This is a genomic window from Photorhabdus aballayi (genome assembly GCF_026153155.1).
In the GTDB taxonomy this organism is placed as follows: Bacteria; Pseudomonadota; Gammaproteobacteria; order Enterobacterales; family Enterobacteriaceae; genus Photorhabdus; species Photorhabdus luminescens.
In genome coordinates, this window is the sequence record NZ_JAPFCD010000025.1 from 1 (window position 1) to 57,671 (window position 57,671).

Annotated in this window: 51 protein-coding genes, 1 tRNA gene and 3 pseudogenes (1 of these 55 running past the window's edge); 33 read left to right on the forward strand and 22 right to left on the reverse strand. The window is 40.8% G+C overall.

The features are described 5' to 3' along the window. The first annotated feature begins 264 nt into the window (after positions 1-264). From OO184_RS13415 to OO184_RS13490, 16 genes and pseudogenes are all read left to right on the forward strand, one after another. Positions 265-939 carry a LuxR C-terminal-related transcriptional regulator gene (locus OO184_RS13415; RefSeq protein WP_265379619.1) on the forward strand — a complete coding sequence of 225 codons (675 nt, stop codon included), beginning with the start codon at positions 265-267 and terminating at the stop codon, positions 937-939. Between the two features lie 656 nt (positions 940-1,595). Continuing rightward, complete coding sequence (locus OO184_RS13420) at positions 1,596-2,264, forward strand: helix-turn-helix transcriptional regulator (protein ID WP_265379620.1); 669 nt, start codon at positions 1,596-1,598, stop codon at positions 2,262-2,264. Between the two features lie 393 nt (positions 2,265-2,657). Continuing rightward, positions 2,658-3,375, forward strand: a pseudogene (locus tag OO184_RS13425) (Na+/H+ antiporter NhaC family protein); the annotation flags it as partial. A 791-nt stretch (positions 3,376-4,166) separates the two neighbouring features. Next, positions 4,167-4,859, forward strand: coding sequence for a PAS domain-containing protein (locus OO184_RS13430; RefSeq protein WP_265379621.1), 693 nt, complete (start codon positions 4,167-4,169; stop codon positions 4,857-4,859). Between the two features lie 50 nt (positions 4,860-4,909). Then, entirely contained in the window at positions 4,910-5,590 is a 681-nt protein-coding gene (locus OO184_RS13435) for a helix-turn-helix transcriptional regulator (RefSeq protein ID WP_265379622.1), read from the forward strand. A gap of 30 nt (positions 5,591-5,620) precedes the next feature. After that, positions 5,621-5,797 carry a hypothetical protein gene (locus OO184_RS13440; protein WP_376712563.1) on the forward strand — a complete coding sequence of 59 codons (177 nt, stop codon included), beginning with the start codon at positions 5,621-5,623 and terminating at the stop codon, positions 5,795-5,797. Continuing rightward, entirely contained in the window at positions 5,782-6,462 is a 681-nt protein-coding gene (locus tag OO184_RS13445) for a helix-turn-helix transcriptional regulator (protein ID WP_265379623.1), read from the forward strand. Before OO184_RS13440 ends, OO184_RS13445 begins: the two co-directional genes overlap by 16 nt. Positions 6,463-6,492: 30 nt before the next feature. Beyond that, positions 6,493-7,176 carry a helix-turn-helix transcriptional regulator gene (locus OO184_RS13450; RefSeq protein WP_265379624.1) on the forward strand — a complete coding sequence of 228 codons (684 nt, stop codon included), beginning with the start codon at positions 6,493-6,495 and terminating at the stop codon, positions 7,174-7,176. A gap of 28 nt (positions 7,177-7,204) precedes the next feature. Beyond that, positions 7,205-7,885, forward strand: coding sequence for a helix-turn-helix transcriptional regulator (locus OO184_RS13455; protein WP_265379625.1), 681 nt, complete (start codon positions 7,205-7,207; stop codon positions 7,883-7,885). Between the two features lie 30 nt (positions 7,886-7,915). Continuing rightward, complete coding sequence (locus OO184_RS13460) at positions 7,916-8,596, forward strand: helix-turn-helix transcriptional regulator (RefSeq protein ID WP_265379626.1); 681 nt, start codon at positions 7,916-7,918, stop codon at positions 8,594-8,596. 30 nt (positions 8,597-8,626) lie between these two features. After that, a complete protein-coding gene (locus OO184_RS13465) occupies positions 8,627-9,307 on the forward strand; it encodes a helix-turn-helix transcriptional regulator (RefSeq protein ID WP_265379627.1) in 681 nt (226 codons plus the stop codon). A gap of 29 nt (positions 9,308-9,336) precedes the next feature. Further along, complete coding sequence (locus OO184_RS13470; protein WP_265379628.1) at positions 9,337-10,017, forward strand: helix-turn-helix transcriptional regulator; 681 nt, start codon at positions 9,337-9,339, stop codon at positions 10,015-10,017. Between the two features lie 29 nt (positions 10,018-10,046). Then, positions 10,047-10,727: a helix-turn-helix transcriptional regulator gene (locus OO184_RS13475; protein ID WP_265379629.1), complete on the forward strand. Its 681-nt coding sequence runs from the start codon at positions 10,047-10,049 to the stop codon at positions 10,725-10,727. Positions 10,728-10,757: 30 nt separating this feature from the next. Next, a complete protein-coding gene (locus tag OO184_RS13480) occupies positions 10,758-11,438 on the forward strand; it encodes a helix-turn-helix transcriptional regulator (protein WP_265379630.1) in 681 nt (226 codons plus the stop codon). Positions 11,439-11,468: 30 nt separating this feature from the next. Further along, positions 11,469-12,140 carry a helix-turn-helix transcriptional regulator gene (locus tag OO184_RS13485; RefSeq protein ID WP_265379631.1) on the forward strand — a complete coding sequence of 224 codons (672 nt, stop codon included), beginning with the start codon at positions 11,469-11,471 and terminating at the stop codon, positions 12,138-12,140. A gap of 145 nt (positions 12,141-12,285) precedes the next feature. Next, positions 12,286-12,981, forward strand: a complete 696-nt coding sequence (locus OO184_RS13490; RefSeq protein ID WP_265379632.1) for a helix-turn-helix transcriptional regulator — start codon at positions 12,286-12,288, stop codon at positions 12,979-12,981. A 239-nt stretch (positions 12,982-13,220) separates the two neighbouring features. Here OO184_RS13490 and OO184_RS13495 read toward each other — a convergent pair whose 3' ends face one another. The 10 genes from OO184_RS13495 to OO184_RS13540 all read right to left on the reverse strand — a co-directional run bounded on the left by OO184_RS13495 (position 13,221) and on the right by OO184_RS13540 (position 24,152). Then, positions 13,221-14,318, reverse strand: coding sequence for an aminotransferase class V-fold PLP-dependent enzyme (locus OO184_RS13495; protein ID WP_265379633.1), 1,098 nt, complete (start codon positions 14,316-14,318; stop codon positions 13,221-13,223). Positions 14,319-14,542: 224 nt separating this feature from the next. Beyond that, positions 14,543-15,898 carry a YhfT family protein gene (locus OO184_RS13500; protein ID WP_265379634.1) on the reverse strand — a complete coding sequence of 452 codons (1,356 nt, stop codon included), beginning with the start codon at positions 15,896-15,898 and terminating at the stop codon, positions 14,543-14,545. Positions 15,899-15,908: 10 nt separating this feature from the next. Continuing rightward, entirely contained in the window at positions 15,909-16,268 is a 360-nt protein-coding gene (locus OO184_RS13505; protein WP_265379635.1) for a DUF2620 domain-containing protein, read from the reverse strand. Between the two features lie 12 nt (positions 16,269-16,280). After that, a complete protein-coding gene (locus tag OO184_RS13510; RefSeq protein ID WP_265379636.1) occupies positions 16,281-17,171 on the reverse strand; it encodes a phosphotriesterase-related protein in 891 nt (296 codons plus the stop codon). A gap of 58 nt (positions 17,172-17,229) precedes the next feature. Continuing rightward, on the reverse strand, positions 17,230-18,408 hold the full coding sequence (locus OO184_RS13515) for a YhfX family PLP-dependent enzyme (RefSeq protein WP_265379637.1): 1,179 nt from the start codon (positions 18,406-18,408) through the stop codon (positions 17,230-17,232). Positions 18,409-18,524: 116 nt separating this feature from the next. Next, the gene (locus tag OO184_RS13520; RefSeq protein WP_049581901.1) at positions 18,525-18,884 is read right to left on the reverse strand and encodes a hypothetical protein; all 360 of its coding nucleotides are present in this window, start codon (positions 18,882-18,884) and stop codon (positions 18,525-18,527) included. A gap of 24 nt (positions 18,885-18,908) precedes the next feature. Continuing rightward, positions 18,909-19,814, reverse strand: a complete 906-nt coding sequence (yhfZ, locus tag OO184_RS13525) for a GntR family transcriptional regulator YhfZ (protein ID WP_265379638.1) — start codon at positions 19,812-19,814, stop codon at positions 18,909-18,911. Positions 19,815-19,966: 152 nt separating this feature from the next. Further along, positions 19,967-21,637 carry a PTS fructose transporter subunit IIBC gene (gene fruA / locus OO184_RS13530; RefSeq protein WP_265379668.1) on the reverse strand — a complete coding sequence of 557 codons (1,671 nt, stop codon included), beginning with the start codon at positions 21,635-21,637 and terminating at the stop codon, positions 19,967-19,969. 72 nt (positions 21,638-21,709) lie between these two features. Continuing rightward, positions 21,710-22,837, reverse strand: a complete 1,128-nt coding sequence (fruB, locus tag OO184_RS13535) for a fused PTS fructose transporter subunit IIA/HPr protein (protein WP_265379639.1) — start codon at positions 22,835-22,837, stop codon at positions 21,710-21,712. A gap of 694 nt (positions 22,838-23,531) precedes the next feature. Further along, on the reverse strand, positions 23,532-24,152 hold the full coding sequence (locus tag OO184_RS13540; protein WP_132344959.1) for a tyrosine-type DNA invertase: 621 nt from the start codon (positions 24,150-24,152) through the stop codon (positions 23,532-23,534). Positions 24,153-25,115: 963 nt separating this feature from the next. Between OO184_RS13540 and OO184_RS13545 the strand changes: the two genes are divergently transcribed. The 6 genes from OO184_RS13545 to OO184_RS13570 all read left to right on the forward strand — a co-directional run bounded on the left by OO184_RS13545 (position 25,116) and on the right by OO184_RS13570 (position 31,450). Beyond that, a complete protein-coding gene (locus tag OO184_RS13545) occupies positions 25,116-26,657 on the forward strand; it encodes a PTS transporter subunit EIIC (RefSeq protein ID WP_265379640.1) in 1,542 nt (513 codons plus the stop codon). Between the two features lie 13 nt (positions 26,658-26,670). Next, positions 26,671-28,029, forward strand: a complete 1,359-nt coding sequence (locus OO184_RS13550) for a 6-phospho-alpha-glucosidase (RefSeq protein ID WP_265379641.1) — start codon at positions 26,671-26,673, stop codon at positions 28,027-28,029. Positions 28,030-28,431: 402 nt separating this feature from the next. Next, a complete protein-coding gene (locus tag OO184_RS13555) occupies positions 28,432-29,208 on the forward strand; it encodes a MurR/RpiR family transcriptional regulator (protein WP_265379642.1) in 777 nt (258 codons plus the stop codon). 326 nt (positions 29,209-29,534) lie between these two features. Beyond that, a complete protein-coding gene (locus OO184_RS13560) occupies positions 29,535-30,008 on the forward strand; it encodes a hypothetical protein (protein ID WP_265379643.1) in 474 nt (157 codons plus the stop codon). Positions 30,009-30,027: 19 nt separating this feature from the next. Then, positions 30,028-30,699 carry a helix-turn-helix transcriptional regulator gene (locus tag OO184_RS13565; protein ID WP_265379644.1) on the forward strand — a complete coding sequence of 224 codons (672 nt, stop codon included), beginning with the start codon at positions 30,028-30,030 and terminating at the stop codon, positions 30,697-30,699. Positions 30,700-30,754: 55 nt separating this feature from the next. Continuing rightward, a complete protein-coding gene (locus OO184_RS13570) occupies positions 30,755-31,450 on the forward strand; it encodes a helix-turn-helix transcriptional regulator (RefSeq protein ID WP_265379645.1) in 696 nt (231 codons plus the stop codon). Positions 31,451-31,769: 319 nt separating this feature from the next. Here OO184_RS13570 and ulaA read toward each other — a convergent pair whose 3' ends face one another. Genes ulaA through OO184_RS13585 form a run of 3 tightly spaced genes read right to left on the reverse strand, consistent with a single transcriptional unit; the run spans position 31,770 to position 33,797 of the window. Further along, on the reverse strand, positions 31,770-33,023 hold the full coding sequence (ulaA, locus tag OO184_RS13575; protein WP_265379646.1) for a PTS ascorbate transporter subunit IIC: 1,254 nt from the start codon (positions 33,021-33,023) through the stop codon (positions 31,770-31,772). Between the two features lie 13 nt (positions 33,024-33,036). After that, complete coding sequence (locus OO184_RS13580; RefSeq protein ID WP_265379647.1) at positions 33,037-33,324, reverse strand: PTS sugar transporter subunit IIB; 288 nt, start codon at positions 33,322-33,324, stop codon at positions 33,037-33,039. Between the two features lie 29 nt (positions 33,325-33,353). Continuing rightward, positions 33,354-33,797, reverse strand: a complete 444-nt coding sequence (locus tag OO184_RS13585; protein WP_265379648.1) for a PTS sugar transporter subunit IIA — start codon at positions 33,795-33,797, stop codon at positions 33,354-33,356. A gap of 277 nt (positions 33,798-34,074) precedes the next feature. Between OO184_RS13585 and OO184_RS13590 the strand changes: the two genes are divergently transcribed. From OO184_RS13590 to OO184_RS13600, 3 genes and pseudogenes are all read left to right on the forward strand, one after another. Beyond that, complete coding sequence (locus OO184_RS13590) at positions 34,075-35,115, forward strand: LacI family DNA-binding transcriptional regulator (RefSeq protein WP_265379649.1); 1,041 nt, start codon at positions 34,075-34,077, stop codon at positions 35,113-35,115. A gap of 84 nt (positions 35,116-35,199) precedes the next feature. Continuing rightward, positions 35,200-37,368 (forward strand): glycoside hydrolase, encoded by a 2,169-nt coding sequence (locus OO184_RS13595; protein WP_265379650.1) that lies wholly within the window; start codon positions 35,200-35,202, stop codon positions 37,366-37,368. A gap of 147 nt (positions 37,369-37,515) precedes the next feature. Beyond that, positions 37,516-37,716, forward strand: a pseudogene (locus OO184_RS13600) (transposase); the annotation flags it as partial. On the opposite strand, the pseudogene OO184_RS25065 reads toward OO184_RS13600, so the two are convergent. From OO184_RS25065 to OO184_RS13625, 5 genes and pseudogenes are all read right to left on the reverse strand, one after another. Continuing rightward, positions 37,652-37,825: pseudogene (locus OO184_RS25065) on the reverse strand (Rrf2 family transcriptional regulator); the annotation flags it as partial. The pseudogenes OO184_RS13600 and OO184_RS25065 sit on opposite strands and share 65 nt — an antisense overlap. A 205-nt stretch (positions 37,826-38,030) precedes the next feature. Then, positions 38,031-38,432, reverse strand: coding sequence for a nuclear transport factor 2 family protein (locus OO184_RS13610; RefSeq protein ID WP_265379651.1), 402 nt, complete (start codon positions 38,430-38,432; stop codon positions 38,031-38,033). Positions 38,433-38,613: 181 nt separating this feature from the next. After that, positions 38,614-39,669: an alkene reductase gene (locus OO184_RS13615; RefSeq protein ID WP_265379652.1), complete on the reverse strand. Its 1,056-nt coding sequence runs from the start codon at positions 39,667-39,669 to the stop codon at positions 38,614-38,616. 210 nt (positions 39,670-39,879) lie between these two features. Beyond that, positions 39,880-40,209, reverse strand: coding sequence for a type II toxin-antitoxin system RelE/ParE family toxin (locus tag OO184_RS13620; protein WP_265379653.1), 330 nt, complete (start codon positions 40,207-40,209; stop codon positions 39,880-39,882). Further along, complete coding sequence (locus OO184_RS13625; protein WP_011146234.1) at positions 40,178-40,414, reverse strand: TA system antitoxin ParD family protein; 237 nt, start codon at positions 40,412-40,414, stop codon at positions 40,178-40,180. The genes OO184_RS13620 and OO184_RS13625 overlap by 32 nt, the downstream gene beginning before the upstream one ends. A gap of 285 nt (positions 40,415-40,699) precedes the next feature. Between OO184_RS13625 and OO184_RS13630 the strand changes: the two genes are divergently transcribed. Beyond that, positions 40,700-42,421, forward strand: a complete 1,722-nt coding sequence (locus OO184_RS13630) for a phospholipase D-like domain-containing protein (RefSeq protein WP_265379654.1) — start codon at positions 40,700-40,702, stop codon at positions 42,419-42,421. 193 nt (positions 42,422-42,614) lie between these two features. Here OO184_RS13630 and dsdA read toward each other — a convergent pair whose 3' ends face one another. Together dsdA and dsdX are read right to left on the reverse strand one after the other, a co-directional pair. Then, entirely contained in the window at positions 42,615-43,946 is a 1,332-nt protein-coding gene (gene dsdA, locus OO184_RS13635) for a D-serine ammonia-lyase (RefSeq protein WP_265379655.1), read from the reverse strand. 418 nt (positions 43,947-44,364) lie between these two features. After that, entirely contained in the window at positions 44,365-45,702 is a 1,338-nt protein-coding gene (gene dsdX / locus OO184_RS13640) for a D-serine transporter DsdX (RefSeq protein ID WP_265379656.1), read from the reverse strand. A gap of 241 nt (positions 45,703-45,943) precedes the next feature. Between dsdX and dsdC the strand changes: the two genes are divergently transcribed. Beyond that, entirely contained in the window at positions 45,944-46,882 is a 939-nt protein-coding gene (gene dsdC, locus OO184_RS13645) for a DNA-binding transcriptional regulator DsdC (RefSeq protein WP_265379657.1), read from the forward strand. Between the two features lie 714 nt (positions 46,883-47,596). Continuing rightward, positions 47,597-48,184, forward strand: a complete 588-nt coding sequence (locus tag OO184_RS13650; protein ID WP_265379658.1) for an Ail/Lom family outer membrane beta-barrel protein — start codon at positions 47,597-47,599, stop codon at positions 48,182-48,184. Positions 48,185-48,599: 415 nt separating this feature from the next. On the opposite strand, the gene OO184_RS13655 is transcribed toward OO184_RS13650, so the two are convergent. Then, a tRNA-Lys gene (locus tag OO184_RS13655) sits at positions 48,600-48,675 on the reverse strand. A gap of 252 nt (positions 48,676-48,927) precedes the next feature. On the opposite strand from OO184_RS13655, the gene cycA reads away from it, so the two are divergent. The 4 genes from cycA (at position 48,928) to OO184_RS13675 (ending at position 53,611) form a co-directional block, all read left to right on the forward strand. Continuing rightward, entirely contained in the window at positions 48,928-50,334 is a 1,407-nt protein-coding gene (cycA, locus tag OO184_RS13660; RefSeq protein WP_265379659.1) for a D-serine/D-alanine/glycine transporter, read from the forward strand. A 605-nt stretch (positions 50,335-50,939) separates the two neighbouring features. Beyond that, positions 50,940-51,968 carry an NAD(P)-dependent alcohol dehydrogenase gene (locus tag OO184_RS13665; protein WP_265379660.1) on the forward strand — a complete coding sequence of 343 codons (1,029 nt, stop codon included), beginning with the start codon at positions 50,940-50,942 and terminating at the stop codon, positions 51,966-51,968. 3 nt (positions 51,969-51,971) lie between these two features. Then, positions 51,972-53,483 (forward strand): xylulokinase, encoded by a 1,512-nt coding sequence (gene xylB, locus OO184_RS13670; protein ID WP_265379661.1) that lies wholly within the window; start codon positions 51,972-51,974, stop codon positions 53,481-53,483. Beyond that, positions 53,480-53,611, forward strand: coding sequence for a hypothetical protein (locus OO184_RS13675; RefSeq protein ID WP_265379662.1), 132 nt, complete (start codon positions 53,480-53,482; stop codon positions 53,609-53,611). Before xylB ends, OO184_RS13675 begins: the two co-directional genes overlap by 4 nt. A gap of 106 nt (positions 53,612-53,717) precedes the next feature. Here the strand turns inward: OO184_RS13675 and putP are convergent, their stop codons facing one another. Then, on the reverse strand, positions 53,718-55,202 hold the full coding sequence (putP, locus tag OO184_RS13680; protein ID WP_265379663.1) for a sodium/proline symporter PutP: 1,485 nt from the start codon (positions 55,200-55,202) through the stop codon (positions 53,718-53,720). Between the two features lie 485 nt (positions 55,203-55,687). Between putP and putA the strand changes: the two genes are divergently transcribed. Continuing rightward, a protein-coding gene (putA, locus tag OO184_RS13685; protein WP_265379664.1) for a trifunctional transcriptional regulator/proline dehydrogenase/L-glutamate gamma-semialdehyde dehydrogenase crosses the window boundary here: on the forward strand, positions 55,688-57,671 show its 5' end (the start). It continues 1,997 nt past the right edge of the window; the window shows 1,984 of its 3,981 coding nt (coding positions 1-1,984); its start codon is at positions 55,688-55,690; its stop codon lies beyond the right edge, outside the window.

Here is a 57,671-nt window from a genome sequence, read left to right on the forward strand (position 1 = left end):
GTTTACTTATTAAATGATTTAATTAATAGTGTATTTTTTCCTGAGAAAAAATTGTCACTCTATGCTATGTAACCAAGTTATTTTAAGTGAAATTATTACTTAAAACATTTAAATAACCTCTTAAGTAATCAGCAAGGATTTACTATGCAAAATATAAAAAGTAAACTAAACAGTATCACTTTAATCTTAAGTTATATGAAGAATAAAAATAGAGCCATTTGAATACATAAATTATATCTAATAAGCTTAAAACAGGTCTTAATCATGAAAAAAATCAATGAAACATATATTTCACCACAAATAATAAACACAATGGAAGCAAGCAATGAACCGTGGGGAATCAAAGATAGAAATTCACACTTTATTTATGGTAACCCAGCCCTAAAATCTATTCAAAACATTCCAACGTCATTTGATTATGAAGGGCTTTCTGATGACGAACTTCCTTGGAGTGGCGCGGAATTTGCAAAAGAATTTATTGATCATGATAAAATTGTCATGACAAAAGAGAAAAGAGTTTGTTCACTCGAAACATATACATATGGAAAAGAAAAAACCTTATTTTCTTACTTTCAAGAGAAATTACCACTATATAATGATACAAATGAGTGCATAGGCATCTTTTTTCATGGATGGAAAGCCAAAGATTTTTCATTAATTAACCTATATCAATATTATAATGTTCTGCCCACATCTATTATATTCCAACCACCAACAGATACTTTTACCCAGCGTGAATGGGATATTATTTTCTTCTTTTTACAAAAATACACCAGGAAACAGATTGGAAAAATATTAAATATTGCTTATCGTACAGTTGAATCCCATATGATTAATATATATCACAAGATAGGTGTCGGCTCCAGTCAACAATTGGAAGAATATTGTCTCATCAATAATTTTAAACGCTATGTACCCGAAAAATTTTTACTATCTTAATAACTATTTTTAGTCATAAAGAACATGATTACATAGTCTATCGCTGTCGGTATGATGCAATTCCACCATCAATGGATAATGATATTATCTCAAATTATACTGGCAGCATTTCTATATATAAAAACATTAGCTAAATGAAAAATTTAAATTTTAGGGAAATAATAATACCCTGTTACATTTACTCATATTTAAATCTCAACTCTTAAATAAAAACGAATCTTATTAACAGAAATGAATTAGCCATTTCTCTCTACCAATATCGTAGTTTTTCTGAAAATCACGATATACCCGTCATCTTTCAAGTTGCCTCTTTGTTGGCTGCGCTCACTCACCCAGGTCACATAGTTCTCTATGCTCCCGGGGATTCACTCCCTTGACGTCGCGATGCATCTTGAAATCCATAGGGTATATTATGATATTTTTAACTAATAAATCATCCTCATATATTATAAAAAATGTCGTTAATTATATTAAGAAAGTTCACTTCAAATAAAATCCACAATGACATATACAATTAAACGACTCTCGTAATAAAAATAACCATAATAATTATTTTATGAAAAAGTCTGTTATTGCTAGCAATAAAGTATTAAACTGACAATATGATTCAAACATATCACAACTTAAACACAAATTGAGTAAAAAGGAATAATAATATGAGTAATCACATAACTATATCATCTCAAATTATTAATACACTGGCCGCAAGCAATGATCCTTGGGGAATCAAAGATAAAAACTCATGCTTTATCTACGGCAATATGGCATTAAAATCTCTTCAGAACTTTTCAAATGCATTTGAATTTGAGGGATTTTATGAAAATGAACTTCCTTGGGATAGCGCCAAATTTGCGGAAGAATTTATTAATCATGACAAAAAAGTAATGGAAAAACAGCAAAGAATATGTTCAATCGAAACCCATGTATTTGGTAGAGAGCAAATCCTGTCGTCTTACTTTTTCGAAAAATTACCTTTTTACCATAAAGATGAAGATTGCATCGGAATCATATATCATGGTTGGAAAGCACAAAATCACTCATTAACCTATTTATATCAATACCACGACAAACTTCCTCCCTCAATTATGCTCCAACCACCAACCGATCTTTTTACTCAACGTGAATGGGATATCATTTTTCTCTTTTTACAGAAAAATACCAGAAAGCAGATTGGACGGATACTAAATCTAGCCTATCGCACGGTTGAATCTTATATGACTCAGATATACCATAAGATAGGTATTAATTCTAGCCAACAACTGGAAGAGTATTGCCGAACTTATAATTTCAATCACTATATACCGGAGAGGTTTTTATTGTCTTAGATTACGTATTTATTCCCGGCTTTTACATACTGTTCTCCTCCATTATTAATGGAGAAATAACCAGCCCTGTTGGAATATTTTTACTTGAAAATATTATATACCCTATGGATTTCAAGATGCATCGCGACGGCAAGGGAGAGAATCCCCGGGAGCATAGCGAACTATGTGACCGGGGTGAACGAGTGCAACCAACAAAGAGGCAACTTGAAAGATAACGGGTATAGTTATATTCAATAATTTTTAAAGGTTATATATCAACCCATCAGGGCTGAAAAAATCTTCCTTATTACTATTCCGTTAACAAATACATAGGATAGATGTTCATAACGATGGTTTGTAAAAAAAGCATTCTGCTTTATTTATATAAATGCTGAATCTATTAAAGCCAATAATTTCGGCGATAAAATTTCACCGTTATCTGACTCGACTAACTTCGCCGCCATCGTTGCCGATATTGATCATTACAGTCATGTTCAACATTTGATTTATATCACTATCCCAAGCTTTATTTAGCCGCCATTGTTTATCTTATTGTTGGTCATACAAGCTTGACAGGCAGCGTGGCAACACCTGCAAGAGTCACCGAAATCATACAATCTCTTGAAAGCCTGCATCACTTCAATTTATTGCTGATTTTGCCACCGATATTGGTTTTGTGGGGAGCAATAACAAAACGTCCGGTGATACCAATCATGTTGGCTGCTTGCGTATTAGCTATTGCGATTGGCATAGATCTTCAAGGATTCGCGCTTAAACAGGGCTTTAATACGTTGATAGACAGTTTCAATCTCTCAGTGTTCTCTGAACAAGGACTCAACATCACCAGTATTGTTAGCGATGTCCCTCGTTTACTCAATCGCGGTGGTATGAATCTGTCACGGACAATAGAAGAAGGCTGTACCGTTATTGAACTTTGATGCCCTAGACTTCCGTCGGTATTTACATGGCGACTACATTAGGTGTCAGTACGCTTAAGCTACTACCCTAAGCTATCCAATGCCATACCGCTCTTTTTTTAGCACTCATTTATGGCTTTACCGGTTTCGGTCGCGAGTGCAGCCAACAAAGAGACAACTTGAAAGATGACGGGTATACACCAACGGCATATTAAGGATAGAAATGATCAGGATATAACCTTTGACGTTACTTCACCGGCACTGCCAAAACAGAAAATCACTGATAAAAACACGGGAAATGGGGTAAGAACACAATTGCGATAAACATCTAAGTGGAATTTGAAATACAACTTTATATCTTGAGCTATACCATTTTAAGTAAGTTTTTTATTTAATTATTCTTCAAAAATTTAATTTTATAGAATTTACCTAACCTTAATTTTATTTAAGAATAGCTATTGTCAGCAGCAGACAAATTCAAACGCAGTTTTTAGACTGAAAACTTCATATAGTTGATTATTCTGACAATTCCAAAATATATTTTACCGAATTACGATGGCCCGTATATGCCGTTTAAAAAGCATTCTTTAATTGATCGAATATTATTCCGATTAAATGCCATTTTTTCGCCGTTATTCTATCCCAAAGATAACACCTTCTTTTTCATTCTATTACCGATCATCGTTATAACAACTGCTCCCTCATACTTCGGCTAATGGCGGAAAGTTTTTGACCTACATCACTTAATTACTTATGACTTAAAAGTCTAATTCATTAATTTTATTGTTTAGTAAGCAAACTAAAATGTTTTATACAAAAATAGTATTTTACGTTATATTCATTCAAGTTAAAAATACCATTATATAACAATAAAAGGTTTAATTAATAAATATATGTATTTTGACGAGCAAGTTATTATATTCTATTATATGACTAAGGAATTTTAAGTATAATTAGTTAACAAACTTGTCAGATAGCAACTGAAATAATTATTCAGGAGTCACCAATGCAACATATAAAAAACAGACCTAATAATATCACCCCACAATTAATTCATATGTGGGAAAACAGTGATGAACCCTGGGGAGCTAAAGATCTTCAATCAAGATTTATTTACGCTAATTCCGCCTTTTATCAACTCCTCAATTTACCGGAAGATTTCGATATTACCGGGCTTTCAACAGGTGAATTACCCTCGCCTATTGCAGAATATGAAAAAGAATTCCACCGTCAGGATCAAAAAGTTATTCAAACAATGCAACGCGTTACTTCACTAGAAACGCATCCATTTGAAAAACATAAGATTAAACAAATCTATCTTTGTAATAAATATCCACTTTGTGATGAAGATGGCAATTGTATTGGGATCACTTTCCATATGTGCAAAACCCAAAATTTTTCTACTGCTTACTATTATGAAAAAACCCCTCCGGCAACGTTGGAATTTATCGCGCCTAATGACAAATTGACGCAAACTGAATGGGAAGTTCTCTTTCTAACTCTACACTCATTAGATGAAGAGAAAATCGGTGAAGAGTTAATGATAAGTACCGAAGATGTGGTTAATCATATTCAATCAATTTACCAAAAATTCAATTTACCACTACATGCAGAATTAAAAGATTTCTGTAGAGAAAATAAACTTGACCTTTATATTCCAGCAAGATTCGTCACTATTGGTAGTTTAGAGTTAAATTGATTATAAGATCAATAAATTAATTTTAAGACCAGAAAAATAGGAGTGATAACATGGACAATAAGCTAATTATTTCACCTCAGGTTATTAATACCATGCAGAAAAGTAATGAACCTTGGGGAATAAAGGATAATAATTCATGTTGGGTTTTTGGTAATAAAGCATGTAAATTTTTTCAAAATTTTCACAGCTCATTTGATTACGAAGGGAGGTATGATCATGAACTCCCTTGGGATGGCGCTGAGTTTGCAAAAGAATACGTTATTCATGATCAAAGTGTGATTAAGAGCGAAACAAGAGTATGTTCGCTTGAAACACACATGTACTATGATCATAAATTCTTGTCATCTTATTTTTGTGAAAAATATCCGATATATAATGATGATAACAAATGTGTCGGTACCATTTTCCACGGATGGGAAGCTCAGGATTTCTCATTCACCCGGTTATTTCGTGGAAAACTGCCAGCATCTATATTATTTCAACCACCAACTGATTCATTTACCCAACGGGAATGGGATGTTATTTTCCTGATATTACACAAGTATACCAGCAAGCAAATCGGTAGAATGCTAAATATTTCCTATCGTACGGTTGAAACCCATATTTCACGCATATATAAACGCATTGGCGTTCATTCTAGTCATCAATTGGAAGAGTATTGTCGCACAAATGATTATGATCTCTATGTACCAGAAAGGTTTGTACATCCAGAAAGCAGAATGTTTCTTTAGCTCTTAGATTACAAAGGAACTTTTACTAATATGAAGAAGAACTATGCAATATCACCTCAAATTATTAATACAATAGAAGTGAGCAATGAACCGTGGGGAGTAAACGATAGTTCTTCAAATTTTATTTACGGCAATTTAGCTACAAAAGAACTTACTGGTAATTTTAAGGCCAGAAAAATAGGAGTGATAACATGGACAATAAATTAATTATTTCACCTCAAATTATTAATACAATGGAACAAAGTAATGCTCCCTGGGCAATAAAGGATAAAAACTCATGCCACATTCATGTCAATCAGGCATGTAAACGTCTTCTCAATATTTCATGTTCTTTCGACTTTGAAGGACTTTATGATCATGAGCTTCCCTGGGATGGAGCCGAATTTGCCAAAGAATACATCGATCATGATCAAAAAGTGATGGAAAAAGAAGAAAGAGTATGTTTGCTTATAACACATACATTTGGAAAAGAACAAATTCTTTCTTCTTATTTTTTTGAAAAACATCCTCTTTATCACGAAGACGGAAGCTGTATGGGAACAATATATCATGGCTGGCAAGCTCAGGATTTCTCATTCACCCGGCTATTTCATGGAAAATTGCCCGCAAATATTATGTTCCAGCCACCAACTGATTTATTCACTCAACGGGAATGGGATGTGATTTTTCTCATGTTACACAAATATACCAGTAAACAAATCGGTAGAATGTTAAATCTTTCCTATCGTACGGTTGAAACCCATATTTCACGCATATATAAACGCATTGGCGTGCATTCCAGTCACCAATTGGAAGAGTATTGTCGCTCAAACGATTATGATCTCTATGTGCCAGAAAGATTTGTGCATCCAGAAACCAGAATGTTTCTTTAACTTTTAGATTACAAAGGAACTTTTACTAATATGAAAAAGAACTATGTCATCTCCTCCCAGGTTATTAATACAATGAAACAAAGCAATGAGCCCTGGGGAATAAGAGATAAAAACTCATGTTTTATTTACGGTAATTCAGCAACAAAAAATCTTATTCATAATTTCAAAGAGTCATTTGATTATGAAGGATTTTATGATCATGAATTGCCTTGGGATGGAGCCGAATTCGCCAAAGAGTACATCGCTCATGATCAAAGGGTGATAGAAAAAGAAGAAAGAGTATGTTCACTTATAACATGTACATTTGGAAAAGAACAAATTCTATCGTCCTATTTTTTTGAAAAATACCCTTTTTATCATGAAGATGGAAGCTGTATAGGAACGATATATCATGGCTGGCAAGCTCAGGATTTCTCATTCACCCGGCTATTTCGTGGAAAATTGCCCGCAAATATTATGTTTCAGCCACCGACTGATCTCTTTACTCAACGGGAATGGGATATCATTTTCCTCATGTTACACAAATATACTAATAAGCAAATCGGTAGAATGTTAAATATTTCCTACCGGACGGTTGAAACCCATATTTCACGCATATATAAACGGATTGGTGTACATTCCAATTATCAATTAGAAGAGTATTGTCGCTCAAACGATTATGACCTCTATGTACCAAAAAGATTTGTGCAATCTGGCAGCAGAATGTTCCCTTAACCATTAGATTAAAAGGAGTTCCACTGATATGAAAAAGAACTATGTCATCTCCCCCCAGGTTATTAATACAATGGAGCAAAGTAATGAACCCTGGGGAATTAAAGATAAAAACTCATGCTTTATTTATGCTAACCAAGCATGTAATCGTGTTCAAAATATTTCACGTTCCTTTGATTACGAGGGCCTTTATGATCATGATCTTCCTTGGGGTGGTGCCGAATTTTCTGAAGCTTACATGGCAAATGATAAAATAGTCATGGAAAAAGAAGAACGAACATGTTCGCTTGTAACACATAAGTTCTTCAAAGAACAAATTTTGTCATCTTACTTCTTTGAAAAATACCCTCTCTATCATGAAAACGGAAGCTGTATAGGAACGATATATCATGGCTGGCAAGCTCAGGATTTCTCATTTACCCGGCTATTTCGTGGAAAATTGCCCGCAAATATTATGTTCCAGCCACCGACCGATCTCTTTACTCAACGGGAATGGGATGTCATTTTCCTCATATTACATAAATATACCAGTAAGCAAATCGGTAGAATGTTAAATATTTCCTACCGGACAGTTGAAACCCATATTTCGCGTATATATAAACGGATCGGTGTCCACTCCAGTTACCAATTGGAAGAGTATTGTCGCACCAATGATTATGATCTCTATGTACCAAAAAGATTTGTGCGCCCAGAAAGCAGAACGTTTCCTTAATTCCTTAAATTAAACGGAGTTGTTACTAATATGAAGAAGAACTATATCATCTCTCCCCAGGTTATTAATACAATGGAACAAAGTAATGAACCCTGGGGAATAAAAGATAAAAACTCATGCTTTATTTATGCTAATCAAGCTAATTATCGCGTTCAAAATATTTCACGTTCCTTTAACTATGAGGGCCTTTATGATTATGAACTTCCCTGGGATGGCGCCGAATTTGCTGAAGCTTACATGGCAAATGATAAAATAGTGATGGAAAAAGAAGAACGAACATGTTCGCTTGTAACACATAAATTCTTCAAAGAGCAAATTTTATCATCTTACTTCTTTGAAAAATATCCTCTCTATCATGAAAACGGAAGTTGTATAGGAACGATATATCATGGCTGGCAAGTTCAGGATTTTTCATTTACCCGGCTATTTCATGGAAAATTGCCCGCAAATATTATATTTCAGCCACCAACTGATTTATTTACTCAACGGGAATGGGATGTTATTTTCCTCATATTACACAAATATACCAGTAAACAAATCGGTAGAATGTTAAATATTTCCTACCGGACGGTTGAAACCCATATCTCGCGTATATATAAACGGATTGGTGTTCACTCTAGTTCTCAGTTAGAAGAATATTGTCGCACCAATGATTATGACCTCTATGTACCAAAAAGATTTGTGCATCCAGAAACCAGAACGTTTCCTTAATTCTTTAGATTAAAAGGAGTTGTTACTAATATGAAAAAGAACTATATCATCTCACCCCAGGTTATTAACACAATGGAGCAAAGTAATGAACCCTGGGGAATAAAGGATGAAAACACACGTTATATTTATGTCAATCAGGCATGTAAGCGTCTTCAAAATATTTCAAGTTCTTTTGACTACGAGGGACTTTATGAGTATGAATTACCCTGGGATGGAGCTGAATTTGCCAAAGAATACATGGCCCATGATAGAAAAGTGGTGGAACAGGAAAAAAGAATATGTTCACTTGAGACACATGTACATGGAAAAGAACAAATTCTATCATCCTACTTTTTTGCAAAATATCCTCTTTATCATGAAGATGGAAGCTGTATGGGCATTATATATCATGGCTGGCAAGCTCAGGATTTCTCATTTACCCGGCTATTTCGTGGAAAACTGCCAGCATCTATTATGTTCCAACCACCGACCGATCTCTTTACTCAACGGGAATGGGATATTATTTTCCTTTTTTTACAAAAATATAACAATAAGCAAATCGGTAAAATGTTAAATATTTCCTACCGGACGGTTGAAAACCATATCTCACGCATATATAAAAGAGTGGGTGTTCATTCCAGTTATCAATTGGAAGAATATTGTCGCACCAATGATTATGATCTCTATGTACCAAAAAGATTTGTGCAACCTGGAAGCAAAATGTTCCCCTAGCCATTAGATTAGAAGGAACTCACACTAATATGAAGAAAAAGTATACAATCTCTCCTCAGATCATTAATACAATGGAGATAAGCAATGAGCCCTGGGGAATAAAGGATAGAAATGCATGTTTTATTTATGCTAATCAAGCATGTAAACACGTTCAAAATATTTCATGTTCTTTTGACTATGAGGGGCTTTATGATTATGAACTTCCTTGGGATGGGGCCGAATTTGCTGAAGAATACATGACTCACGATAAAATGGTGATAGAAAAAGAAGAAAGAACGTGTTCACTCATAACACATGTACATGGAAAGGAACAAATTCTATCATCTTATTTTTTCGAGAAATATCCTTTTTATCATAAAGACGGTAGTTGTATTGGCATTATATATCATGGTTGGCAAGCTCAGGATTTTTCATTCACCCGGTTATTTCATGGAAAACTGCCAGCATCTATTATATTCCAACCACCGACCGATCTCTTTACTCAACGGGAATGGGATGTTATTTTCTTCATGCTACAAAAGTATACTAGTAAACAAACCGGTAGAATGTTAAATATTTCTCACCGTACGGTTGAAACTCATATTTCACGAATATATGAAAGAATTGGTGTTCACTCTAGTTACCAATTAGAAGAGTATTGTCGCATGAATGATTATGATCACTATATGCCAAAAAATTTTATTCATCCGAAAAGTAGAATGTTTCTTTAACCTTTAGATTAAAAGGAGTTGTTATTAACATGAATAAGAAATATGCAATATCATCTCAAGTTATTAATACAATGGAGCAAAGTAATGAACCCTGGGGAATAAAGGATAAAAACTCATGTTTTATTTATGTCAATCAGGCATGTAAACGTCTTCACAATGTTTCAAGTTCTCTTAACTATGAGGGACTTTATGATTTTGATATTCCTTGGAATGGTGCCGAATTTGCTAAAGAACATGTGATCCAAGATAAAATGGTGATGGAAATGGAAGAACGAATATGTTCACTTGAAACACATACATTTGGAAAAGAACAAATTCTATCATCCTACTTTTGTGAAAAATACCCTATTTATCATGAAGATGGTAGCTGTATAGGAACTATATTTCACGGTTACCAAGCTCAGGATTTCTCATTCACCCGGCTATTTCGTGGAAAACTGCCAGCCTCTATTATGTTCCAGCCACCGATCGATCTCTTTACTCAACGGGAATGGGATGTTATTTTTCTCCTATTACACAAATATACCAGTCAGCAAATCGGTAGAATGTTAAATATTTCCTATCGTACGGTTGAAAATCATATTTCACGCATATATAAACGGATTGGCGTTCACTCCGGTTATCAATTGGAAGAATATTGTCGCACAAATGATTATGATCTCTATGTCCCAGAAAGGTTTGTGCAATCTGGCAGCAAAATTTTCCCATAACCCTTAGATTACAAAGGAGTTGTTGCTAACATGAATAAGAGCGATGCAATATCATCTCAAGTTATTAATACAATGGAGCAAAGTAATGAACCTTGGGGGATAAAGGATAAAAACTCATGTTTTATTTATGGTAACCTGGCATTAAAATCTATTAAGAATTTTTCAAATTCATTTGAATTTGAGGGACTTTATGATCATGAATTACCTTGGGCTGGGGCTGAATTTGCCAAAGAACGCGTAGACCATGATAGAAAAGTGATGGAAAAAGAAAAAAGAATATGTTCACTTGAAACACATTTATTTGGGAAAGAGCAGATTCTGTCATCCTACTTTTGTGAAAAATACCCTCTTTATCATGAAGATGGTAGCTGTATAGGAACTATATTTCACGGTTACCAAGCTCAGGATTTCTCATTCACCCGGCTATTTCGTGGAAAGCTGCCAGCATCTATTATGTTCCAGCCACCGACCGATCTCTTTACTCAACGGGAATGGGATGTTATTTTTCTCCTATTACACAAGTATACTAGCAAGCAAATGGGTAGAATGTTAAATATTTCCTACCGGACGGTTGAAACCCATGTCTCTCGTATATATAAACGGATTGGCGTTCATTCTAGTTACCAATTGGAAGAATATTGTCGCACGAACGATTATGATCTTTATGTCCCAGAGAGATTTGTGAAATCTGGCAGCAAAATTTTCTCATAACCCTTAGATTACAGAGGAGTTGTTAATAATATGAAGAAGAACTATGCAATATCACCTCAAATTATTAATACAATGGAGATAAGCAATGAACCGTGGAGCATAAAGGATAGTTCTTCAAGCTTTATCTATGGTAATCCAGCGACAAAGAGGTTTATTCATAACTTTAAAGCGTCATTTGATTATGAAGGACTTTATGATCATGAACTACCTTGGGATGGCGCTGAGTTCGCCGAGGAGTTTATGATCCACGATAAAAACGTCATGGCTAAAGGTGAAAGAGTCTGTTCACTTGAAACCCATGTATTTGGACAAAAGCAAACTCTGTCATCCTACTTTTGTGAAAAATTACCTCTTTATCATGACAATGGTAATTGTATGGGAATTATGTACCATATGTGGCAAGCCAAGGAGTATTCATTGACCTACCTATATCAATATTATGATAAATTACCGTCATCCATTCTACTCCAACCACCGTCTGATCTTTTTACTCAACGGGAGTGGGATATTATCTTTTTCTTCTTACAGAAACAACCCAGAAAACAGATCGGGGAAATATTGAATATCACCCATCGTGAGGTTGAAGAACATATGGCAAGGATATATCGTAAAATCGGGATTCACTCTGACCAACAATTGGCAGAATATTGTCACGCCAATAACTTTAATCATTACATCCCAGAAAGGTTTTTATTGTCTTAGATTACGTATTATTTCCCAGTTTCTACACACTACCTTTGTTAGTTATTTATTGATAAAATATACGGCCCTATGGAAATAGGCTTTTTTCAACGGAAAATTTCCATTCAATAGTTTAAAAAAGCAATAATTATCTTAAAGGATATTTATGAATAAATCAGGATTAAAAAAAGTCCCTTTGATTACACCTCAATTTACACTTATATGGGACAAAAGCCCTGAACCGTGGTTCGTAAAGGATAAGGAATCTCGCTTTATTTACGCAAATACTCATTTTATTAAAGCTAATAAGTTACCTGAAAACTTTAATGTTATTGGGTATACCGATGATGAATTACCTACACCCGTTAATGGTTTCGCTCACCATTTTAAAGAACATGATCGTAGAGTGTTAGAATGTATGCAACGAGTATGTTCTGTTGGCACTTATCCTCAGGGTAATGGTCGACGACCTAAATCCTATTTTTGCGAGAAATATCCATTGTTCGGGGAAGATAATCAATGTATCGGCATTATTTCCCATGCCAGAGAAATAGAGCACTTCACAGTGTTCCATTATATTAAAAGTAACACCCCAATATCTGCCTGTCCCAGACCACCTAATGATTTGCTAAACGAGAAAGAGTGGATGGTTATTTTTCTATTTTGCTGTGGTATGAATAATAATGATACCGCCATTGAAATGAATGTTACATGCCATACTGTGGAAAAACATTTTGAAAGTATTTACGAAAAATTATCTGTCAACTCAGTGACAGAGTTACGATCACTTTGCAAAGAACATGGCTATGACCTCTATATGCCACCAAGGTATTTTCTATCCATAGGCCATTTTATATTATAAATAAATTAATTTTTCCATTAACTGTTACTCACATCATTTATTAATTTTATTAACAATAAGGAATACCATTAATGACATCGCCGAATTTTATATTCATTCAGGATTGATAAGCCTTGATATCGATTTCCCCATATTCAGAAAATATTGCACATATTTTGGATGACAGACGATATATACCGCCGATTACGGCGGATGTTACTGCATCCAGAATAATCTTCTGTCTGTTTTTTAGCCTTTTATTACCGCGAGGCGACGGCCTGCGCACAGCTTTGACTCAAGAGCCTTATCACTGTCTCCGTACCACTTCGATTGGGATTTATCCTTATCATCCGTTTCTCTAACGTGGGATCAGATTGACGGAATGTACCGGACAACCGATAAAACAGTGGCGGGATGTCAAATTTCGATTCGGCGCCTACCGGATAAGGCAGCGCACCAAGCTTATGAGCAATACAAAGTACTTGTTCGGCAATCTCATCATAAAACTCCACCAGCAATACTTTCGACTGTGCATTGGCGATAAGCGCCTGTTTTACCTGCGGAATAACGCCCTGATTCAGCCGAGCCACTAATGTTTCACTTACCTGAGCCTGCACAGCATGCATCACCGGAGCAAAGACCAATCCACGCAATACTTCTAATGCCTGAAATCCCTGTACCTGACTGCCACCGGAATACATACTACGCCGGATGCGCTCTATTGCCGCTTGTTGGCCTACCACAACACCGACACCTTGTGGGCCAAACAATTTAAAACTGGAGAAGGCCGATAATGCAGCCCCCCATTCACAACCGATATATTCCACTTTCATGGCGGCATAGCTATCGTCAACCAGAACTGGTAGTGATTTAGCATTCAGCAGTGATATAACCTCTGCCAATTCATAAGCATCATCAATTTTCTGTCGCGTGTGTTGTACTAACCCCGCTACCGGCGAATGTTGCAAAATCGCCGCCCGTATTTGCTCGGGTTGATTAAAATCAGCCCGTACCAGATGTAAACCCATCTGCTCGGCAGTAACCGCTGTCGAGGGATATAACGGCGCATCATGAACTAACAGGCTATCGCCCGCGTTAAGTAATGCCGCTAGCCCACAACGTATTGCGCCAGTTCCTGCCCCTTGCACTAACACGGCAGCCTCGGCGGAAAAGAAATCCGCAATAACCTGTTCAATGCGTTGTGTCACTTGCGGCCGATTCAATCCCGGCACCAGCCCTAAATCTCCCGTGGTGAGAAAATCCGCACCGGGAAAATGGCGACAGATAATATCAACTAAACGAAACTGTTTGTGCTGCGCCTGTTCCATACTCAGACTAGGTAATGGATAGGTGTTCAATATCTGCTCTCCCTCACTATCTGTTCTCCTGTATTATGTGTTCTTCCGCCCTTTCCCCTCTATTTTTATCATCACAAAATAAAGGGGATACTTATACCCTATGGATTTCAAGATGCATCGCGACGGCAAAGGAACGAATTCCCGGGAGCATAGCGAACTATGCGACCGGGGTGAGTGAGTGCAGCCAACAAAGAGGCAACTTGAAAGATGACGGGTATATTCAATTAACTGATTCCTACCAGATAGATGACGTTAGCCAGTACACCAACCACAATCGTTGCAATCGGCCCAATCGCCATTTCAACCAAAGGACGTTTAGCAGTACGGTTGAGTAGATAAATACCCGCTACCACCATAAATCCCATGCCCGGCAGAATAGCGTTGGAAGCTATCATTCCTCCCACCAATAAGGCAACTTCCAACATGCGGGTAATAACGGTACGAATATGCTCACCACAAGCTTTAACTCCGGGATATTTATCCAACCAGATAGCAATTCTTGCCAGTAGTTTGATTTCCACAAACATAATCACACTGCCAGCAATGAAGGCAATCCACAGATTATTTGTCACTAATCCCGCGACAAACACAAATTTCATGCCGACCGGGCTATAAACCCCTGTAGCAATAGCTGTCATACCGACTAACGGCACAAAGCTGATCGCTCTGGCAAGCGCCACCAACATGGCGTTAGCCCCTTCCCCCTGCGCCATCAGTTGTAGTGATACAGGCCCTTCCGCCAGCAGACTAAGCGACATCGAAGCCGCTACAGCAGTCAATCCTCCGCTGAATACCAGCAACCAAATGTTATTTTGAATACGCTGTATCCGCGTGGAAAATAATCCAACTAACATCTCATTCGCCCCCTTGGCCGAAGCAGATTCCTCGCCAGCTTTGGGCGCACGCTGTTTCATAGCAAAATAGAACATTACTATCATCGAAATCAGTAGGGCTATCCCGTTAGGGTCCAACTGCACCGGTTTGCTCAGGGCGCCGCCAAAACTCAATGATCCTACCGCTTTTGTCGCGATATACCCCACCAATGTCGCAATCAGCACCCATATTCCTTTGCCATATCCGTATTGATAAGCCACAACAATCGCAGGAAATAATGCAAAGCAGGCCACGATAGGATCGCCAACTTTACTCAGGTTACCCATGAAATTAACCGGCAAATGGGCAAAGATATCGACAACAGATCGTAAACCGGTCATCAAGGCAATGGCATACAGCGCCCCCAAGATAGCGGAAAGTATGAAACCTTTTTTGCTGTTTGCGCACCAGGTACCAATGACATCGGTTCCCAATAATAAGCTATGCACCAAAATAATCGGGGCGGTCAGCGAAAACGGAATCCCAAAGCCGATAACCAGACCAAAACTCAGAGCAAAACTGGTGGCAGCCAGGGTCTTACGATTCATACGCCCTTCCAGATGTTCCGGCATTAAAGGACGTAGCCCATCATGAAATACCGCAATACCACGGTTAGCCATCATGGCGGATATCCCGCCGATCACCGCCAACAAACCAGCTTTAAATGGATCAATCTCCATTAAACGGGTGAAAAATTCATATTCCATTTTCCTGTCCTCATGAAGAAAAAATAGCCTTGATAATCACCGGAATAACTGCGTCCATATCCTGACCAGTAAAACCAAATACGGTTTTCCCCGCATTAACATGTGCAATAATTTCTTCATCAGGCAGGATTTTGCCTGGCATACTGACGGTGACGCATTTATCAATGCCAACAATAGCAATTGCCATTGCTAAGGCGCCTCCACCCGTATTACAAGCACCCAAATAGTAATCCGCATTACCACTCTTAAGCGCCATAGCGGCATCTATGTCGCCCATCACGGTAATGGATAAGGCTTTATCCCCGGCCAGACGGCGTAAAGTTTCAGCAATTTTTTCTTTCTCAATTTGTCCTCCAATAACAAATCTCATAATGCTTTTCCTTTATTTGAAAAATAACGTTGGGTTATCACGTAACATCAAATCAATATCGGTTTGCGTTAATCCAGCCTGATTTAGCATCGGCACAAAGGTGGTGATCAAATAGGCAAAACCATTGCCGCCATTAGCTTTCAAGTGAGAACGACGGGTAATATCCATCGATAACATGACACGGTTAAGTAAGCCACGCTGGGCCAAGGTCTGTAACATGGCGATCCGCTTTTCATCCGGGTAATAATCGTTTTTGCCAATCGTGTCGAACTGGATGTAGGCCCCCTGTTCAATGATGCGCAAAATGTTGTCCAGATTATCTTTAAGATCACAGTGACCAATAACTACGCGCTCAGCATCTACACCGTGCTTTTTCAATAACGCCAGTTGTTCAAGGCCCATCGTGCTTAATGTCGTATGTGTCGAAACAGGGCGCCCAGTTTCCAAATGAGCTATAGCCGCAGCATGAAATACTTTCTCTTCATCAGGCGTAATTACCCCCTTGCTGGAACCAATTTCCCCAATCACTCCGGCTTTCAGCGTTGTACCGTCGATACCCTGTTCAATCTCAGCGATCATTTCATCCGCCAATTGTCGAGCTGTGGTATGTGCTACATGCTCAGGAAAAAAAGCAGATTGGTAATAGCCAGTCGAAACTATTACATTAATGCCGGAGTCCCGCATCAGATCCAGTATAAACTGTGGGTTACGTCCCATATAGCGATTGGTCATCTCCACAATATTGTGTACACCCAAGCTGACCAATGTTTTCATCTCTTCACAAATCAGGTCGTACTGATCCAGCCGGCAGTCAATGTTGTTTTTAAATGATGATAAGTCGAGATGTAGGTGCTCGTGCGCATAGGTATAGCCAGATGCATCAATTCTGTTTTGCTGAGTCATAAGTAAGACGGTCCGAAGATAAAGAGGATAGAGGTGAAGAGAATAGAAATGCATCTATTCACGGGTCGTTTTCTCCATTAATCGAAATAGGGTTCCCCTGGCTGTCATAAAGCCCTTCCAATACCGGATGTCCTGACTGGATACCGCTAACCAACGCCACATCACTGCGTGTAGCAAATATCTGAGTACGAAAGCACAACATAACAGCACTGCCGACCGGAAATTCACCGCTCAGGGGGAAATGGTAATCAATACTGGTGTCATCCATCGGTAACAGGTGAGTGGAGGCGATCTGGCCGTTTGGCAGGAATATCAGTGCACTATGCGCCCGTCCACGTCGATAATAACCGCCGCCATAACAGTAGCTGTTACCGTTAAATCGGTGGGATATTTCCGTCAGATAGAGCATAGCAATACGTTCTGGTTGTTCCCCCCGATAATTGGCAAGGATTGTTCCTGTTAGCGCATGTCCAGGCTCGGTATGGGTAACACCGTATTTTGCCAGTAACGGTAGTGTGCTACAGCTTGAGGCCGACGGCGCATTTATCTGCGTCACCTCAATCCCTGCCTGTCGTAAAATGTCTTTTGCTTTCAGTAAAGTAAATAAGTTCGGCGCCGGCAGTGTCTCTTGCTGGACGTCCTGCCACAGCAGGCAAGGAAAATGTGTCAACCCTGTCAGCTTTACACCGGGCATCGCCATAATGCGCTGAACGACGGCGTTCAATTCCGACAAATGAAAACCTGCTTCCTGACCAGGATATAAATGATCATGATCATCATAGATTTTCAGCATAATGCATTGCACATTTCCCTCACGCTGCGCCAGACTGGAAATTTCCTCCGCTTTTTCTAAAGAAAATATTGTGATCACTTCCGGATGTTGCTGCATCACTGAGGAGACCATATTGCGAGGGATCTGTACCAGATGGCCTACATGAATCACAGGGATCTTCCTGCTCATCAAGACTCTGGCTTCTTTAAAATCCACCGCGGTGACGCCCTGATAACCCAGTTCTATCAGTTTACGCGCCAACCAAGAGTTACGCCCAACCTGTTTGGTCATCAGGTAGAGAGCAATACCATGATGCTCCGCTACCGCAAGCAACCGTCTGGCATTGTCTAAAACCTGATCAACGTCAATAACATAAGTATCAGGCAGTAAAGCCCCTCGCGCCCATAACATCTGGGCTGCCTCAATCAGTGCCGGATTTTGTTTGTTCAGCGCATGCATAAACATGCTGTACCTCCTGTACTTCTTCGGCGATCAATGCCACCATTAAAAGCTAGATGTTAAATCATCATTTTTTTGAATATTTGATGGAAAAAAAAAATTTCCCTCATCTCTGCGGTGGTTTACCACTGCTCCTTTGCCACCCAAAGGCTAAACAAATTTGCCAGCAGGTATCCCTCCTCACAGGGATGTAATTGCACGTCAAAATGTGTCAGTAGCGAAGCGTTAACCGCTTGCAAATGAGAAAAGACACTCGATTGACGCATTTCCATCAGCAGCTCAATATCCATTGAACTGATTTGTTCTCCCCGGCGTGAGCGCATCAACGCGTTAGCCATATGTGTTATTACAATTTCTCCTAGCGCATTCCTGACAGGAATTTCCCAATCATTTTCAAGCTGCGCCACAACCTGTAACATGCCATCGCAGATATCCTGATCAATGACATTTCCCTGACAGAGCAGATTCAGCCGATTTTCCATTTCGTTAACGCCATCCATGCCAAGTTAATAACTTGGGTCCTGCTGGCCTGCCAGTACACGTTGTTGATGAGCCAACAACTCTGTTTTATTCACCATAGTACGTAAAAGTTGTTGAATCAGAATGTCATCAGTCCTGGTTAAAACCACCGCTTCAGAGGCCTGGATAAAACATGCGCTTCCACGGAGCGGTACTGCAATAAGATCCCTGGAACTCAGTTCAATTTCTCTGCTAACGTTCCAGATCACTGCATCAATGTCACCTTTCGCTACCTTATACAAGCTCTCATGATAAGAGATATCCACCAACGTAATATCCTGCCCGGCAAAGTACACTTCAGTCATGATCTTCTGGTCAGCAGAACGATGATCCAGCCCAACACGACAGATATTATGTTCACCTCCTTTACGATAAATCAGTTGGTGCGCACCAACATAGGTATGTGGCCCCAATTCAAGTACAGCGCGGACATCACCTTGTTCCAGATAAGTTTGCGCCGCCAAATGTGATACCACCGCCAAGTCATAAATACCATCACGCAGGCATTCCACCCTAGCATCTGAACCTCTCATGTGGGCGAAGTAAAACGGAATGCCCTCAAATTGCGCTTTCAAGCCGCTCGCCAATCCTTCATACAATCGGGTATAAGGCAACGGCATTGCACAAACCACGTTACTAATATCAGCATGGGATAGCAGCGCTTTGTGATCCACACTGACCAAATAGCTGCCATTGCGCCCCCGCCGTTCCACGTAAACCGCGCCAGAACTCTCCAATTTTTTTAATGCAAACTGAACTATCCCAACAGATAACCCATAGTCAGACGACAGCTCTTCAATCGTCTTCAATCGATTACCACAGTGCTCACCTAGCAGATAACGCGCCAGACACGCCTGAGCAACCCCCTCTTTTTTCAACAGCCCACGACTCATAATAATTCTTCATTTTTTTGAATGTATTTATATCTAATTTAAGCAGGCAAATAACAATCGGAAAATAGCAAGAATGCGAACGAGGTCACGAATAAAGAGGTAATTTCTTGCAATTTCAATTAGTTTAGTTTGATAACTAATAATTTCTGTATTTATGCTTTAGTCGTGGTCGTTTCTGGACGCTTAAGTAATGCATAGATCAATCCTGCCAACAGGGTACCGACAACAATCGACATCAAATAACCCACTATTGGCGTGATAGCACCTGGGATCAACAGCACAAACAGGCCACCGTGCGGCGCCATCAACTGCGCACTCACTGCCATAGAGATCGCTCCTGTCACCGCACCGCCAACGATACAACATGGGAGCACTCGCATCGGATCGCGGACAGCAAAAGGAATCGCGCCTTCGGAAATAAAACACAGCCCTAGCACCAATGCAGCTTTACCACTTTCCCGCTGAACGTTATCGAACTTCTGCCGGGCAATCAGCGTCGCTACCCCCATTGCCAATGGTGGAACCATCCCCGCAGCCATAATGGCAGCCATTGGCGCATAGGTCTGTGAGCTAAGCAAACCGACGCCAAACGCATAGGCGGCTTTGTTTATCGCTCCCCCCATATCAGCACACATCATCCCACCCAAAATAGCCCCTAGCAGGAGCGCGTTGGTTGTCCCCATATTAGAAAGCCAGTACGTTAGTCCCGACATGATACCGGCGGCGGGTTTACCAATAACGTAGATCATAATCAGGCCAGTGATCAGGCTGGCAAATAGCGGAATGATCAAGATCGGTTTCAACGCTGCCATACTCTGCGGCAATTTCACTTTGGTATTAAGCAATTTCGCAATGTAACCAGCGAGAAAACCCGCAATAATACCGCCAATAAATCCCGCATTCGTGCTAGTTGCCAACATGCCGCCAATCAAACCGGGCGTCAGACCTGGACGATCAGCGATCGAGAAAGCAATGTAACCTGCCAGCACAGGGACCATCAGAGCAAAAGCTGAACCACCCCCGATTTGCATCAGCGCGGCTGCCAATGTACCTGGCTCTTTAAATGCAGTGATGCCAAAAGCAAATGACAGCGCGATACACAAGCCACCCGCCACTACCATCGGCAACATATAAGAGACGCCGGTCAATAGGTGACGATAGATGCCGCTACTCTCTTCTCCTTGTCCAGTTTTAGTACTATTCTGCCCTGCCGGCTGGAAAGGTTTAGCTTCGACCAGCGCTTTATCAAACTCCTGCGCTGTTTTCTTCAACGCCAGCCCGGTGGAGGTACGGTACATAGGTTTTCCTGCAAATTTCGCCAGATCTACGTCAATATCTGCCACGATCAGCACCAGATCCGCTTTTTCCACCTCTTCCGGCGTAATAATGTTGCCCGCACCGACCGAACCGCGAGTTTCCACCTTTACCCACCAGCCGCGTTTTTTAGCTTCGATTTCGATAGCTTCAGCGGCCATAAAGGTATGTGCCACACCAGTAGGACAAGCAGTAACCGCAACAATGCGTTTTGTATCACAACTAATATCAGTTGCTGATACCTGGTACGGTTGTGCATCAGTTTTCGCCCGCTGAAAGAAATTTTCCGGCGCATGTAACGCCAATTCCGTGTCGCCGTGATAAACAAGCTTACCGTTCAGTGCGTTATCGGTGAGGATGCGACTGCCGGTCATGACCACCAAATCGGCTTCCGCTGGATCTTCTGTTAGTATCAGTCCGTTTTTCACCGCAGCGGCACTGAGAACTGTTTTCACCAGGTAACTTCCGGCAAGCCCGAGTGAAGGATCAATGATAAGCAGTGTTTTCATCATGCTTCTCCTGATGTTAGCTAAAAGGGTTGTAGATAGACGCGCGCCATTATCACTGTCAATTGGGGGTTTTTACTTACACGGCCCTTCCCCCAAACCGGAAACAATCGCTTCACCAATGGCAGCTATCGCCTGCTGCGCATCATCGCCATTAGCAGTAACATGAAGCCGGTGCCCTTTTTTGGCGCCCAATGCCATGATTTTCATCAGACTACGGCCGTTTACCGGTTGACCGGCGCCATCAAGATTGATGATAGTAATTTCGCTGGAAAATTGCCGGATAACATTAACCAACACAGCGCCAGGACGAGTATGTAAGCCATGTTCGTTGCACAGAACAAATTCCCCGTTGGATATCGTGCTCTGCGCCTGTACGCCACTGGTCAGTAATGCCAGCACTGTCGGCGCATCAGCTTTCAGCAAATACTCCGTTTTTTGCGCTAATAACAAGTTACTTAGGTGATGCAACACATTTAGCGGCTGGTCGTCAGCAACCGCAACGGTCAACAACATCACCACCGGTTCGTTGTCCCGCGTGAACAATCGGCTCACTGCCACAGCGCTGGTTAAATTACCGTCGGGACTATCGCTTAGCCAAATGCCCTGCCCAAGATCCAACGGTTTACTGTTAATCACTTTGCTGACAAAGGTCGTATCCACAGCCCCCACTTGCTGTAACCGGCCGGCATTTAATGCCTGTAGTGTCATCAGATCGCGGGCGTTAACATCTAGCGTAATCAGGCTGGTATCGAATTTAAACTCAGGCTGCTGAACTTCGCCCATTAGCAAGCTATGCAGTGCCTGTGCTGATTCAATTGTTCTTAGCTGACTAGCAACACGATCATCGCTCAGTAAGTGTGTTAACTGACGCAGTAATGCCAAATGCTCATCGGAACGTGCTGCGATACCAATAACCACATAACACATCGCTCCTTGATCCCATTCAACACCCTGTGAAAAGTGAAATACCTGTACATCGGTTTTCATTACCAGATCGCGGGTATCTAGCGTGCCATGCGGAATGGCGATACCGTTGCCAAGGTAGGTGGAAATTTGCTTTTCACGTTGCAACATGCCGTCAACATAGGCATCACTGACGTTGCCATTCGCGGCTAGCATGGCCGCCACTTGGCGAATGGCATCCTCTTTACTGGTCGCAATTGCACCAGTATGGATATTTTGCAGAGCCAACTGGAACATAATTTTCTCCCTATTGCCAAAAATAGAATCGTTTCAGTTTACGTAGAGAAAAAAGCATTAAGTCCAATAAAAAAGAAAAAGGGATAAAAAAACTGAAACGTTTCAACGAGTGTGAAACATGACTAATTTTCATTCAATACTTATGTGAAATAAAATCGCAATTTTTTGAGATTACTCACATTTTTCCTACCATCGTTTTTTGCCTATCTCCCAGCCCAAGAGATCTGGTAAACCAATAACTCGCTTGCCATTCACCAATCCTCCTAAATTGATATAGGCTTACGTCAGCACTGGCAATCAAAGAAATAAGTTATTAAACCAAAATCAATAAGATTATTCACATACTATTTAAATAATACCAATATAACAATGCAATAATTTATATACTAGCAGATTATTATTCCATTTTGGGCAAAAACAAAGCCATATCAAGCAATTAAGTTCAAGAAATGGTTTCAAAAAAACCTTTTGAAAAAAGGAGACTAGCCTGATGAGCAAATTAGATTCGTTGGATTGTAAAAAGGGAAGCTAGCCCTACAGTACTACAGCAATGGGACAATGGGACAATGGGACAATGGGACAATGGGACAATGGGACAATGGTTAAGGAATTTTCAGCATGAGAATATTAAAAGTCACGCTATTTAAGATGGTTTTTATGTATGCGCCTTAACAGGCGCATACATCAGAATCGCTTATTCAATTGAACAAGCATTTTCCTTTGGGACATAATCAAAGTGTAATTCTCGATGCCGATTCCTTTTCACACCCCAAACACCGTGGAAACGCTCCGCATTACTGGCGGTATACCGCACAGTATGGCGAATATTACTGTGTCCAAGATAGTCTTGTATCAACCGAGTATCTATCCCCCTATCTGCAAGCGCAAAACCGCAGGCATGGCGCAACATGTGCGGATGCGAATCTACGGAAATATTAGCCAATCGTCCTAATTGGCTAATAATTTGATAAATGCGCTGGCGAGTTAGTGGTCTCCCAGTACGTGACAGAAATAACCAATCACTTTCTGCCCCCCGAAAGGTTTTACGGACTTTAAACCACTCCCTGATCGCCTGGATTTCATAGCCTAAAAGAGGATGAATAGTAGAAAATCCGCCTTTTAAACGTCGGATGTACAAACTTCCATCTTCCAAATCCAGATCAGATAACCGTAGATACCTGGCTTCACTAACACGTAAGCCATGAACAAAACTCATGTATACCAGACAATAGTCGCGCTCCCCATTAGGGCTCTTCTTCGCCATTTCCAGCATTCTTTCCACTTCGTATTGCGTTAGATGTCTTCGTTGACCCATTATGGTCTATCCCAAATATTTTTTATTTCAACGCATGTAATACACTGCATTATCTGTAACTGATTAAGACCCGGAACCAACCCTAAATCCCCCATAGTAATTAAACCTGCGCCAGAATGACGGCAGATGACTGTATGAAACTGCTGTTTCTGTACTTGATTTATGCTCAAGCTGCGTAACGGATAGATATTCAATGTCTGCTCTCCGGTAATCCCCCTATTCTTACCATCACTAGATCAAAAGAAAAATAGTGATTCAATTAACCGACTCCCACCAAATAAGGCTTTTGGCTTGAATTACCAACAAAAATCGCTGCGATAGGCCCAATAACCATTTTAACAAAAGGACATGTCAGTCAGATTGATTTCTGATTCAAATCACTTAAGGAAGGATGTTAATGCAGCAATGTTTGTCGGCTTCCGATAAACATTTATACCCGTCATCTTTCAAGTTGCCTCTTTGTTGGCTGCACTCGCTCACCCCGGTCACATAGTTATCTATGCTCCCGGGGATTCGCTCCTTTGCCGTCGCGAAGCATCTTGAAATCCATAGGGTATAATCTCTCTATCTTTGCCAGAGAAAACCCGGCAGGCAACACATTTAACAGACTGGTAACACTAGTAGACGATCCTCTATGCAGAATGATCTGGTATATCAGCTAGATACAACATTCAATTTTTCAAATCATCACCAGATTTTAGCCATGTCACCACCGTAATTACTCTTTTACTACCGAAACCCCAAGCATTATGACTCATAATTGTCCTCTTCTGCCAATCCTTTGTAACAAAAATTGATTTGCGAATGTACTCACACGTTTAAAAGTTACATGTTACTTTTTCAGTCATTTGTTATTTAAAACAATTAGATAAGTGTCATTTTACCTTCCTGAGCTGTTATTCTTAATCTGTCTCTTTAGTTTTATGTAATCAAATAATATCTATAGCAAGGAACAGAAGTTTAATGAAAAGGATCATTAATGCATTGCAAAACCTTGGCAAATCTTTGTACGGCCCGGTGTTAATTCTCCCTATCGTTGGGCTATTTATTGCTTTTGGCAATGTATTGGGAAACGGCAACCTTGCAGAATATTTTCCATTTTTAAACCATTGGTTAATTCAGCAATCCGGGAAACTGATCTCCCAATCTGCTGTTTCAATATTGAGCAATCTGGCGTTGATATTTGCTGTCGGAATCCCTATTGGGTTGGCAAAACGCAATAAAGGTTATGCCGCACTGATCGGCCTGGTTACTTTCGTCATTTTTATCAACGCTATGCACGTCACTTTAGCATTACAGGGAAAATTGGCGCCAGAAACGCAAATGCGCAATGTTGGCCAAGGTACAGTGCTAGGTGTGCAAGTGTTAGAAATGGGTGCTTTTGCCGGGATACTGATCGGTGCGTTGGCTGGTTATTGCTATAACCGTTATTCGTCAAAACAGTTTAATGGTGTGATGGCAATTTATTCCGGGCACTGTTTTGTCGCCATTCTGATGATCCCTCTGGCCGTTATATCGGGCTACTTAATGAGTGATATTTGGCCCTATGCACAACGGGGCATCAGCGCCCTTGCTCACGGTATTCATGAATCCGGGCCATTTGGAGTCGCCATATATGGCTTTCTGGAGCGTATTCTGATCCCCTTAGGCTTACATCATCTGGTTTATACGCCCTTTTTATATACCGAATTAGGGGGCATTGCAGAGGTATGCGGTACTGTTCATCAAGGAGCGCGTAATATCTATTTTGCTGAAATGGCCTGCCCGACCGTACATCAACTCAGTAACAGTGTGGTATGGGATGCGCGAGGAATCAGCAAGATGTTTGGCCTGACTGCCGCTGCACTGGCAATGTATGTCACTGCCCGTCCAGAAAAGAAAAGCGCAGCAAAAGCTGTTCTCATCCCTGCCGCTACGACCACTTTTTTATTAGGCGTGACCGAACCACTTGAATTTTCTTTCCTGTTTGTTGCTCCGCTACTATTTGGCGTTCATGCCGTGTTAACTGGCTTAGGTTTTATGCTGTTCTATCTACTCGACGTACATGCTATCGGCGCTAATGGCATAATCGACTTCATACTGTACAACTTACCGCTCGGCACCGAAAAATCTAACTGGCCGATGTATATCGCCGTAGGGCTTATTATGTCGGTGATTTATTTCTTCGCATTCCGTTTCCTCATTTTACATTACGACCTGAAAACCCCCGGACGAGAAAGTGACGATCAGGAAACACGCATCTATAGCAAGAAACAGTATCAAGTTGCTGATGATGGCAAACCGGGACAACAAATCATCTGCGGGTTAGGTGGTACAGCGAATATTGTCACTATCGACAATTGCTATACCCGACTGCGTATAACGGTACATGACACCACGCTCATTGACGAAAATAAGCTTAAATCGACTGGCGCAAAAGGTGTCATCTGTCAGGGAAATAACGTTCAGGTAATTTACGGTCTGCACGTCAAAAAGATGCGTGAAGCCGTAGAAGAAGCACTTTAACAGGAGCATAAATATGGCTAACGCCCCCTTCATTTTAACTATCGCCGGCGGCGGTAGTACCTATACGCCAGGTATCGTAAAAAGCCTGATGGTACGGCTAAACGACTTCCCATTAGCGGAAATTCGTTTGTACGACATCGATACTCACCGGCAAGATACTATTGCGCCGGTAGTGGAAAAAGTGATACGTGAGCATAGCCAGACGATTCGCTTTGTCGTAACAAGCGAGGCAAAAACAGCCTTTAGCGGGGCCCACTTTGTCTTCGCCCAAATACGCGTTGGTCAGTACAAAATGCGAGAACAGGACGAAAAGATCCCCTTACGCCACGGTGTAATTGGTCAGGAAACCTGTGGTCTTGGCGGATTGGCTTACGGCTTACGTACTATCATGCCAATGGTGAAATTGATCGATTTGGTGGAACGCTATGCAGACAACGCTTGGATCGTAAATTACTCTAACCCTGCCTCTATCGTTGCCGAAGGAATACGCCGTTTACGTCCACAAGCCAGGGTACTCAATATCTGTGATATGCCTGTGGCCGCTATGCGCAATATGGCAGCAATTTTAGGTGTGGATCGCCATGATATCACCGTCGATTATTTTGGTCTGAACCATTTCGGCTGGTTTACTAAGGTATGGGTGAACGGAAAAGATCATTTGCCTGAATTGCGTCGTCATATCGCTCAGCATGGCCTGCTGACTGCGGATGCAGCACAGACAGATCCGCAACATGCTGATCCGTCATGGGTTAAAACCTGGCGTAATATCAAGCCGATCATGGACCATTTTCCTGATTATGTTCCTAATCCCTATTTGCAATACTATCTGATGCCAAACCACATTGTTGAGCGCCAAAATCCCGACTATACCCGCGCCAATGAAGTAATGGACGGTCGCGAAAACAAGTTGTTTAAAGCAGCGGCTGAGTTTAAACGCACAGGCATTTTACCCGACGCTTTCCATGTCGGGGTACACGGCGCTTTTATTGTTGATGTAGCATGTTCACTGGCTTTTGATTTGCGCCAGCGCCATCTGGTGATTACCGAGAACAGAGGCGCTATCGCTAACTTACCTTATGATGCAATGGTGGAGATACCTGCTTACATTACCGCTCAAGGCCCTGAACCGGTGCGAATAGGGAACGTACCACAGTTTCATCAGGCGCTGCTAGCGCAACAACTGGCTTCAGAACAGTTGTTAGTGGAAGCGGCATTAGAAGGTAGCTATGAGAAAGTGCTGCAAGCATTCACACTGAATCGTACCGTCCCTACTATGCAACAAGCCAAAGCGATTCTGGATGAAATGATCGAAGCTAACCAAGGTTATTGGCCTACACTTAACCAAGCTTGGCGCCACGGTGAAGCAATTTAACCCATATTTAACCTATAATCTGTCTTTCTTGCATGGGAAAGAAGATTTTTATGCGAGCCGGCTCACTGTCCGGCAATCACTGTCTTGAGGAGATTAAAAAAATTCACCACAATTCGATTACCAAGCATATAGCGGAGATGTTTGATAAACCTCTCTATTGCCTTCAACTGGTCGGCAAAATCAATATTTAAGTTATTGATGCTATACCCTATGGATTTCAAGATGCATCGCGACGGCAAGGGAGCGAATCCCCGGAAGCATAGCGAACGATGTGACCGGGGTGAACGAGTGCAGCCAACAAAGAGGCAACTTGAAAGATAACGGGTATATAAGAATCAGTAAGATCAAAAACACTTATATACGGATATGGCAGTTTATCTGCCTATTATCACTGGATAAATAATGGATAATCGGTTAGCACCTCTATTACAGCGCAGCGAAAGAATAACTCGCGCGGAATACCGCGTATTATCCTATTTAACCGCTCATCCATTGTTAATTGGGCAGATTACAGTACGTGAGCTGGCAAAAGCCACGTTCATTTCTCCCGCCACGATTATGCGTCTATGCCAGAAACTAGGATTTAGTGGCTATAGTGAATTTATTTGGTACTGCAAGCAACTACTGTCCGGTGGAATGTCCATTTCCGGAAATACGCCACCTCATCATGATGAGATAATTCCTGATGCATTTGAACACTTCGTAACTAATTACCGTAAAACTTTCACGTTGGTCACACCAGAAAGAATGTCGTGTTTTAGTACTCTGCTTCGTGAGAAAGAAAGCTTTTTTCTCTATGGAGCTGGTTTTTCCGGGCTATTTGTCAATTATTTGACGCAGAAATTACAAGTACTAGGGAAAACGGCTTTTAGATCCAGTCCAGGAGATAGCAGTAAGATCTTTCTAAATAATGCGATGAAATATGAAGTTTTTATTGCTATCTCTCGCAGCGGTCAGACAAAACAGGTATTGGATAAAGTACGCATTGCTCATAATATTGGTATGACAGTTATTGCATTTACCCGCTCATCTGCTAATCCATTGGCTTCACTGGCTGATGTGCACTTTGCACTGTATGACGAGGCAATTTATTTCGATGCGGAAATCAACGAAATCACTTCATTCGAATCTAATCTGATCATGCTAATCGATTTATTATTATTACAGGCAACGTCTTAACCCATTGAACACAAACCATACAATATGATCTCGACAGCCAAGAAAAACAAAAATATAGGAAGAGATGTTAACTATTAAATCAAGCCTACATAAAATAATTCAAATAATTTTAGTACTAAACAATATTAATGTTTACATTTCTTCGCATAGAAGTACTTTTACACAAAACAATAAACCATTTAATTAACAGATATAGGTAAAAATTGATAAATTTCATTTTTATACGAATTAATTATTGCAATCTGTTATATAATCAGGTTATTTTAAATAAAATCAGTAGAAAAACTCTTCAGATAATAATTCAAACTACTCATTAAGGAGTTGTCATGTTAAATATAAAAAACAAAAAAAATAATACCACTCCGCAATTAGTTTACCTGTGGGGAAAAAGTCATAATCTTTGGGGAGCTAAACATTGCCAGCCAAAATTTATCTATGCCAATCCGTTTTCTTGCCAACAACTCAACTTATCTGAAAATTCTGATATTACCGAACTTTCAGCAAGTGAATTACCGGCACCGATTACAGAATATGAGGATTCACAGCACTGTATTAGTACTCTCTTGCATGCAAATAAAGCAAAAAATCTTTCTCTAATCCGTCTGTTTTATGGAAAATTATTAACATCCATTATGTCGAAAACATCATCTGAATTTTTTACTAAAATTCAACATGCTATTATTTCCCTATTCTTACAAAAATACACCAACCAGAAACTGGGAAAATATTATTGTCTTAACGATTTTGATCTCGACACACCAGAAAGACTCTTACAACAAAAAAGCATGATGTTTTCCTAAATCAAAATAGTACATAAATATGACTAGAAAAGATTCGACTATTTCGTTACAAATAATCAACACCTTAAAGGTAAGCAATGAACCGTGGGGAATAAAGGATAAACTCTCCTGTTTCCTCTATGGTAATGATGCATTAATTAAACTCCAAAACATAAATGCCAACTATGATTATGAAGGTAAATATGATAGTGATATTCCTTGGCAAGGTAATAAATTCGCCAAAAATTTTATTACACATGATTTGCAGGTAATAAAAAACAGAGAAAGTATTTTATCATTAGAGACACATGTATTTGGCCGAAATAAAGTTTTATCCTCTTATTTTCAGGAAAAATTTCCACTCTATGATGATAAAAATGAATGCATTGGTATTATTTTCCATGCCTGGGCAATCCAGGATAATTCACTAACTCGGCTATTTCATAGTAAACTACCCGCTTCTATTATGTTTCAATCGCCAACTCATCTTCTTACTGAACAGGAGTGGGAAATTGTCTTTCTTTTGCTACAAAAATATAGTAGAGCACAAATCTGTCAATTACTCAAAATTTCAGATAAAACCATAGAGGAATATACAAGAAAGATTTATAATAAATTGAAAGTTAACTCAGATTCACAATTGGAGGAATATTGCCGACTAAATAGTTTTGATCTCTATGCGCCAAAAAGGTTCTTATTGTCTTACTTATAAATATCGTCTATTTATTCAAATTTTTTATAAGGTAATAATGTTATAAAGGTCAAATATGAGTCAATCAGGATGTAAAAAAGTCCCTTTTATTACTCCTCAATTAACTAATATGTGGGATAAAAGCTCAGAACCGTGGTTTGTAAAAGATAAAGCGTTCCGCTTTATTTATGCAAATAAAATGTTCATTAAGGCTAATAAGCTACCTGAAGGTTTTGATGTTATTGGGTATACCGATAAAGAATTACCTTCACCAGTTAATCAATTTGCTCACCTTTTTGAGGAACATGATCATAAGGTATTGCAGGGTATGCAACGAATATCATCTCTTAGCACTTTCCCTCAAGCCAAAAACGAACAAGCTACATCCTATTTCTGTGATAAATATCCATTAATGGATGAAAATAAGCAGTGTATTGGCATAATTTCTCACGCCAGAGAAATACATAACTTTACCGTATCTCATTATATGGAGAACAATATTCCTATATCAATCCGATTTCAACAACCTAACAAGATATTAAAAGAGAAAGAATGGATAGTCATTTTTTTATTCTGCCGTGGCGTTAGCAATAGGTATATCGCTGACGAAATGAAAATTTCATATCGCACCGTGGAAAAATATTTCGAAAGTATCTATGAGAAACTATCAGTTAACTCAGCAATTGAACTAAGAATACTTTGCAAAGAGAATAATTATGACCTTTATATTCCCCCCAAATATCTTCAATCCATAGGCCATATTTTGCTATAAATAATCGATTTCATTACTACATATTTCTCTCTGACCTGTTTAATTAACCTGAATTTTGCTTAGATTCCCCCTAACTGATATATGGATAACAATTTAACAAATTAAAATAAAGGGCTAAAAACGTGACTAAATAATCATTTTTTTGAAAATTTACTTTCTTATTTCTGTTGAAGACTTTATATAAAAAACGATGAAACCAAGAGATTCTCATGAGCATTGATCGATGCCTTATCATGGTCAAATGGTTTACATCAACATTTTGGCAAGAGACAGGGTGTTTATAACCCTGTTTCAATGCCAAGATCCAGATACTCCACAATCAACGAACGATAATACCTAACAGAATGCCCAATGCGCCAAAGTCAGCATCGCTGAATGTCGTGTTGGCAATACCTATATCCCCCAAAACGGGTAACAGGAACACGGGTAAGAAGGTGATCAGAAAGCCCTGAGCAAAAGCCCCGAGAATAGCGCCTCTACGCCCTCCTGTCGCATTACCAAAAACCCCAGCCGCCGCACCAACAAAGAAGTGTGGCACAACGCCGGGAATAATGACCGTCATACCTAGTGCATACAGTATAAACATACCAATAACACCAGCCACAAAACTGCTCAAGAACCCGACTAATACTGCATTAGGCGCGTAAGGGAAGACAACCGGGCAATCTAATGCTGGTTTAGCATTTGGTACCAATTTGTCAGAAATCCCTTTAAACGCCGGAACGATTTCTGAAATTACCATCCTCACACCTTGCAGAATAATGTATACACCCGCGGCAAAGGTAATAGATTGCATTAGCGAGAACATAAATCCATTTTTCCCACCACTAACTTCTCTCACAAAATCACCACCAGCGAATAAGCAACTGATCATGAAAATAATCGCCATCGTAAAAGAGATAGCAACCGGTGTATCACGCAGAAACAACAAACTTTTCGGAACATTCATTTCTTCCGTTGAATACGCTTTATTTCCCAGTTTGCTGCCAATAAAACCAGATAGAACATAGGAAAGAGTGGAAAAATGCCCAATCGCAACGTCGTCAGAACCTGTTATTTTCTTCATATATGGATGGGCGATCGCCGGGAAAAAAACCATAGCAACACCGACGACCACAGAACCAATAGCCACTAGCATCGTGCCTTTGATCCCTGCTGTTGCCAAAATCACTGCAACCATCATGGACATAAATAATGTGTGGTGCCCAGTCAGAAAAATAAATTTCCACGGGGTAAAACGTGCAATCAAAATATTAATCACCATAGCAAAGAGCATGATCATTGCCATTTCTTTACCAAAACTCTTTTGCGCAATGGAAACAATTGCTTCGTTATTTGGTACTACTCCTTGAATACCAAAAGCGTGTTGGAAAATTTCAGCAAAACTCCCTAATGAAGAGACGACTAATCCAGCCCCTGCCCCCAGGATCAAAAATCCCATAATGGTTTTTATCGTGCCTTTGATACATTCAGTCACCGGTTTCTTTTGCACGATCAAACCAATAAGCGCGATAAGACCAACCAAAATCGCAGGTTCTGATAGGACACTCATCAAAAAATGGAAAAATTCCATGATGTCCTCCCGGTTACAGTGCGCCAAGTTCTACTAATGCCACGGACAGACGTACTTTCATTGCCGATTTATCCACCATATTGTCCAGCGCAACAATTTTGCCCTCGACTGCCTGAACAACGAGTTGTTCCGCAATATCTTTAGTACCGACAAAAATGTCGCTTTGAGTTGCCTTTGCTGACCCCAGATCGACGTGATCAACACTAGCATCGATTCCCATCTCTCTCAGAATATTTTTAATGCTCATTTCCATCATCAAGCTGGTACCTAACCCATGTCCGCAAACGACGGTGATTTTCATACTATTTCTCCATAGCAAAAAATAACGACTTAATACTTGTTGATCACGGTAAGAATCTCTTCTTTACTTTTGGCACTCATCAGCAATGCGACATCTTGCTGATTATCAAACAGCTCAGCAAGCTGAGCGATCACTTCAACATGACTATTGCTGTCAGTTGCTGCTAAGACAATCAACAATTTAACTGGATCATTTTCATCAGAACCAAATTCAACCCCTTCGCTAATCACAGTTAATGCTAAAGATAATCTATTGACCCCTTCCTCCGGTCTGGCATGTGGCATAGCAATTCCCGGGCCGACAACATAATAGGGACCAATTACCTCATGGGAACGATAAATAGCATCAATATAACAGGAAGAAATGGCGCCATTTTCCACCAAAGGTTGACAAGCAACCGCGATTGCTCCGCGCCAATTTTTAACATCCGGTATCACTTGGATCACATCTTGGGTAAGTAACGTCTTTAGCATCGATCCCCCTAATTAAAATCTCACTCCGCTCTACCTGTCTTCTGTCCTCTGTCTTCTGTCTTCTGTCTCCCGCCCTCTGCCAGTGATATTAATCACAAATGATAGCGCTATCTATGATCGTAACTCATTATTGTGATAGCGCTATCATTTGTTATCCGATCAATTCACCAAAAAGCGAAAGTACATTCATGGTTTTTTCCCACGAATTGCCTGAGATCGGGTAGAATCCCAACGTCAAATTCATAGCCGTTAATTAAAAAAACAGAAAAATATTTTGATGAGAAAGACACGAAAACGCCGTAATACAGGGCGAGTAACATTACAAGATGTTGCTAAGTATGCCGGTGTCGGTTCAATGACAGTTTCACGCGCATTGAGAACACCAGAAATGGTATCGGATAAATTACGAGAAAAAATTGAACAAGCCATACAGGAATTGGGATATATCCCAAATGGCGCTGCCGGCGTACTTGCTTCCGGTCAAAGTAATATTATCGCGGTGCTTGTGCCCTCACTGACAGATAAAGCCAGCGCTACATTTATACAGTCACTGCAACAGGTGCTGAATAAACATGCCTTTCAAGTTTTACTTGGCTGTCATGAATATGACCATGATAAAGAAGACAAAATTATCATGACGCTACTGCAAAGCAATGCAGCGGCACTGGTGATTTTCAGTTCGCAATTGGCAGATAAAACCTACAGCAATATTTCTCATATCAATATTCCCATTATTAATGTTGCAGGTTCCCATCAACAGCAGACGACAATTAATATAGCAACCGATTTTTCTGCGGCCGCCTATACATTGACTGAACATATGTTAAATAATGGCCGCAAGCATATCGGTTATATTGGCGCCCAAATGGACAGCCGTTTACGCAATCAGCAAATTAATGGCTGGCATAAAGCCATGTTGCATCACTATCAGCATGCCGACCAAAATATCACTACCTCGGATACTGCCAGCATGCAATTTGGTCGCCAGGCAATTACTGAGATGTTATTACGTCAACCTGAACTGGAAGGTGTTATTTGCAGTCATGAAGTGATTGCCTTAGGCGTCATATTTGAATGCCAGCGGCGCCTACTTAAAATACCCGCTGATTTGGCTGTTGCTTGCCTGGAAGGTTCAGATAACTGTGACCACACACAGCCAACACTGACATCAATTCGCATTGATTATCCCCAAATAGGCAGGGACACCGGAAAGTTGCTGATAAAACTGCTCAATCAACAAGGTGAAGATGAAGCAAAATATCAAAACAACCAATATCACCTATTTCCGTATAAGTTCGAGCCTAGACAAAGTGCGTAATAAATCTGACACAGGTTGCAGGCACATTTACCTTCCGCGCAGTATAATTTTGCTCCTTTTCCATTACTTGGTATCTGTTATTTTATGAGACTTATTCCTGTATGTTTTCTTATCATCACACCGCTAGCTCATGCACTTACCTTAAGTAATACCCACTGGCAGATTGAGATTGATCCGCAAACGCTTTCCACCCGTGCCATTTTACCTTCTGGCCAAGCACTCCCCTTATCGCTGGCGCAATCCTCTAAACATGTTGTTCAACTCGAACAAGATGATTCCAACATCAACGCGCAATGGCAATGGAATGGAGATACACACGTCAATGCCAGACTGCACGGTGACACGCTGATAATGTCGTTTAAACGGACTACAACTGGTCAGTTACAATGGCCTGTACTGCCTTCTGGCGCCAAAACACTGTTATTGCCTCTTCATGAAGGCTATGCCATTCCGGCACAGGATAAAGACTGGCGGCAGGTACTACCGAACGAATATAGCGGGATCAACACAACTGAGGATCTCAGCTTGCCAGTAGCGGGTTTTGATTATGGTAGCCATGTGATTTCCATGCTATTTGCCAACCCCTTTAATAATGCATTAACGTTTACCCCTGACGCCAACGGCATTGGCATGACAACAACGCATCAGTTTACGCGCCTTGATCCGACCCAACCCTATGAGGTACAGATTGCACTTAATGATGCCGATTGGCTTTCACCAGCTAAGCAGTACCGAAAATGGCTACAAGCCCGTGGTGAATTTGTGTCACTTAAATCCAAGCTGGCGGAGGCTAAAGACGGCAATCGTCTAATTGGCGCCAGCCACGTGTATTTGTGGGGGGAGCGACTTATCGTACCTCAGGATGTAAAAGAGTGGCGATTGCTACAGAAGCTCGTTCCTGCCAATTGGCTCAAAGGAGAAGCAGCAAAAGCCGCACTCGACGCCAACCTTACTCGAAGTACATATTTACAGCGAGTACTCATTGATAGCATCAACGATACGTTGATTCAGATGGCGCCGGGTGAAGATGTTACTCAGTTTGAAAAACGCCGGGAGATCGTGAGCAATACACTGGGGAAAGCCCTTAATCCTCCAGAAACCTGGGGAGACAGTAACTCGCCCAAAATGATCGATCTGCTACAAAAAGCGGGGCTCGGAAAGCTTTGGCTAGGTTTACCACAATGGACAGCAGGCTTTGCAAGCCCGGCTGGCATAAACGCAGCCAAGAAAGCGGGTTATCTTATTGGGCCCTATGATTCTTACGATACTGCTTTACCTGATGGCAATATTAATCCGAGCTGGCTATCAGCCCAACTTGGGCAGGCCGCTTTTTTACGCTGCGGCATCATGCTGGAAAATGGCAAACGTAAAGCCGGCTTTCAGGGCGAAGGGGTATATACCAATCCAACATGCGTGCGTCCACTGATGGAACAACGGATACCTCATATCCAAGCCATTAATCATTACAATAGCTGGTTTTTGGATGTGGACGGCACAGGAATGGTTTTTGACGATTATGATCCGTCCAAACCGACTTCCCAAGCACAGGATGCGAAAAATCGAATTGAAGGTATGGCTTGGATCGCTCAATCTCAAGGTGTTGTCGTTGGTTCGGAAGTGGGTGGTGCTGTGAGTAATGCCAGTGTGACTTTTGCTCACGGTATGCAGACCACAGGTTTTGGCTGGCATGATGCTGATATGCGTAAAAACCAAAATTCGCCTTATTTCCTCGGAAAGTGGTACCCGGATTATCAACCTGCTTTCTTCTTTAAAACCAGCTCGATCAAACCACGCTATCAGAAACTATATTTCAATCCCCGTACACGTTTGCCACTGTTTCAGGCGGCGTTTCATGACAGTATTGTGACTACACATCACTGGACAGTAGACAGTCTGAAATTTAAAGAAACACGTGTGGTAACCGAACTGATGCAGCAGCTTTACAACGTGCCTCCTTTGCTCAATTTAAGTCTGGATACAGCGGGCAAACGCATTAGTTATCTGAGATCACTCGACGCCTTTTTCCGTCCACTCCATCAAAAACTGTATGATCAAGCACTGACAGAGTTTCGCTGGTTAAATGCGGATGGGAGTGTGCAACAGACCTTGTTCGCCGATGGAACCCGCATCATTGCCAATTTTAGTCAACAGCCAGTGAGTCTTGAAAATAGAGAGATTGCTGCTTTTAGTACTTTGGCAATCTTACCGGATGGTAAAACAGTGCGCTTTCAATCTGCACAGATGTTGAAATAAAAGGCAATCACCTATAATTGCTTCAACAAACATCCGTACTGAACAACATTGACTGATGTTATATGAGGGCTGGCAACACTAGCCCTCCGCTATTTGCAGTTGTTGTAGATTTGCGAAAATGGAATACAGATTTGCGCGATTTTAAAGGCAGTAAGTGTGATGGTTAACAACCTGAAGTCAGTCTCCTCGCGCTTACTGCGTCAGCAAAACACCCACCTGAGAATGCAAAGCAAAACGGGGCTTCTGTGGTCAAGATCATACTTTGTCTGTAGTGCCGGAAGCGCTGCGAATACGTCAGACCCGCTTCCGCAAGGGCACCTAAAAGCCGGCGAACAACAGTCGGGTTAATATTCACACTTTTTGCGATATCTTCAGAACACACGGCTTGCCCGTGGTGAAACGCAATATCGGTGAGAATATGAATAACAACAGCAAAACGGGTAGTAGATGTTGGCACTGGAAGATCCTGTATACCTTAAGGATGTTATGGAAGAATAGCAAAATATGAACAAAAAGGCCGCGTAATATGTCACTAATTTCGTCACATAACAAGAAATGAAATTCAGAATGTTAACTTGTCTGATTAACATTCCTACTCCTCCCGTTTTGCTACCACATGCTATTGTTTGGCTCAGTTAATATTAAAAGCATGATAACCGAGGTTACCGAATGGAATAATCTGCATGAGCACGCTCAATTTGAAGCGTATCGGCAGTTTGTTGTAGTTTAACTAATTGTCCATCCCGCACTGTCCATATATGAACGAAACGAGCAATGAATCGTTTGCCACGCTTCACCCGTCCTAAATAATTACCCAGCACAATAACATGATCATCTGACTCAAAATATTCAGAACTGTCTACCACAAACTCATCTACATCATTTGAAAATGGCACAAAGAAATTATTTAATATATCTTCAATCCCTTCATAAACCCCACCATATCGAGATCCTTGAGTAACATCCCAAATAATATCACTCGCCATGATCTGGCGAAGAACATCAATATCACCCATAGAGTCATAAAAACGGCGAACAATAGAGACACTTAATGAATCTGACATTATTATTCTCCTTCAAATTATCCTGCAATGAAATATGACCGGCTCTTATAAAATGAGCCGGCCGGATATCTTGGGACGTTCAACCACAAAACGCCATTAGAGCTTTAAATTAACATCCCCGGAAAACAATTCGAACATCTTTCATGTTAGGCTATCCATTGCGGGTAAGGTATCCCCTTACCTAGGTAAGCGCTGGATAATCAGTATAGCCTATTGCACCAGGAACCATAAAAGTTTCCGGTTGTTGTTCATTAAATGGCGCTTCAACCAACAATCGGTAAGGTAAGTCTGGATTAGAGATGAACAACTGACCAAAAGCCACGGCATCAGCTCTGCCGTCAGTAAGAACTTGCTCAGCGCTTGCTTTAGTTAGCTCCTCGTTAGCAATGTAAGTTGACCCAAAGGCTTGTTTTATCACCTTGCTTAAGTCACCATCAACGACGGAATCACGCGAGAAGATAAAAGCAATACCACGTTTACCTAGCTCACGTGCTACATATCCAAACGTCGCCACAGGATTGGAATCCGCCATAGAGTAATGACCGCCACGTGGGGACAAATGCATGCCAACACGTGATGATCCCCAAACTGAAATACAAGCGTCTGTCACTTCCAGCAGCAACCGCGCCCGATTTTCAACTGAACCTCCGTACTGATCTGTACGCAAATTAGCATTATCTTGCAAGAATTGATCAAGCAAATATCCATTGGCGCCATGAATTTCTACTCCATCAAACCCCGCCGCTTTCGCATTTTCCGCTCCGCGTCTGAATGCTTCGACAATGCCGGGAATTTCATCAAGCTCAAGCGTCCGCGGAACCACAAAAGGACGTTTTGGGCGTAATAAGCTGACATGTCCATCAGCCGCAATTGCACTTGGCGCTACCGGCCGTTCTCCATCAAGAAAAATAGGGTCCGATATCCGCCCCACATGCCAAAGCTGTATAAAAATACGCCCACCGGCAGCATGCACAGCATCCGTGACCAATCGCCAACCAGCAACTTGTTCATCCGACCAAATACCCGGCGTATTCTCGTAGCCAACTCCCTGTGGGATTACTGAAGTCGCTTCACTGATAATCAAACCAGCAGAAGCACGCTGAGCATAATATTCCGCCATCAGCGCATTAGGGACACGCCCCTCTCCTACTGCACGATTACGTGTCAAAGGAGCCATAATGATGCGATTTGGCAAGTCGAGATCACCAATGCGAATTGGGTCAAAAAGTGTAGGCATATTTTTTCTCTCATATGGATTAATAAATGCACTTCATTGCAAATCATCAATAAGTACATCACCAGATAACAGCAAGCTTAATGCTATGACACAAGAATTATTTTGTTTGAAAGTGGCATAGGTCACTTGTAGCCTTTGACTTAAGTGAATAAATGAGTGGTATTAAAAAAGGCTACGTAACACGCAGCCTTGAAACGCTCTTTAGAACCCCTATCCAATGAGTTTTAAGTCCGCTTTTCTATGTCGCTTTTGTTCCTGATAAAAATTTTCATGAGAGCCAAAGTTCAGCAGGTATAACTCTATTTTCCCTTCAACCCAACAATAACCAAGCAATGTTAACTGGTTATTTAACTGAAATTTATGAACTCGAAGGAAACTTAAATCACCTTTCTTCTGCTCACCGATTTCAGGGTTATCAATTATTCTATCAATCTCATCTTCTACTATCATAAGAAGATCCTCAGATAACTTAGATAATGCCTTAGAGAAACGTCTTGTTTCATAAACATCAATCTTTGGATCTTTTTGTCCTTCTGACATAACGCGACACCTTACCGCTATTGACTTCGCTTTTTGCCAGTAAAGAATCAAGGATAAAAGAGTACGGCAAATCAGGGTTATCCTCCGCAATGCGGCCAATCTTAGCCCAATGCTCAATTTGCTTAGGTACACTTCTGCTTGAAGCTTCTGCATGAATTTTTACATCATTCACGAAATCATCGTCCAAACGTATACTGATAGCCATAGTTTAGTTTGCCCCTCTGGGATTTTGTACTACATGCGATATAAAACGCATCTGTATAGAATGCAACATTTTGTCGCATGTTGCAATTTAAAAAACCAAACAACACTCAGCCTTGAAACATCCTTTAATGGATAGATGCAATAACCTACGTTTGAAAATGCGTAAGCCCAATTTTATCTTTTTTAACCACCCATACTCAAAAATTGGTTATGATTATAAATAGCTTGCCTGATGCTAGAGGCGGTTGGTTGATATGTAAAAAAATTTTTGCCGGAGGATAACTATATGAATTTATTGGATGGTTTACACAAAAAACTGGACGGTTACTTTCATAAAACAAGTGGAGTCAACTATGTAAAAATATTTGATACTCCAAAAATATGGGGGTTTCCTTTTGGAAAGGAGATAATGCCCCAGGCTATTAAAAGAGAAGCGGAATTTGAAGATGCTATTGTAAGCATTCTGGAAAACATGCGTTATCGCTGTGATATTTCCTCCTTAAATGCTCCGGATGCAGAGTGGAGAAAAGTTATCCTATCAGCTATTGATCGCGCATTTACCAAAAAAATAAACAGGAAGGACAGAACCCAGATAAGGTTCTTATTCGCTCAAACACCGACATCTTTATTAAACGGTGTGGATTCATACTTTGAAGGTACTCCTGAATATCTGGCATTGAAGGATGATATTATTAAATTAATTCAAGCAAGGAGAGATTATTGGGAGTGTATACCTGAAATATGGATCGGTCGGTTTTACAGGATAGTAGACGGACTTAAAGTATCATTAGAGAAGAAAGTGCTGCCAGAGGAAATGTTTCCAGAAGCTGATACCAGAATGACATGGAATCATACAAAAATTATCGCAGTTGATGGAATTGAGTCATTTGTCGGCGGCCATAATTTAAATATGGATCTGTTTAAAAATTATCCTCCAGTTCATGATGTCTCTGTTAAAGTTATAGGATCGGCATCATTAAGCTCACAATTATTTTTAAATAAAATGTGGAAGGCTAATACAGATCTCTTAACTAAAGAATTCTTTGATATAAATGAAAATAAATGGGTTAATGCAAATGGTATTGTAGGAAAGCCAGAAGATCCATTAAAAAGAAGGCACATTACTGAATATATAAACAGAAAAAAAGAAGAATACCGAAAAAATCCATCTAAAGACCCAGAATATAAGAAAGCAAGCAGGATATTATCCGTAGGTAAATATTGGGCAGGGCCTGATATGCGAACAGATTACAGAAAAGGCTCTGAAGTAATGAAAGAGTTTATAATAAAGAATGCAAAGAGAAAAATTCGCATGTCCCAACAAGATCTTGTCAGTGCATGGAAAAAACAGTGGCGAGATCATCATGTGTGCCGATGGTTGATCGAAGCATTACTTGCCAACCCCAAACTGGAAGTTCAAATTGTTGTATCGCCACTTGATGCAGCAGCAGGTGCTGCTGGTGATCAATATTCTTTTGGTTCTGGCGCCAGAAGAACGTTTGAATTATTTCAATACTATTTGACACATGATGAGCACACCAATGAGAAGCTGAAAGATCCGCATGGAATCAGGCAAGCCGCACTGAAAAGAATAGAAGTTGCCCCTTTTTTCTTTACAGACAAAGTCCCTGAAGCTCTTTCGATTGAAGGTACTACATACAAATGGCCTGCCGCGGAGGAAAGTTCTTATACTTCTACGCTAAAAGAACCGTCTCTTTTTGAAAGACCTCCACAGGAAGGTGCTATAGGACGCCCATTCCGATCCTTAATTAAAGCAAGTGGTCCGGTATATCCTAAAGTTCCCCCTGCTCCGGGGAATCATGCAAAAGTAACAATAATTGATGATGAACTATACGTGGTTGGTTCTGATAATCTCTACCCGGGCTATCTTTCGGAGTTCAACTATCTCATTGAGGGAGAAGATGCGGTAAAAGCTTTCATTAAATCCTACTGGGAACCGTTGTGGAAATACTCAGGGCCACATTCATTTAATTACAAAAATACTTAATGTCAGTAACAAATGTACTGATATATTCCCGCCAACGGCTGGCGGGAATATTACTTGAAAAACATTAAAGAAATGACTTTTCAGAGTAGGAAACCAAATCAACGCGTTTTTCAGTAATAGCCTGGAAGCCAGCAGGACATTGAACCTAAGAAACCAGATGCTGGCAATCGGATTATCCCTGTGAAAGACACCATTAGATTTTGGCTGTCGCCAAATATTTTGTCATTTCATCATCGGGTACCATACCACCGCCAGTTGCCCAAACCAAATGCGTAGCTTGTTTCATCTTTTCCACTGAAAGATTCTTATTACGCAGGTAATCACGGTTTCCACTCACACGAGCAGGACCCGCCATCCCTGCTAATGCCGAAGGCTCTAACCGGATACCCTCATCGCGATTCAATAACCCCAACAGATTATACATTTCCTGATCTTGAATAGTATAAAACCCATCCAGCAAACGTTCCATCGCACGCCCAACAAAGCCAGAAGCCCTGCCTACCGCAAGACCATCAGCAGCGGTGATATTGTCGATACCGATGTCCTGTACACAAATATTGTCATGCAAACCAGTATATACCCCCAACAACATACTGGGAGAATGGGTAGGTTCAGCAAAAATGCAGTGCACATGATCACCAAAAGCCAATTTCAGTCCAAATGCAACACCACCGGGACCACCACCAACGCCACACGGCAAATAAACGAATAATGGGTGATCTTCATCAACTACAATATTCATCTGCTCAAACTGCGCCTTTACCCGTCCTCCTGCGACAGAATATCCCAGAAACAACGTTTGGGAGTTTTCGTCGTCGATAAAGAAACAGTTAGGATCAGATTCAGCTTCTTTACGCCCTCTGGCTACGGCTACCCCATAATCCAGTTCGTGTTCCACGACATTGACCCCATGCGAACGTAGCTTTTGCTTCTTCCATTCACGAGCGTCGGCAGACATATGCACGCTGACATTAAAACCCAGTTTCGCACTGACAATACCAATGGACAGCCCCAAATTGCCGGTAGAACCTACAGCAATGCTGTATTGATTAAAGAATCGTTTAAATTCTTCCGAAAACAATTTGCTGTAATCATCGTTTTCAGAAAGCAACCCCGCCTGTAATGCCAACTTTTCCGCGTGAGTTAATACTTCATAAATTCCACCACGGGCTTTAATTGAACCTGAAATTGGCAAATGGCTATCTTTTTTAAGCAGAATCCGCCCTGTAATACTCACACCGTAATATTGCTCCAGTGTTTTCCGCATCGTAGGAATAGCCACTATTTCTGATTCAATAATGCCACGTGTGACGGTAGTTTCCGGGAAAGCTTTACGCAAATAAGGCGCAAAACGATCCAGGCGTGCTTCAGCATCCCTAATATCATCAGCGTCCAAACCGACAAAAGGCAATCCCTCTTTAAAGGTGGTGTTACAAGGGTTAAACCAAAAGATTTCCTCTAATTCCATTAAATTTTTTACTAACGGATGTTCATTTAGTAATTGTTGAATTTCAGTACTTTTCATATATGTGTTAACCCAAGATAAGTGTTTCCCTGGTATATACCCGTTATCTTTCAAGTTGCCTCTTTGTTAGCTGCGCTCGCTCACCCCGGTCACATAATTCGCTATGCTCCCGGGGATTCACTCCCTTGCCGTCTCGATGCACCTTGAAATCCATAGGGTATTAAAACAACTCTTGCTTTTTTAATTATTAGAATTTTTATTATATTCAATATGTTATGTTTACTACAACTTCCTACAATTATATCAGCACATCATATTTTGTTTATTTTTTATCTTCCCCTTATTTTCATTACTACGTTAATGTTTATTTTGTTTATTATTTTAGCTATAAAAGCTGCCTGTTTTACAGGCTTCCCTGGTATTGACACTTCGCACGTCTTATTCTTATTTTTCAAGCTGAGCTGCGACTTCTTTCTATTTACACCATAGTAGAAAGAAGAAACGTCCCAACCAACGCAACCACAGACGCAATAAACGTTGCGGTTGTGTAGTACTTAAAAGTTTCACTGAGCGTTGCTCCGCAATATTGCTTAACCAACCAAAACAGTGAATCAGTCACAATAGTACAACCGATAGCACCAGAACCAATTGCTAATGTAATGATTTCAGGGCTAATATCTGGATATAACGGCAACATAGGCGAAACAATCGCTGTTGCGCCCATCATTGCAACTGTTGCTGAACCAACCGCCGCATGCAAAATAATGGCAACCAACCAAGATAAAAGAATTGGGTGCATATCCAAATTTGACAAAATAACGGCCAACGTATCACTAAGGCCGCTTACTTTTAACACACTATTAAATGCTCCGCCCGCGCCGATAATCAATAAGATATTGGCGATGGAGGAGAAACAATCTTCTGTTTTCATCAACAGCATACTCATTCCCATATTTTGCTTGATACCCAAGGTGTAATAGGCAACAAACGAGGCAATGAACATGGCTGTAATAGGATTACCAATAAATTCCAGCACTGTATAAAACGTGGTGCCTTTTTCTATATTTAATTCAACAACCGTTTTAATCAACATTAACCCAATTGGCAATAACACCGTAAACAATGTCATGCCTAAAGAGGGTAAATCCCCTTCTTTACGCACTGCAATTTCAGAAAATTCAGCCGGAACCGATTTAAAAGGCAGACGGCTACCGAGAAATTTCTGAAATAATGGACCACTCACCAAAGCTGCAAATAGACCAACTATCAGCCCATAAACAATCACCGAACCAATATCCGCACCCAGTTTATTCGTCACAAATAATGCGGCCGGGTGTGGAGGAACAATACAATGAACCGCCATCAATGCTGTACATAATGGGATCGCTAATTTCAGCAGTGACGTATTGGTTTTCCTGGCAATAGAAAACGCCAGTGGAATTAACAATACCACCCCGACTTCAACAAACAACGTAATACCACAAACCAGACCAATGAGTACCATAATGGTGTCGGGTGACAGCCATCGGCATTTTTGCAATGTGATACCAATACGCTCTGCCGCGCCAGATATCTCCATCATCTTACCAAGAATGGTTCCCAGACCAATCACTACGGCCAAAAAACCTAACGTATTCCCGACTCCCCCTTGAATAGCGCTCACCATTTCAACAGGGTTCATTCCCATTAAAGTACCGACATAAAAACTGGCTAACAATAACGCGAGAAAAGGGTGAATTTTTAATTTAATTATTGTAAATACGATTAACACAATACTTGTGAGTAACGTACCAATCACCCAAGGTTGTGAATCCACTTAATCATTCCCCACAGTTAGCCTCTGTTCGTCATGCGAATTTTCATTATTGAATATGAATATTCAATTTTTGACAAATGATTAATACATAGCCATGCATGAATCAGATTGAGCCAATTCAGTGATACCGATCAAAATTTTCACTTTATTTGCGATTTAAATCACTAAAACTATCTGAAACACACCGCCTTAATGATACGGTTGTATTATCCTTCGCCGATGAACTAGAAACACTATAAATATGTACACAGATGATAATTTCATGGTTGTGAATAAGTTACTCAATGGAAGCCAGTTATCAAAACTGCATACATTTGAGATAGCCGCTCGCCACTGCTCTTTTGTCCTGGCCGCTGACGAATTAGCTATCACTGCCAGTGCGGTCAGCCATCGAATCAGTTCTCTGGAACAAGAGTTGGGATTCAAACTCTTCCAACGTTTTCACAGAAAAATTGAATTAACTTGTGAAGGAAAGCGTTTATTTTGGACAATTAAATCGACGCTGGAGCATCTAAATCAGGAAATTCTAGAAATAAAAAATCAGGAGTTATCGGGTAATCTGACTATTTACTCCCGCCCGACCTTTACTCAATGCTGGCTAGTGCCTAAATTGGCTGATTTTAATCAACTATATCCATCCATTAACCTGAACATCTTGGTCGGTAACGAAAATGTGAATTTCCGCGGTTATGGTATCGATCTTGCGATTTATTTTGATGATATTATATCCAACGAGTTATCACATCAATATCTGATGAGTGAATATATTACCCCGGTCTGTAGCCCACAATATGCCAAAAAACATAACCTAATGGGAAATATCGATAATCTACAATACTGTACACTATTACATGATAAACAAGCATGGAGCTATGATTCCGATACCAAAGAGTGGAATACTTGGGCAGAACATTTCAACATTACGCTGGAACCATCACACAAGTGTATTGTCTTTGATCGTTCCGATTTAGCTGCCGTTGCCGCAATACACCATGCGGGTGTTGCAATGGGCAGAAAAAATATGATTTGGGAAAAAATTGAAAACAATGAATTAGTCGCCCCCTTTCCCAATACTGAAGTATTATGTAAACAATATTACTACACCTGTACCCTGCCTCAACAACAGAATGAGAAAGTCAATGCCTTTATCCAATGGCTAAAATCAACTATAGACGAATAAAAATATAGCCAACCATTAACGGATATAACAAACCTGCCCTGTTTTAAATGGCGATGGTGAGTTTTAAGTGGCGATAGTTAGTCGCCACAGAAATTTAACACCGGACTCTACCGTACTACTATCTTGTTTTTGTATCTTGTTTTTGACCATATCAAGCCGATGATCCTTGGCAAGCTTATATGCTCAAAATAATTAAATTATACTTTTCACAATCAGATATACCCTATGGATTTCAAGATGCATCGCGACGGCAAGGGAGCGAATCCCCGGGAGCATAGATAACTATGTGACCGGGGTGAGAGAGTGCAGCCAACAAAGAGGCAACTTGAAAGATAACGGGTATACATTGATGCATTCCCTAGCCCAGCTAAAGTAAGGTGTAGAGTCAGTATCAAACAGAATGATAAAGGCTGAATTCCATTTTCTACAAAATCCAGCCTTATTAAATAAATATTGCAACAGTAGAGATAATATCTATCGACCGCAATAACCACTTATTATTTTCACATTTTTACTGGGATTTTTTATCACTATTTCTATCCTTAAAAAACCAGTAATAATGTAATTATTTGAAAAGAACATCTAAATTAAATCAAAAAATATATACTAATGGTGTAAGTTATGATATTCATCACAACTGCTGATAAGCAAATCGTTTAAATGAGTTATAAAGTCGTTTATTTTAGAAGTATGAAGTATATAGAGTGTAATGAAATGCAAAAGTTGTTATTAAGAAAATTGTTATTAAGCTGTGGAGTTATCTTTTCTGTATCTGCGATAGCTTTGCCTGCTCAAGCAGAACAACATACAGCTTCAATCGGATACGCCTATGTGAAACCACAAGATGCAAGCGCATTAAATGGTGCAACATTAAGTTACCGATATGAGCTTGATGATCAATGGGGGCTATTATCATCATTTACCTTTGCTAAAGGAGATGAAAAAGAGAAAACAGAGAATTACCACTCAAAAGATGATATCAAGTACTATTCCTTAATGGCGGGCCCAACCTATAGGGTTAATGATTATATTAGCTTATATGGTCAACTGGGATTATCTAGGATTAATGCAAAATCTTCTACTCATTATCGTCCTTCCACACACTACCGTACCGGATATATCGAAAAGGAAGAAGCAAGCAAAAACGCTTTAGGTTGGGGATTTGGTTTTATTGTAAATCCAACAACCAACACCTCAATTACTGCCGGTTATGAAGGTAGCCGTTTTAGTATTAAAGATGGGAACGAGAAAGATCATACATCTACTAACGGTTTTAATATAACTGTCGGCTACCGTTTCTAATCTTAATCAATGAGCAATGTATCATCACCAAGGTTGAATATTCTATTTAATTGACAACTTTGGTGATTTTTCAAAACAGTAAATCGTCATAAATATTTCGAATAAGCCCAGTGAGCATTATCAGAAAAAATCATAGAAAGAAATTTAAGGGATGAAAGAAAAATAATTTTCAAATGTTGAATATATATGATTTAGATATATTTTTATTGGCATTTTTTTTGATTTTTATTTCTATTAACAATATAAAACAAGAAATAATCACTAAAAGCGAAACTCAGAAAATATGTGTATTTATCGCCAAATCATCTTAAGAAGATGCAAAGAATATTAAATCAGACCTGATATGATTATGACATGAATAAGTTACATAGAAAAATAAGTTGTCAGTGAAATCTTCACAATTCACTAATTTGATTGGTGGGTTGTCGGGGGCTCGAACCCCGGACCAATTGATTAAGAGTCAACTGCTCTGCCGACTGAGCTAACAACCCAATGTGCATAATTATTCCCCTATACAAAGCTGTCGTCAATATATTATGACCATTTTTTTCTGAACGAATAATTCATACTCAATTCCAACAGCATTAACAAGTTAAAATGTAACCAATTTGTTTTTAAAGTGAGATCAGACTGTTATTACTATAGTAATCTGTGTCACAATATTTTTCGCAAACATCATCATATATAAGGCCACTTAAAGAGCCGTAACAATTTACCTAAGAAAATATTGGATACTATATACTATGGCAGAAAATATACACACTTCACTTTCCGCTGAAACCGGGGAAACGCAGTTGCAACGCCATCTAAGCAACCGGCATATACAACTTATCGCTATTGGCGGCGCCATCGGCACCGGCCTGTTTATGGGCTCAGGGAAAACAATCTCTCTCGCCGGACCATCGATCATATTCGTTTATATGATTATCGGTTTCATGCTGTTCTTTGTGATGCGCGCAATGGGTGAGCTATTGCTTTCGAACCTGAATTATAAATCATTCAGTGATTTCTCCGCCGATTTGCTCGGGCCCTGGGCTGGTTTTTTCGTCGGCTGGACTTACTGGTTCTGTTGGGTTATTACCGGTATCGCCGATGTGGTCGCAATCACTTCCTATATCAGCTATTGGCAACCGGATTTTCCACAATGGCTCACATCCCTGCTCTGTGTTTTACTATTGCTCTCCCTTAATTTGGCTACAGTGAAATTATTCGGGGAAATGGAATTCTGGTTCGCGATGATAAAAATCGTTGCCATTATCGCTTTAATCACAACAGGCGCGGTTCTGATTAGCATGCATTTTCAATCTCCAGCCGGTCATACCGCTTCTCTGGCAAATATATGGAATGATGGTGGATTCTTTCCCAAAGGATTAAGCGGATTTTTCGCTGGATTTCAAATAGCCATATTCGCCTTTGTGGGCATTGAATTAGTGGGTACTGCCGCCGCAGAAACTAAAGATCCAATGAAATCGCTTCCCAGAGCTATTAATGCCATCCCGATTCGTATTATCACCTTTTACGTGCTGGCGCTGATAATTATTATGTCAGTCACACCGTGGCGTTCAATCATTGCAGACAAAAGCCCTTTTGTTGAGCTGTTTGTTCTAATCGGTTTACCCGCAGCCGCCAGTATCGTGAACTTTGTGGTATTAACTTCTGCCGCTTCTTCAGCAAACAGTGGTGTTTTCTCCACCAGCCGCATGTTATTTGGATTAGCAAAAGAAGGTGATGCGCCACAGCAATTCGGCCGCCTTTCACGCCGTTCTGTACCTGCATCAGGATTAATTTTCACCTGTCTATGTTTATCCTGTGGTGTAGTGCTGATTTATTTAATTCCTGATGTTATGCACGTGTTTACCCTAGTAACCACCGTTTCAGCCATTCTATTTATGTTTATCTGGAGTATGATCCTAAGCTCATATCTGGTTTACCGGAAACGTCGCCCGGCATTACATAAGGCTTCAACCTATAAAATGCCATTCGGCATTATCATGTCATGGGTCTGTCTGGCATTTTTTGCATTTGTTCTGATATTACTCACTTTACGGGATGATACCCGCCAAGCATTAATCATCACACCGGTTTGGTTCCTGATCTTAATTATCGGTTTTCAAATTGTAAAAAAACGTAGAACACGTTTGTACAGCTAACTCATTCAAATTTCATCTATATGACCTGTTGGAATAATACTCCACAGGTCTTTTTTAGCGATATGACTAAAATTCTTGTGCTTTATTATTCCATGTTAGCAATAGCTGCTACACTCTCAAAAGTGGCTTTCTGTGGACGATGAACCGTCAATTTTAATCTCTAATAAACGTTATAATTATATAATCATTTAAACCAATTCAGTCACGCAAAAAACGTCGTATCACGACATTATACCTAATAGATTTCGAGTTGCAGCGCGGCGGCAAGTGAACGAATCCCCAGGAGCATAGATAACTATGTGATTGGGGTGAGTGAAAGCAGCCAACAAAGCAGCAGCTTGAAAGATGAAGGGTATATATCGAATTCAAATATCCAAATGCTTTACTCTTGAGTTGAATATCCCTTTTGCAAAAAAACTATTATTTTCTCAATATAATATACATGTCAAAAAGAGTGACCAAGTGAACAATTCTCTTTTTAACATTGACACCAAAACATCACCATTGAATAAGACCTTAACTTAAATCACATAAATATAATAATTTTCGATCTAACATCCTCCCAAATAAATGATATCGGTAATATCAAAATAAGAGGACGTATCATGAAGGCATTAGTATTAGAAAAAGCAGGTCAGATTTCAATTCAAGACTGGGAAGACCCCGAAATACTGGGTGAAAATGATGTTGAAATAAAAATTCACTCGGTGGGAATTTGCGGCAGCGATGTACATTATTACCAATACGGGCGTATTGGGCCATTTATTGTCGAAAAGCCGATGATCCTCGGGCACGAAGCATCCGGTGTAATCACCGCAGTAGGTAAAAATGTGATTCACTTAAAAATCGGCGATCGTGTCTGTATGGAACCTGGAATTCCTAATCTGCAATCACCACAATCACGAGCAGGTATTTATAACTTAGATCCAGATGTCCGTTTCTGGGCGACGCCCCCTATTGACGGCTGCTTACGTGAAAGAGTTATTCACCCGGCAGCATTTACGTTCAAATTACCGGATAATGTCAGTTTTGCCGAAGGCGCAATGGTTGAACCATTATCTATCGGTATGCAAGCAGCCACAAAAGCAGAAATTAAACCAGGAGATATCGCATTAGTTATTGGCGCTGGCACGATCGGAATTGTTACCGCACTTGCTGCATTAGCCGGTGGTTGTTCTGATGTCATTATTTGTGATGTGTTCGATGAAAAATTGGAAATTGCAAAACAGTATCCAGGTCTCCACCCGGTTAATAGCAAAGTACTTGCTGAAAAAGTTAATACATTAACCGATGGTAATGGCGTCAATATTCTCTTTGAATGTAGTGGCGCAAAATCCGTCATTGCCACTATTTCAGAGCATATTGCACCGGGAGGAATAGCTGTACTGGTCGGCATGCCTATCGATCCGGCGCCATTTGATATTGTCTCTGCTCAAGCTAAAGAGATCACATTCAAAACGATTTTCCGCTACGCAAATATGTACCCTCGTACTATTCGTTTACTTAGCGCTGGCAAGCTCAAGGTAACCCCTCTATTATCCGCAACCTATAAATTTAAAGACAGCGTTCAAGCTTACGAACGAGCTGCGGAGGGTCGTCCGACAGACATCAAAATTATGTTGGAAATGGAGTAACATATGGCGCTCTATGCTGGTATCGATTGCGGTACACAAAGTACTAAAGTCATTATTGTCGATAGCCAAAAAGCGCATATTTTGGGTGAAGGCAGCTCGCCTCACCCGATAATTAGCGATTCAAACGGCCGTCGTGAACAACAAGTTCAGTGGTGGACAGAAGCACTGGAAAATGCCTTTGCTCAAGCGATCAAGCAAGCAGGAATTTCTGGTACAGAAATTGTCGCTCTTGCCGTATCAGGCCAACAGCACGGTTTTGTTCCTCTGGATGCAGAAGGTCATGTTTTAGCACCGGTAAAACTCTGGTGTGACACTGAAACTGCTGTAGAAAATCAGGAAATTCTTGATGCGCTCGGTGGTACGAAAGCCGCTTTAACACAAATCGGGTTAATGCCGCAGACAGGTTATACCGCATCTAAAATTCTTTGGTTCAAAAAATACCATCCTGAGTTATGGTCAAAACTGAACGCCGTTTTATTACCTCATGATTATCTCAATTATTGGCTAACAGGCAGATTAGTTGCTGAATATGGCGATGCCTCAGGAACCGGATTACTAAATATTCGTAAACGCGAATGGGATAATCAGATTGTCCAATTAATTGATCCGGATGGCCGTCTTTGGAATGCACTGCCTGAATTGGTTTCTGCTGAGACCTGTATTGGTACAGTAAGGCCGGAAATAGCAAAAAAGTTAGGGCTTTCACCGACAACCAAAGTTGCGTCTGGCGGGGGCGATAATATGATGGCTGCAATTGGAACGGGCAATATCATTCCAGGCATCACGACCATGAGTTTAGGCACCTCTGGCACTCTATTCACTTACTCTGACAAACCGATTGTCGCTGATTCTGAAATGATCGCTGGTTTCTGTTCCTCTAATAATGGATGGCTGCCATTGATTTGCACGATGAATGTAACTTCAGCGACAACCACTATTCAAAAGCTGTTTAATATGGATATTCAGGCTTTTAATGACATATTGAACCCAAGCAAACCCGGTGCTAATGGTTTGATGATGCTACCGTTTTTTAATGGTGAACGTGTTCCGCCACTCCCCCATGCCAAAGCGAGTATCCATAACCTGGATACTAGCAATATGAATCAGCAAAATTTTATTTTGGCTGTAGTTGAAAGCGCCACATATGGGCTACGTTTTGGTATTGAATTATTTCGCAAACAAGGGATTGAAATTAACGAGATCCGTTTGACTGGCGGCGGCGCTCGCAGTAAAAAATGGCGACAAATTGTGGCGGATATCATGAATACGCCTGTTATTTGTGTCACTCATCAAGAAACCGCCGCATTGGGCGCAGCTATTCAAGCTATGTGGTGTGATTCCTTGACAGAAGAGAAAGATAAACAAGCGCAGCTCATCCATATTTGCCAATATTTTGTTCATCTTGATGAAGAAACCCGCACCGTTCCAACCCCCGAAACGGCCGCATTATATGATGTGTTTTATCAAGATTATTGCTCTCTGCTTACTACTGAATATCCAGAGGTGAAAGCATGACAATATTGACCGCCGATCATTCTCCTGATGTATTGCTCAAAATCACTGGTATCCAAAAATCTTTGATGTGGAAGCGACGCCGTACAGCAAAGACAAAACCGGGAAAAATGATCGATGATTTTTCATGATAAAAAAAACAAACCTCGCTATTTTAAACGAGGTTTGTCGGCAGTCTGGTGAAGGCGTTTCGCCTTCACGCTTTTTTACCTTTATTTCAATTTACCTTACTTCAACTCATTTAGTCTTATATTGCGCCTCAGCATCAATAAAACGCTGTTGCGCGGCGCTGCTCGGCGCTTTACCCAACAAGCTCACAATCACGATCGCAATAGAAGCTAAGATAAAACCAGGAATAATTTCATACAACGCAAACCACTGGTACTTCATCCACACCAATACCGTGACGGCCCCTACCAACATTCCCGCTAATGCGCCATTACGTGTCATACGTTTCCAGATAACAGAAATCAGTACGACCGGACCGAACGCAGCACCAAATCCCGCCCAAGCATTACTTACCAAAGCCAGTACTTTATTGTCCGGATTGGTTGCTATCACCATCGCGATAACCGCCACCAGCAACACCATGAAACGCCCCACCCACACTAACTCTTTCTGGCTGGCCGATTTACGGATAAAGGGTTTATAAAGATCTTCCGTCAAAGCACTTGCACACACCAGCAACTGACAGCTTAAGGTACTCATCACCGCGGCCAAAATAGCGGATAGTAAAATGCCTGCTATCCACGGATTAAACAGAATAACCGCCAATTCCATAAAGATACGCTCACGGTTGGCTGTGACCGGGCCGGACAGTTCAGGATACATTTCAAAATAAGCAATACCGAAGAAACCGACAGCAATAGTGCCTGCCAAACATAACACCATCCAAGTCATACTGATACGACGAGCTTTGCGGATAGTATGATGGGAATCTGCCGCCATAAAACGCGCCAGAATGTGTGGCTGACCAAAATAACCTAACCCCCAACCTAACAGCGAGATAATGGCAATAAAGTTCAGCCCTTTAAACATATCCATATAAGCTGGGCTTTTCGCTGCTATCAGAGCCAGAGAGGTATCAATGCCCCCCACAGAGAAAATAACGATAATCGGGGTCAAGATAAGCGCAAAGATCATTAATGAAGCCTGAACCGTATCTGTCCAACTCACCGCCAGAAAGCCGCCTAAGAAAGTGTAGGCAATCGTTGCGGCTGCACCAAGCCACATGGCTTTCTGGTAACTAATACCGAACGTACTTTCAAATAACAATCCTCCGGCAACCACGCCAGAAGCACAATAGATAGTGAAGAAAGTCAGAATAACCAGCGCGGAAATAATACGTAGGATTTTACTGCTATCGTCAAAACGACTGGTGAAATAGTCCGGCAATGTTAGCGCATTATTATTAACTTCCGTCTGGATTCGCAGCCTGCCTGCCACCAATTTCCAGTTCAGGTAAGCGCCTAAAGAGAGGCCAATGGCTATCCAGCTTTCTGAAATCCCCGCGAAATAGACGACGCCAGGTAAGCCCATTAGTAACCAGCCGCTCATATCCGAAGCGCCGGCAGACAACGCCGTTACCATGCTACCTAATCGCCTTCCTCCCAAAATATAATCATCAAAATTCTTGGTTGAGCGATAAGCCAAAAAGCCTATCAACAACATTCCAGCAATGTAGACAATAAAGGTGATTAGCATTGGTGTATTTACTGTCATGCAAGTTCTCCATAGTGTTATCTCTGTTTTGCAAAGCCGCAGTTCTCCTGGGTATACAGAGTTTTCCCTGTCAGGTTCAGGAACGTTGCACCTGATTGCACCTAAAAATGGTCCATAATTCTAAATTGAAATAATTATTTTTGTAACCAATTAGAAAGTTACAGTGAATCCTAGATTAGCATTAGGCAATTTAACAACTAATTAACGCCGTTTTTTACAAGAAACGTCTACTGAATCACATTTATTTGATTTAAAAATTACACTTTTTAACCATTTCAGGGTTACCCCCCTATGTTAGCCATAAAATATTAAACCAATGTGTATCAATCAAATAAAGTCACAAAAATAAATATATCCACCTGATTATAATAACTAGATTAATTTCACAAAAATAAAACAAGCAATTCTCATAAGGTTGCACAAAGTTGCAACATGTCAGATATTATCGTGCAACTTAGATAAACCTTACCTATTAAGGAGCAAGGATGGGTAGTACAACAATGGGCGTGAAGCTTGATGAAGCCACACGTGACCGCATTAAAGCCGCTGCGCAACGGATTGACCGCACTCCACATTGGCTGATTAAACAAGCTATTTTTAATTATCTTGAACGTCTTGAAAATGGTGAACAGATCGCTGAACTTTCTGCTAGTCAGGATATTAAAGAAGAGAAGATAATCGCAGAAGAAACGGTAATAGATTCTTCTCATCAACCTTTCCTCGACTTCGCAGAACATATCCTGCCTCAATCAGTAAAACGTTCCGCAATTACTGCTGCCTATCGCCTGCCAGAAACACAAGCCGTTCCCATGCTGCTACAACAGGCGCAATTGCCAGAAGATCAAGCACAAGCGACTCATAAGCTGGCTTACGGCATTGCAGAAAAATTGCGTAACCAGAAAAACAGCATCGGTCGTTCAGGTCTGGTCCAAGGGTTATTACAGGAGTTCTCGCTTTCATCTCAGGAAGGCGTTGCGTTAATGTGTCTTGCGGAAGCCTTGCTCCGTATCCCTGATAAAGCCACTCGCGACGCGCTGATCCGCGACAAAATCAGCAACGGCAACTGGCATTCCCATCTGGGCCAAAGTTCATCCATGTTTGTCAATGCAGCAACCTGGGGGCTATTGTTTACCGGCAAACTAGTTTCTACCCACAACGAGGCCAAACTCTCCACTTCGCTGAATCGCATTATCAGTAAGAGTGGCGAACCATTAGTGCGTAAAGGCGTAGATATGGCAATGCGCCTGATGGGTGAGCAGTTTGTGACCGGAGAAACTATCGCTCAAGCGCTGGCAAGCGCACGTAAGCTGGAAGAAAAAGGATTCCGTTACTCCTATGACATGCTAGGCGAAGCCGCTTTAACTGAGGAAGATGCTCAGAATTATATGGTTTCCTACCAACAAGCAATTCATGCTATCGGTAAGGCATCTAACGGCCGTGGTATTTATGAAGGCCCCGGCATTTCCATTAAGCTATCCGCTCTGCACCCGCGTTATAGCCGTGCTCAATATGAACGCGTCATGGACGAGCTATATCCACGCCTGCTTTCCCTGACATTACAAGCACGCCAATATGATGTTGGTATCAATATCGATGCCGAAGAAGCGGATCGTCTGGAAATTTCACTCGATCTGTTGGAGAAACTCTGTTTTGAACCACAACTGGCTGGCTGGAATGGCATTGGCTTCGTTATTCAGGCTTATCAGAAGCGCTGCCCCTTTGTTATCGACGCGGTCATTGATTTAGCGCAGCGCAGCCGCCGTCGGTTGATGGTGCGACTGGTAAAAGGCGCTTACTGGGATAGCGAAATTAAACGCGCTCAAATCGATGGGCTGGAAGGCTACCCAGTTTACACCCGCAAAGTTTATACTGACGTTTCTTATCTGGCTTGCGCCCGCAAACTATTGTCAGTACCCAATCTGATTTATCCTCAGTTCGCTACCCATAACGCCCATACTTTAGCTGCTGTTTATCATATGGCGGGTCAAAACTATTATCCTGGTCAATATGAATTTCAGTGCCTGCATGGCATGGGAGAACCATTGTATGAACAAGTGGTCGGGAAAATCGCTGATGGTAAATTAAACCGCCCATGCCGTATTTATGCGCCAGTAGGCACTCACGAAACACTGTTGGCTTATCTGGTCCGCCGTCTGTTGGAGAACGGCGCTAACACCTCTTTCGTCAACCGTATCGCCGATACCACATTGCCACTGGATGAACTGGTTGCCGATCCGGTGAAAAAGGTTCAGAAGCTGGCCGAAACCGAAGGCCAAATCGGTCTTCCACATCCGAAAATTCCTCTGCCTCATAATCTGTATGGCAAAGATCGCGCAAATTCAGCCGGTCTGGATCTTGCCAACGAACATCGTCTGGCTTCTCTTTCCAGTGCGCTATTAAGTTCTGCTACCGAAGAACAGCATAGCGAGCCACTACTGGGCGGCAATTATCACCATCAAGGTGAGTTAC

Coding starts and splice junctions, on each gene's coding strand:
- cycA (WP_265379659.1), top strand. CDS start 48,928: ATGGCAGAAAATATACACACTTCACTTTCCGCTGAAACCGGGGAAACG.
- OO184_RS13545 (WP_265379640.1), top strand. CDS start 25,116: ATGAAAAGGATCATTAATGCATTGCAAAACCTTGGCAAATCTTTGTAC.
- dsdA (WP_265379655.1), bottom strand. CDS start 43,946: ATGAAAAGTACTGAAATTCAACAATTACTAAATGAACATCCGTTAGTA.
- OO184_RS13415 (WP_265379619.1), top strand. CDS start 265: ATGAAAAAAATCAATGAAACATATATTTCACCACAAATAATAAACACA.
- OO184_RS13515 (WP_265379637.1), bottom strand. CDS start 18,408: ATGTTTATGCATGCGCTGAACAAACAAAATCCGGCACTGATTGAGGCA.
- OO184_RS13675 (WP_265379662.1), top strand. CDS start 53,480: ATGACAATATTGACCGCCGATCATTCTCCTGATGTATTGCTCAAAATC.
- fruB (WP_265379639.1), bottom strand. CDS start 22,837: ATGTTCCAGTTGGCTCTGCAAAATATCCATACTGGTGCAATTGCGACC.
- OO184_RS13585 (WP_265379648.1), bottom strand. CDS start 33,797: ATGCTAAAGACGTTACTTACCCAAGATGTGATCCAAGTGATACCGGAT.
- OO184_RS13440 (WP_376712563.1), top strand. CDS start 5,621: ATGAAGAAGAACTATGCAATATCACCTCAAATTATTAATACAATAGAA.
- OO184_RS13620 (WP_265379653.1), bottom strand. CDS start 40,209: ATGTCAGAAGGACAAAAAGATCCAAAGATTGATGTTTATGAAACAAGA.
- OO184_RS13595 (WP_265379650.1), top strand. CDS start 35,200: ATGAGACTTATTCCTGTATGTTTTCTTATCATCACACCGCTAGCTCAT.
- OO184_RS13445 (WP_265379623.1), top strand. CDS start 5,782: ATGGACAATAAATTAATTATTTCACCTCAAATTATTAATACAATGGAA.
- OO184_RS13630 (WP_265379654.1), top strand. CDS start 40,700: ATGAATTTATTGGATGGTTTACACAAAAAACTGGACGGTTACTTTCAT.
- putP (WP_265379663.1), bottom strand. CDS start 55,202: ATGACAGTAAATACACCAATGCTAATCACCTTTATTGTCTACATTGCT.
- OO184_RS13650 (WP_265379658.1), top strand. CDS start 47,597: ATGCAAAAGTTGTTATTAAGAAAATTGTTATTAAGCTGTGGAGTTATC.
- OO184_RS13665 (WP_265379660.1), top strand. CDS start 50,940: ATGAAGGCATTAGTATTAGAAAAAGCAGGTCAGATTTCAATTCAAGAC.
- OO184_RS13540 (WP_132344959.1), bottom strand. CDS start 24,152: ATGGGTCAACGAAGACATCTAACGCAATACGAAGTGGAAAGAATGCTG.
- ulaA (WP_265379646.1), bottom strand. CDS start 33,023: ATGGAATTTTTCCATTTTTTGATGAGTGTCCTATCAGAACCTGCGATT.
- xylB (WP_265379661.1), top strand. CDS start 51,972: ATGGCGCTCTATGCTGGTATCGATTGCGGTACACAAAGTACTAAAGTC.
- OO184_RS13465 (WP_265379627.1), top strand. CDS start 8,627: ATGAAAAAGAACTATATCATCTCACCCCAGGTTATTAACACAATGGAG.
- OO184_RS13485 (WP_265379631.1), top strand. CDS start 11,469: ATGAAGAAGAACTATGCAATATCACCTCAAATTATTAATACAATGGAG.
- OO184_RS13580 (WP_265379647.1), bottom strand. CDS start 33,324: ATGAAAATCACCGTCGTTTGCGGACATGGGTTAGGTACCAGCTTGATG.
- OO184_RS13625 (WP_011146234.1), bottom strand. CDS start 40,414: ATGGCTATCAGTATACGTTTGGACGATGATTTCGTGAATGATGTAAAA.
- OO184_RS13570 (WP_265379645.1), top strand. CDS start 30,755: ATGAGTCAATCAGGATGTAAAAAAGTCCCTTTTATTACTCCTCAATTA.
- OO184_RS13500 (WP_265379634.1), bottom strand. CDS start 15,898: ATGGAATATGAATTTTTCACCCGTTTAATGGAGATTGATCCATTTAAA.
- dsdC (WP_265379657.1), top strand. CDS start 45,944: ATGTACACAGATGATAATTTCATGGTTGTGAATAAGTTACTCAATGGA.
- OO184_RS13475 (WP_265379629.1), top strand. CDS start 10,047: ATGAATAAGAAATATGCAATATCATCTCAAGTTATTAATACAATGGAG.
- OO184_RS13455 (WP_265379625.1), top strand. CDS start 7,205: ATGAAAAAGAACTATGTCATCTCCCCCCAGGTTATTAATACAATGGAG.
- OO184_RS13420 (WP_265379620.1), top strand. CDS start 1,596: ATGAGTAATCACATAACTATATCATCTCAAATTATTAATACACTGGCC.
- OO184_RS13565 (WP_265379644.1), top strand. CDS start 30,028: ATGACTAGAAAAGATTCGACTATTTCGTTACAAATAATCAACACCTTA.
- yhfZ (WP_265379638.1), bottom strand. CDS start 19,814: ATGAGTCGTGGGCTGTTGAAAAAAGAGGGGGTTGCTCAGGCGTGTCTG.
- OO184_RS13435 (WP_265379622.1), top strand. CDS start 4,910: ATGGACAATAAGCTAATTATTTCACCTCAGGTTATTAATACCATGCAG.
- OO184_RS13470 (WP_265379628.1), top strand. CDS start 9,337: ATGAAGAAAAAGTATACAATCTCTCCTCAGATCATTAATACAATGGAG.
- OO184_RS13480 (WP_265379630.1), top strand. CDS start 10,758: ATGAATAAGAGCGATGCAATATCATCTCAAGTTATTAATACAATGGAG.
- OO184_RS13430 (WP_265379621.1), top strand. CDS start 4,167: ATGCAACATATAAAAAACAGACCTAATAATATCACCCCACAATTAATT.
- OO184_RS13610 (WP_265379651.1), bottom strand. CDS start 38,432: ATGTCAGATTCATTAAGTGTCTCTATTGTTCGCCGTTTTTATGACTCT.
- fruA (WP_265379668.1), bottom strand. CDS start 21,637: ATGAAAACACTGCTTATCATTGATCCTTCACTCGGGCTTGCCGGAAGT.
- OO184_RS13450 (WP_265379624.1), top strand. CDS start 6,493: ATGAAAAAGAACTATGTCATCTCCTCCCAGGTTATTAATACAATGAAA.
- OO184_RS13560 (WP_265379643.1), top strand. CDS start 29,535: ATGTTAAATATAAAAAACAAAAAAAATAATACCACTCCGCAATTAGTT.
- OO184_RS13520 (WP_049581901.1), bottom strand. CDS start 18,884: ATGGAAAATCGGCTGAATCTGCTCTGTCAGGGAAATGTCATTGATCAG.
- OO184_RS13550 (WP_265379641.1), top strand. CDS start 26,671: ATGGCTAACGCCCCCTTCATTTTAACTATCGCCGGCGGCGGTAGTACC.
- OO184_RS13490 (WP_265379632.1), top strand. CDS start 12,286: ATGAATAAATCAGGATTAAAAAAAGTCCCTTTGATTACACCTCAATTT.
- OO184_RS13460 (WP_265379626.1), top strand. CDS start 7,916: ATGAAGAAGAACTATATCATCTCTCCCCAGGTTATTAATACAATGGAA.
- OO184_RS13505 (WP_265379635.1), bottom strand. CDS start 16,268: ATGAGATTTGTTATTGGAGGACAAATTGAGAAAGAAAAAATTGCTGAA.
- OO184_RS13590 (WP_265379649.1), top strand. CDS start 34,075: ATGAGAAAGACACGAAAACGCCGTAATACAGGGCGAGTAACATTACAA.
- OO184_RS13615 (WP_265379652.1), bottom strand. CDS start 39,669: ATGCCTACACTTTTTGACCCAATTCGCATTGGTGATCTCGACTTGCCA.
- OO184_RS13555 (WP_265379642.1), top strand. CDS start 28,432: ATGGATAATCGGTTAGCACCTCTATTACAGCGCAGCGAAAGAATAACT.
- OO184_RS13510 (WP_265379636.1), bottom strand. CDS start 17,171: ATGACTCAGCAAAACAGAATTGATGCATCTGGCTATACCTATGCGCAC.